The sequence below is a fragment of the Stenotrophomonas sp. GD04054 genome, assembly GCF_029836955.1.
Classification (GTDB): Bacteria; Pseudomonadota; Gammaproteobacteria; order Xanthomonadales; family Xanthomonadaceae; genus Stenotrophomonas; species Stenotrophomonas maltophilia_A.
In genome coordinates this window covers 1-56150 of the sequence record NZ_JAOECR010000006.1, presented here as the reverse complement: position 1 = coordinate 56150, position 56150 = coordinate 1, and the positions used below count along the sequence as shown (strand labels likewise).

Sequence of the window (56150 nt, the reverse complement as noted above, 5' to 3'; positions counted from 1 at the left end):
CTGTTCGTAGCCGACCAGGAACGGACTGGCATCGAGCAGGCGCGAATTCCAGTAGATCAGTGCCTGGCCACCCGGACGCAGGATGCGCTGCCACTCGGCGCGCACCGCCACGGTGTCGAACCAGTGGAAGGCCTGCGCGACACTGACCAGATCGATGCTGGTGTCGTCCAGTGTGGTGGCCTCGGCGCGGCCGTCGACCGCGCGGAACTGCGGGTACTGCGGTGCCAGCCATTGCTCGGCCGCGCCCCGCATGGCGGCATTGGGTTCAACCGCGACTACCGGATGGCCGTTGGCCAGGAACTGGCGGCTGGAAATACCGGTACCGGCGCCGATGTCGGCGACCAGCGCCTCGCGGCTGACGCCCATCGGGCCGTGCAGCCATTCCAGCAGCGCGGGTGGGTAATCGGGCCGGTAGCGGACGTAATCGGCGACGCGGCTGCTGAAGCGTTCAGTGCTGTCGGAGGCGGTCATGGCAGTCAGTTCGACATCGCAGCGAGCCAGGCCAGGCCGCCGAAGAACAGGATGAAGACCAGGATGGCGGCGATCACCGCGCCGACCATCACCCAGCCCAGTACCAGACCGGTGACGGCCAGGCCATCGCCTTCCAGTTCATGCGGGCGGCGGCGGATCTCGGCGCGGGCCATGTGGCCGGTGATGATGGCCACGATGCTGGCCACGAAGGGCAGGACGGTCCAGCTGGCGATGCCCATGACCAGGCTGACCACGGCCAGGGCGCTTGTCTGTCGGGGTGCCACGCTCATCGGGGTCCTCCTTGGCAGTGTGCACATGATAGTGCCTCTGCCCGGGCAATCCCATGCCCGACGGATGCGATGGCAGGCGTCGACCTTGGCAGACGAAGGGCATTCCAGCCAGGCAGGCCTCGACCTTGGTCGACGAACCGCATTCCAGCCGTGGTAGGCGTCGACCTTGGTCGACGAAAGGCATTCCAGCTGTGGTAGACGTCGACCTTGGTCGACGAAAGACATTCCAGCCGTGGTAGGCGTCGACCTTGGTCGACGAAAGGCATGCCAACCAAGGTTGGCAACTACCGGAGTGCCGGTGTCAGCCCATCAACACCTGGCCACCATCCACGTTGAGCACATGGCCGGTGATCCAGCGCGCCAGGGGCGAGCACAGGAACAGGGCGGCATCGGCGATCTCACGCGGGTGGCCGAAGCGACCGAACGGAATCTTCGCCAGCGTACCGTGGTACAGGGCGGGATCTTCGATGCGGCGGCGGTCCCAGAGGCCGTCATCGAACTCGATCGAGCCCGGTGCGATGGCATTGACCCGGATCCGGTCCTTGGCCAGCGCGAGGGCCTGCGAGGTGGTGTAGTGCGACAGCGCGGCCTTGGCGGCGGCGTAGGGCGCACCACCGGGACGCGGCTGCTGCGCGGCGATCGAAGACAGATTGAGGATGCAGGCGTCGCTGGATTTGCGCAGCCAGGGCAGGGCCAGGCGAGAGGTCCGAACCGCCGCCATCAGGTCGATCTGCAGGCTGGCGGCCCAGCCGTCCTCGTCGTCGGCCATGCCGTAGCCGGTGGCGTTGTTGACCAGCACGTCGATGCCGCCGAGCGCATCGGCGGCGGCCTGCAGCCAGGCCTGGATCTGGCTTGGATCGGCCAGATCGGTGGAAAACGTGTGCAGTTCGAAACCCTGTGCCTGTGCTTCGGCGCGAAGTGCATCCAGACCGCCCTGGCCGCGAGCGCAGACCGAGACCTGCGCACCGGCGCCGGCAAACGCCAGCGCCATTTCGCGGCCAATGCCCTTGCTGCCGCCGGCGACCAGCATGCAGCGGCCGGTGAAATCAATCACCGGCTTGCCAGCCTGAAGAGCCGAGCCATGCTCGGCTGTATTTCCTGCGGTGTTCATGGCGCATCCTGCCGAGCATGGCTCGGCACTACAGATAGCGTTACAGGTCGAACTTGATGCCCTGCGCCAGCGGCAGCGAATCCGAGTAGTTGATGGTGTTGGTCTGGCGACGCATGTAGACCTTCCACGCATCCGAGCCGGACTCGCGGCCACCGCCGGTGTCCTTCTCGCCACCGAAGGCACCACCGATCTCAGCACCGGACGTGCCGATGTTGATGTTGGCGATGCCGCAGTCGCTGCCGGCCGCCGACAGGAACTTCTCGGCGGTCTTCAGGTTCTGGGTGAAGATCGAGGACGACAGGCCCTGCGGCACGCCGTTCTGCATGTCGATGGCTTCGTCGATGCTGTCGTACGGCATCACGTACAGGATCGGCGCGAAGGTTTCGTGCTGGACCACGGCGTCGCTGTTCTTCAGGCCGGAGACGATCGCCGGCAGCACGAAGTTGCCGGCGCGGTCGATGCGGGTGCCACCGGTTTCGATGGTGCCGCCGGCGGCCTTGGCCTGGGCGATCGCATCGAGGAACTGCTGCACGGCGCCATCGCTGTTCAGCGGGCCCATCAGGTTGGCGGCATCGGTCGGGTCGCCGATCTTGCCTTCGACCTGCTTGTAGGCCTTGACCAGCGTGGCCAGCACGTCGGCATAGATCGAGCGGTGCACGATCAGGCGGCGGGTGGTGGTGCAGCGCTGGCCGGCGGTACCGACCGCGCCGAACACGATGCCCGGCACGGCCAGCTTCAGGTCGGCGGTTTCGTCCAGGATGATGGCGTTGTTGCCACCCAGCTCCAGCAGGCAGCGGCCGAGGCGGCGCGCAACCTTTTCGTTGACGGTGCGGCCAACCTGGGTCGAGCCGGTGAAGCTGATCAGCGGCACGCGGCGGTCATCGACCATCTTCTCCGACAGCGCGGTGCCGGCATCGTTGATCAGGAAGAAGATGTCCGGGAAGCCGGCTTCACGCAGGGCGTCGTTGCAGATCTTCAGCGAGGCGATGGCGGTCAGCGGCGTCTTGTTGGACGGCTTCCAGATGCACACGTCGCCGCAGATGGCGGCCAGGAACGAGTTCCAGCTCCACACCGCGACCGGGAAGTTGAAGGCCGAGATGATGCCGACCAGGCCCAGCGGGTGGTACTGCTCGTACATGCGGTGGCCGGGGCGCTCGGAATGCATGGTGTAGCCGTACAGCATGCGGCTCTGACCCACGGCGAAATCGGCGATGTCGATCATCTCCTGCACTTCGCCGTCGCCTTCGGGCTTGCTCTTGCCCATTTCCAGCGCAACCAGCGAGCCCAGGGCGTCCTTGTGCTTGCGCAGCGCTTCACCGCACAGGCGCACGGCTTCACCGCGGCGCGGAGCCGGCGTGGTGCGCCAGACCTTGAAAGCTTCCTGGGCGCGGGCGACGACGGTCTCGTACTCGGCCTCGGTGGTCGCGCGGACCTGCGCGATCGGCTCACCGGTGGTCGGGTTGACCGGGGTGATCAGCTCACCGCTGGTCGCGCTCGACCACTCCCCGTTGCCCAGGTACGTGCCAGCGTTGATCGCGTCCAGGCCAAGGGACTTGAGCAGCTCGGAAGACATGCAGACTCCTGTGTTTCGTTACGTTGTTTGGCGCCATCGCGGGCAGGTGGGGGACGCGATGAACAGAACCGCCGATGGTAGCAGAGGGAGGTTGCTGGGCTTTGGTGCGGTGCGGGGTGAAACCGCACCGATAGGCCATCCCTATTCGGGGTGCCTGTTCAGGCAGGCAGGGCTTCGTCCAAGCTGCGCGCGGTGTCAGGAATGGCCGGCTGCGGCGACCACGCGGGAGGATAGCGATGCCACTGCCAGGCACTGGCGATGATTGGCGCCAACTCGGTCCAGCGCGGCTGCCAACCCAGGATCTCGCGAGCGCGGGCAGAAGACGCCACCAGGCTGGCCGGATCGCCCGGGCGGCGTTCCGCCATCTCAAACGGAATTTCGCGTCCGCTGACCGCTGCCGCGGCTGCAATCACCTCATGGACGGAGAAACCCTGCCCATTGCCCAGGTTGAAGGCGTGCGCACCGGGCGTGTGCTCCATGTACTCAAGTGCCAGCGCGTGGGCTTGGGCCAGATCCTGCACGTGCACGTAGTCACGCACGCAGGTGCCATCGGGTGTTGCGTAGTCATTGCCGAACACTTTCATGGCGTTGCCGATGCCCAATGCGGCACGCAGGACATTGGGGATCAGGTGGGTTTCGCAGGCATGGGCCTCGCCGATGCCGTGGTCGGGCAGGGCGCCTGCGGCATTGAAGTAGCGCAGGCAGGTTGAACGCAGGCCGTAGGCTGTGGCTGCATCAGCGAGAATCCGCTCTGCCATCAGCTTGCTGGCGCCGTAAGGGTTGATGGGCGCCTTGGGGTGGTCCTCATCGATCACATCCGACTGTGGATTGCCGAATACCGCAGCGGTGGAGGAGAACACGATGCGATCGATGTTGTGGCGGCGCATGGCGGCCAGCAGGTTCAGTGTGCCAGTGACGTTGTTGTCGTAGTAGGCATAAGGATCCGCAACGGACTCACCGACCAGCGAGCGGGCAGCGAAGTGCATCACGGCATCGAACTGGCGACCATGGAGAGCACGTTCGAGCGCTTCGGGATCCAGCAGGTCGGCTTCCAGCAGTTCGCCCCAACGGACCGCGTCGCGGTGGCCGGTAGACAGGTTGTCGAGCACGGTTACGGCGTGGCCGGCTTCGGCCAGGTACTGGGCCATGTGGCTGCCGATGTAGCCGGCGCCGCCGCAGATGAGGATGTCCGACACGCATCTTCCTTGTTGCGAAAAAATTCTTAGGAGTCTAGCAGTGCTGAAGACTTCGAGGCCCCCAATAGGAGTCGATCAGTGGCAACCATGACCTAAAATGACGCATTTTGACGCATTTTGATACATGTGTAATTTGTAATGATTATAAGCACTTAGGTGATTTTCCGGCGGTGCCGTGGGGTTCTTCCGACTTGAGGTTCCTATCTTTTGCCCTTCGCTTCATTCACAATTCCTCCACATTTAATTGACGTTGTCCGGACAACAGCGTGCTGGCTGGGGAGCCCATGCACGTGACGCCGAATCCTTCGGAGTCGTGTCGAGCGGATACTGGAGAAGTGCTTTGCTACATGGATCAGTAGAAGACCTTCCTGCGGAGCGGGCCCGCGCTGGCCGCCGTCGTGTCGAGGCCCGAGCAGCCCTCGAGCTTGGGTTGCGCCTGGGTGATCTGTTGCTGCTGCCAGGAATGGCGGTGCTTTCTCACATCCTGCTCTATGGCGCAGGCGCGCCGGATTCGTCCCAGCGAATCGTGTTCGGTGCGGTGATCCTCAGTGCCATCGTCTGCTTTTCGGTAGCGCCGGTCTATCGCAACTGGCGTGTTAGGGGCCTCCTGGCGGATCTCTGGCTGCTGCTGCTGGCCTGGTCGTCCACCTTTGCTCTGTTCTCGATCTATGTGGTCATCGTTGGGGTGGCCGACGCTGTCCCATCCAGTTGGCTGGTAGGGTGGTATGCGTTCGGGCTTGCTGCAATGGCCTTGTTGCGTGTGCTGCTGAGGGTGCAGTTGCACCGCTTGCGCTCGCGTGGGATGGATCGAGAGCGCATCCTGCTGGTCGGGCTGCGCGCACCGGCATTGAAGTTGCATCGCCTTCTGCGCGGCAAGCCGGAACTGGGCAAGGAAGTTGTTGGCTACTTTGCTAGCACCGGTGACATTGCGACCCGGCGTGGTGGAGACGCGCCACGTAGGCTTGGTGCGTTAGCCGAGGTTCCGCTGTACATGGATCAGCATAGGGGTGAATTCGATCAGGTATGGGTGTCAATGCCCATGGGGCACGCTGCAGCAATCAAGGATATGCTCAAGCAGATCGAGCGTTTTCCCGTGCCGGTGCGCCTGATTCCTGACACGACCGGCCTGGGGGCGCTCAATCCTGGGGTGCATCAGGTGGGCGATGTGCCGATGATTGGCGTGCGCCAGGGCCTGTCGGACCATCGATTCCGCCTGTTCAAGCGGATCGAGGACATCGTTGTGGCGGGACTGGCGGTGATCTTGTTGGCGCCGTTGTTCGCTTTATTGGCCATCGGCGTGAAGCTGAGCTCACCGGGGCCGGTGTTGTTCCGCCAGAAGCGCCACGGGTTGGGCGGTAAGGAATTCTGGATGCTCAAGTTTCGCTCCATGCGCGTGCATGCGGAGGGCGCAGGGCATATCACTCAAGCGACGCGGGGGGATCCTCGCGTGACCCGATTCGGTGCCTTCCTGCGCCGCAGCAGCCTGGATGAGCTCCCGCAGTTCTTCAATGTTCTGGGTGGGAACATGTCGGTGGTGGGGCCGCGGCCGCACGCGATCCAGCACAATGACCACTATGAACGGGTGATCGAGCGCTACATGCATCGTCACTACGTCAAGCCCGGGATTACCGGCTGGGCGCAGGTCCATGGGTTGCGGGGCGAGACGCCGGAGCTTCGCTCGATGAAGAAGCGTGTCCAGTACGACATCGATTACATCCGGCGCTGGAGCCCGACGCTAGACGTGCGGATCATCGTGCTGACGGCGCTGAAAGTTCTTGGGCAGAAGTCGGCGTACTAGAGGGCGACTTCTGGAACTGCGACGTAATCCCATGAATATGTTGGCGATTTCATCGCCTGTAATGCACTTGTAAGGTATGCTGTGCGGCTGCCGCCGGCCTTGGGTGTTCTGGTCGCGTGCGCCGCAAGGAATGCCACAGGATCCAGGCCAGTGTTCAATAACGTTCTTTTTGTATGTGTCGGCAACATCTGCCGCAGTCCCTCCGCAGAGGTGATGCTGCGCCAGGCGGTCCAGGGCAAGGGCATCCAGGTGTCCTCCGCGGGTCTCGGTGCGCTGGTTGGGCATAGCATTGATGCCACGGCGCAGGAGTTGCTGGTGGAGCAGGGCATGGATGGCCTGGCCCATCGCGCGCGCCAGATCGATGACGCGATCCTAGGAGCTGCTGATCTGGTGCTGACCATGGAGCGCAAACACGTGCGCCGGATCTCCGAGATCGCTCCGCAGGCATCCGGGAAAACCTTTCTGCTGGGCAAGTGGCAGCAGGATCGGGAGATTCCCGATCCGTACCGCCAACAGCGTCCGGCGTTCGAGCATGTTTACAAGTTGATGGCCGAGGGTGTGGAGAGCTGGGCGCGGCACCTCTGAAGTCCCGCTGCGTATTCCAGTCCTGTAGCCCTTTCCCCGCATTGAAGACCCCCAATTCATGACCACTGATGCCCGTACCTCCGCACCGGAAGACAGCGACGAGATCGATCTGCGCCAGCTGCTTGGAACCTTGATCGACTACAAGTGGTGGATCGTCGGCATTACCGGGCTCTTTTTCGTGGTTGCGGTGGCCTATGCGTTGCTGGCCACGCCGATCTATCGTGCGGACGCAATCGTCCAGGTTGAATCGAAGGTGCCTTCGTTGCCAGGCCTGTCGGATATCAGCCAGTCGTTGGGTATGGGCACTGGATCTGCAGAGGCAACCACCGAGATCGCACTGATTACTTCGCGTTCGGTGGTCGGTAGTGCGGTCGATGCGTTGAAGCTGGATATCACCATCGAGCCCAACCGCTTCCCGCTGCTGGGCGGCTACGTTGCGCGCAAGGCCGAGCGCGCAGATTCGGAAGCTCTGGCTGATGTGCGCTTTGGCATGAGCCGTTTCGGATGGGGTGGCGAGAAGCTGGAGATCTTCCAGCTGGACGTGCCGCGCGCGCTGCAGGCGCGACCGATGACGTTGGTCGTCGGCGAGAACAACAGCTATGAACTGTTTGACGAGGATGACAATCTTCTATTGAAAGGGCAGGTCGGCAAGGTCGCGAGCGGGAAGGGGGTGACCGCGCAGGTTGCCGAGATGCGCGCGCATCCGGGTATGCACTTTGAAGTGTCGCGCCAGCGCCATCTGACGGTCATCAACGATCTGCAGAAGGACATTGCCGTGAGCGAGTCCGGCAAGGATTCTGGGATCCTAACCTTGGCCTATGAGAGTGCCGACCCGGTCCTGGCGCAGAACTTCCTGCAGCAGGTGGCGCAGGCTTACGTCCGCCAAAATGTCGAGCGCAATTCGGCCGAAGCCTCTGCGCAGCTGACCTTCGTCAAGGAGCAGCTGCCGAATGTCCGCAACCAGGTGGATGCGGCGCAGAAGGCGCTGAGTGCCTACCAGACGCGTGCGAACTCCGTGGATCTGACCCTGCAGACCAAGGGGCTGCTGGATCAGGAAGTGGCCGTGGAAACCAGCATCCAGCAGCTTCGCCTGCAGCAGGCGGAGATGGATCGCAAGTTCACCCGTGACCATCCAGCCTATCAGGCGCTGATGCGCCAGATTGGCGAGCTGGAAGGTCGTAAGAGCAGCTTCCAGGGCCAAGTCAAGCAGCTTCCGGAAGCCCAGCAGGAGCTGCTGCGCCTGACCCGCGACCTGCAGGTCAGCAATGAGATGTACACCGGTATGTTGAACCAGGCTCAGCAGTTGGACGTGGCCCGTGCCGGCACCGTTGGCAATGTGCGTATCGTCGACGCTGCCGAGGTCGATGCCACTACGCCGGTCAAGCCGCGCAAGGCGGTGGTGGTGCTGATCGGTACCGTTCTGGGCGCGTTCCTGTCGGTGGCGCTGGTACTGCTGAAGCAACTGCTCAATCGCGGCGTGGAAGACCCCTCGCAGATCGAAGAGCTGGGTCTCCCGGTATATGCCTCGATTCCGGTTAGTACGCAGCAGCAGACCGATTCGGTGCGCGGTAAGTTCCGCGCTGACGGCAAGTTGCATCTGCTTGCGGTGAAAGACCCGGCCGACCTGGCCATCGAAGCGGTGCGTAGCCTGCGTACCAGCCTTCACTTCGCGCGTCTGGAAGCCAAGAACAACATCGTGTTGATCTCTGGTGCGAGCCCCAACGCCGGCAAGACATTCGTGTCTTCCAACCTCGCGGCGGTGATCGCGCAGGCCGGGCAACGTGTGCTGATCATCGACGCCGACATGCGCAAAGGGACCCTGCACAGGGCATTGGGAGCTGCGCAGACGCCTGGTCTGTCGGATCTTTTGGTCGGCAAGGTTGACCGTTCGCAGGTGGTGCGAAGTCTGCCAGGCCTGGACAATCTGAGCTTCATCGCGCGTGGTGACGTTCCGCCGAACCCGTCGGAACTGCTGATGCATGCCAACTTCACCACGTTGCTGGAGGAGCTGGCACCGCAGTACGACTTGGTCATTGTCGATACGCCGCCGATCCTGGCAGTTACCGATGCTGCGATCATTGCCCATCATGCCGGTACCTGCCTGATGGTGGCGCGCTTTGGCCTCAACCAAGCGAAGGAGCTGGCGCTCGCCAAGCGCCGCTTTGAGCAGAACAACGTACGCATCAAGGGTGCGATCTTTAACGCCGTTCAGCGGCGTTCCGCTGGTTACTACAGTTATGGATACTACGAGTACAAATCTGTGACGTGAGGTGGGACTTGCTTTAGTCCGCTGCTGGATGAGGCTGCGGCGTGCTTTCTAATCGCGGCGCCCAATCTGCGCGGGGAACGCCCTTTTGGGGCAACTAACGAGATCTGCTAGTGGAAATTTCTAATGGCGAGGAATTGAGATTTTTGCCGTCTCAGGTCGTTGCAGGAAAAGGGGATTTTCTTCAGTGGGCTGTACTGTTCCATTTGTGGACGACTGCCTGTGCGGGATTGCTGAAGTATCTCGGTTTCCTTGTTGGTTTGCCATACTTTCATCTTGCTTCAAAAATCCTTCTTCTTTCTGTTGCGCTGGTCCCGCTTGCCCTGTTTAGGTTGCGGACGGGGCAGCTTGCTATAGTCTCGGTTATTTTCTTGTGCCTTGCTAGTTCACTTCTGCTGAATGGAATTGCGCAGGTGATGATGGGGTTCTGGGTCCTTCTTCCATTCTTTTTTGGGATGATTTTTTATCAGTCTGTTCTCAGTCACTGGATGTTGCGGAAGATCAGGATTCTGTTGGGTGCGGCAATTACATTTCAGCTGATAAATTATTTTATTGTCTTTCCGTGGGAAGGGCTTACGATCGAAATTGGCGGAATTTCATCGCTGGTCGGACGGGAGTGGTCTGATGGCGGTGTTCGGCGTTTGGCTGGCTTATCCAGCTCGTCTATCGAGTCTTCTTTGCTCATCGCAGTCTTGGGTTTGCTCGTGGCCAGCACGGAGCGTCGATCTTTGATGCGCGTCCTTATCGTGCTGTTCGTCTTTATTTCCATTTATCTCAGCACAATGAAGACAGCTGCACTCGCATTTGCAATTTCCTCGATTCCGATCCTTTTGAATCGCAGGGTGGTTAGGCGCGCTCTTGGGTCATTCATTGTTGCTGGGTTGATCGTCGGCCTATTACTGCCGTTCTATATGTATTCAAAGGGCGCGGCAATCCCTGGGGGCGGGGGATATGCAAGCTTGCACGATAGGTTCACCGTGGTCTGGCCGGCAGTTATTCAGTATGGCATTGCCAATTCTGGCATGTTATTTGGCCTCGGGGTTGGGGGGTTGGGGGCATCAATGCAGCTCGGTGGCGGCGGATTTGCGTATGCCTTCGTCGATAACCTCTACCTTTATATGATCTTTGTGGGTGGAATCTATGGGGTTGCTTTGATTGCAATGATCTTTACAGCAGTTTTGAAGTTGACGCTTGCGAGTCGAGAGTTGTTCCTCGCTTGTGGGGGCACTGTTCTCTTTTTTATGGTCATCTACGGTATTACGCAAGTCCCGGCAGAGAGCTCGGTAGCTGCAATTTTCTTGGGTGCAGCAATCATGCGGCCGTTGGCGGGTAATAGAGCGCATGCCATCCGCGTGCGGATTTGATTATTGCCTGCATATTAGAAAGTTATTAGGAGACGTTTGATGAAAAAGCCTAAATCGTATGCCGTCTTTAGGCATGAGCTCTTCAAACAATCCGAACCATTCATTAGGGAGCAAGCCGACTCCGTCCCTGGCTGGACGCCGTTTTATACTGGCCGCACGCGTTCTGCACATCCGGATGTCAATTCGTTTGCACTCTGGGATGATACGAGAATGGGGGCCTTTTCTAAAGGATGCCAGTCGATTCTCAGGTCCAGTAAGGGATACATTGAGCCACTGCGTGATGCCAGTGTAGAGTTGATTCATGCACACTTCGGCGTGGAGGGGGTCTATGCCGAAGGCTTGGCTAAAGAAATGGACGTTCCCTTAGTGACGACCTTTCATGGCTATGATGTAACGCTCAAACCTTCCGAGCTATTGCGTTCGATGAAGCCGGCATGGATTAACTACGTTCTATTTAAATCTGGTCTAAAACGCAGGGGGAACCTGTTTGTCTGTGTTTCTCGCCATATTGAAAGAATGGTTCTTGAAAGTGGCTTTCCTGAGGGGCGCGTTGTAACGCACTACATGGGGGTGGACGTCGATGCCTTCGCATATAAGCCCGTAGCGGAACGATCGGGAAATTACATTCTCCATGTAGGAAGGCTGGTGGAGAAGAAAGGGTGCATAGACCTCATCAATGCATTTCGCCTGATCCATCGTGGGCATCCTGATATTCGCCTTGTAATTGTTGGTGCGGGACCGATGGAGAGGCGTATAAGGGATCTCGTGGATTCGTCGGGCCTTTCGTCTCATGTGGATTTCCTGGGAGGGGTCCCTAGAGAGCAAGCCCGAAAGCTGATGGAGAATGCATTAATGCTGTGTCAGCCAAGTAGAACGGCGGCAAATGGTGATACTGAAGGTCTTCCGATCGTTCTCATGGAGGCGGCAGCTACAGGCACCCCTATAGTTTCAACTTTTCATGCGGGAATTCCAGAGCTTATAAAGCAGGAAGTGAATGGTCTCTTGGTTGAGGAGGGGAATGTTGGAGCTATAGCTGAGGCTATGCGTCACTACATTATCAGCCCGGCTTTCGCTTCAAGGGTATCTGCTCAAGCTCGCGAGATAGTCGAGGATTCGTTCAATGTGAAAGTGCAGTCGGCTGTATTGGGTCGACTCTATGAGGGGCTTCTGTGAGGCTTCTCATCGTTACTCGTGTTCTGCCTCATCATTCCATTGGTGGAATGCAGGCAGTTGCCTGGGATTTGGCAAGAGAGTTTGCTCGCCTAGGTCACGAGGTGGCTATTATCACTGCGGAGATTAGCGATCGGCCAGATACATTCTGGGACAGTGGTGTAGAAATTCGCGGCATGAAAGGTGTTGCATGGCGGCGATACGGTGCGCGATGGAGGCGAGGACTTCTGGATGCCTGCCCCAGGGAATATCTGCTGTCCTTTGATGCGATTCTCGGCGTCAGTTCAGCCGCCAGTCCCTTCCTCGATTTGGGGCATGATGTTCGGAAACGCATCCATATGCAGGCGCATGGGACATCACTTGGCGAGCTGGTTTCAAAATGGAGATCTCGTCGCGCGATTGAATTGATTAAGTCTCTGAAAAATCTAGTCAATCTAATCAAAGATTTGCGTGATTATCCACGATATGCTTCTGTTGTTGCAATCGGTCAAGCCGTTGTAACTGAATTTGGACGTTTCCCCATTGCACTCGTATTGAGTGGAGAAAGAGGGGCTTGTCTGATTAGCAATGGGGTTTCAGAAGAAACATTTCGGTATGATTCTGAGCGAGCTCTCCGTCTTCGAGAGTCAATGGGCTGGTGTAACTCGAAGGTAGTAGTTACAGCGGCGCGCTTAGACGGGCAGAAGGGGATCTACCAAGCGCTGGATGGCATTGCCGTTGCTTTGAGGGATGATTGTTCTGTTCGGTACCTCATTGTTGGTGATGGACCAGAACGGGTCCGTCTTCAGAGCAAGGTGCGTGAGCTGGGTTTGGAGGACTTTGTGCATTTTGCGGGGGCGGTTTCGCGAGATGAGATGGTGGATTACCTTTCGGCCGCTGACGTAATGCTGTTTACGACAGTTCGGGTCGAGGGTTTGCCAATGAATATTCTCGAGGCATTGGCGTGTGGTCTTCCTTGTATTGTTTCGCGTCATGTCGTCCAGCAAGAGCGGCCGTCGGAAGCTATAGAGGAGGTGGATCCCCACGATCCTGCGAGCGTTGCACGAGCTGTTAAAGTGATTCAACCAAGAATGGATCGTACTAGCTTGCTGCCGGAGCGCTATTCATTGCAGTATGCTGCACTGAGTTATTTGAGTTTGTTTTCTGGTGCCAGTAGATCGAAGGGCGAAGTGCAATGATACGCGCGGCCTTGAAGCTTGCAACAGGCTCTGTCATTGGGAAACTGTCGGGAGTACTTAGGGAGATTTTACTTGCTACAGCTTTTGGAACCGGTGCGGTAGCATCGGCGGCGCGTGCATCCCAAACGGCTACGCTAGTTCCTGTAGAGTTCTTCGCCGCTAACGCGCTGTCAGCGGGATTTCTGCCTTTATACTCTTCCATTGAAAAAGAGGGCAGAGAGAGAGTTATAGGTTTATTCTGGGCAGTTCTTTCTATCATGGTTCCGATCTCCTTTGGCATTCTGTTGATGCTGCTGGTTTTGGCGGAATCCTGGGTTTCTGTAGTGGCTCCGGGGTTCGGTCCGGAGGCCAGGGGCCTAACGATAGAGCTTCTTAAGGTGTCTGCGTTGGGCGTTCCATTTTATGTGGCTGGGAATTTGCTTTCATATCTGGCGATGGCCAATGGTGAGTTCTCGTTGGCTTCGATGCGCGCCACAATACAGAATGTCGGCATGATTCTTGGAATTGCGCTTGCATGGTGCTTCTCGGATTTTTCCTTGATTGCGTGGGCGTTCCTGTGTTCCTATGCACTGTATTCTGCATTGGGTGTTCGGGCTGCTTGTGTTGGGAGCTGGGCCCCTGTCTCAATGCTAAGGCGCGAATACTACTTTGATTCGATGTTTAGATTTCTTCGCGCAATACGACCCTTGCTCCTTCTGCCGGTCGTGCTTCAAGCAGGGGTAGTGGCGGAGCGCGCGATTGCTTCATTGATCTCTGACTCAACCGTGGCTGCGCTTGGGTATGCAAAGTTGATTACTGAGACTGGAGTGCTTCTTCTTGCGATGCCCTTGGGCCTCGCCGGTTTGGCCACAATGGGGTCAATGACGGCAGTTGAGTTCAGGTCAGTGCTTGTGAAGGTTGTTTCAGCACTTCTGATTGTCACGGTTCCGATCTCGTTCATTCTGCTGCTGCACGGAGAGACGCTTGTGCGACTCCTATTTCAGCACGGGGAATTTGGTGAGAATTCAACCGCTTCGACCGTTTCTATTCTTTCATCTATGTCTGTAGGGCTCTGGGCGCAGGTTGTAAGCTACTTTCTGGTTAAGGCCATGAGTGCTCGGATGCGCAACGGTATGGTCGTGGCTTTTACGATGATATCGGTTGCTGTACAAATTCTAATTAGCTTTCTTCTCTACAAGAAGATTGGTGGAGTGGCATTGGGTTGCGCGGCCGCGGCAGCCTCGGTGCTCTTGACTTTTATGTGTTGCTGGAATTTGGGTGTTCTTGGTGATTTCTCGAAATGGCTATTCCCCATGCTCATTATTGGGGGGGGGCACGTGGCAGCAGTTATGACGCTCCCTCATCCAGGTGTTGGGGAGCTTGGTGTTGCTGGAGTATTCTGTGGGTATTGGGTCCTGGCGCTTCTTCTTTGGAGACGGTCGCGCACAGTTGCTTTTGGTTTGATTCGCCGATCGCTGGGGAAGATTTATGACAAATAGGGATGTTATTTTGCTTTCCACGGCGGATTGGGATAATCCATTCTGGACCAATAAGCAGCATGTTGCATGTGAACTGAGTAGGCTTGGATATCGAGTCTTGTATGTTGATTCGGTGGGTCTCCGAAGGCCTTCTGCTTCTGCAAGTGATATGAAACGGATAATTGGAAGGATCCGAAAGGCCTTCGCCTTGCCTAGAAGGGTTAGGGATGGAGTATGGGTTGTTTCGCCCATGCTGCTACCGTTTCATGGAAATAGCGTGGTTGGGAGGGTAAACAGATCCTTGCTCGGATTCTCTTTCGCGGTCTGGAGTCGTATTGTTGGCCTTAAGCCATCCGTCCTCTGGACTTATAATCCAATTACAACGCAGTTGGTGGATTTAGATCGTTTCGCGACGGTGGTATATCACTGCGTGGATGATGTAAAGGCGCAGCCGGGCATGCCGTTTGAGGCAATTGATTCACGTGAAAAAGAGCTGGTACGAGAGTCGGATGTGATATTCGTTACTGCGGAGCCTCTTCTTGAGGGGCGTCGCGATATTAATCCAAATACTATTTACTACCCAAATGTGGCTGACTACGTGCACTTTTCGTCAGCGGGTTCGTCGGGTGTCCAGGTTCCTTCGGACATTGCGACGCTCAAAGGGCCGGTGATTGGATTTGTTGGAGCGATTAGTTCTTATAAAATAGATTTTGAACTAATTGTTGGAATCGCCCGGCGCCGCCCTGACTGGAATATTGTGCTTGTCGGGAAGGTGGGGGAGGGTGATCCTTGGACCTGTGCTGAATTGCTCAGTACCGCTCCCAATGTGCACCTCTTAGGGCCGCGGCCTTATGCTGATTTGCCTGCTTATCTCAAGGGTATGAATGTTGCCATTATGCCCAATATTCTCAATGACTACACTCTTGGCATGTTTCCAATGAAGTTCTTTGAGTATCTTGCTGCTGGCTTGCCCGTTGTAAGTGTGCGCCTTGATTCTCTGAGGGAGTTTGCACATGTGTGTAGATTTGCTTCGGGTGCGGATGAGTTTGTCAGCGAGATTGAGGCAAGCCTTATGGATGTTTCAGTGGCCAAGGAGCGTGGTCAGATTGAGGCAAGGCGTCACACTTATGAGTCACGAACAGTCGCAATGTTGAATGACATTGGGCGCCTATCCAAGCAACGAAAATCAGGGATGTTCGATTTGCAAGCCTGAGGCCGTTTCTCAGATGGTCCCTCTCCTTGGCTGGTGTAGGGGCCTCTAAATAATTATTCTCGGTCTTGAATTTTGGGGCTTACGAGAGGGGCTGAGGCGTCAGATTCATTTTGTACCCTTTGCAGTGCGAGGTCCGCCCGCGATCTCAACTGAAAGGCCCTTTGCTCGAGTGCAGTATTATGCAGCTGCGTTTAATCAATGGCATGATTTTTCTGTCGTTGATGGTTCTGGTGTGCAAGCTGAACTTCTTTCGCCAGCCTATTGCGGAACTCATCAGGACTGAATTTGTTGGCGTGCTTGGAAATCTGGGTGTGATTCCAAGGTGCGCAGCGCAGCTCGAATGATCTGATGGCGTTTTGGATTGACAACGAAGATTGCTCGGAAAAGAAAGATCCTGTTTCTCCTTCTTTGACGCTGTCGAGGATGCCTCCTTTCCCGTAGGCGATCACCGGCGTTCCAAACGCTTGCGCTTCCACCGGCGCAATACCAAAGTCCTCTTCAGCCGCAAATACGAAGGCGCGTGCCTCGGCAAGATGCTTCTCGAGCACTTCCTGGGGCTGGTACCCGAGAACGCTCACGTTGTGCTTGGCGAGCCGCTTCATCTGTTCCAGCATCGGTCCGCTGCCAATAACAACTAGCTTGCGATCAGGCATTTGATTGAACGCTTCGATGATCAGGTCGATGCGCTTGTAGGGCACCAGCCGTGAAGCTGTGACGTAGTAGTCTTGGCGGATAGGGCTGGGGAGAGTCTCCGGGATATCAACTGGTGGGGGGATCACAACAGAATCGCGCCCGTAGACCTTGCGAATACGCCGAGCAATGAACGTCGAGTTGGCGATGAAATGGTCCACACCATTGGCGGTCCGAACGTCCCACATGCGGATATAGGAGAGAATGATCCGTGCGATGGCACTCTTCAGGCCCCGTTCCAGCCCGGATTCGCGCAGATACTGCGGCTGAAGGTCCCAAGCATAGCGAATCGGGGAGTGGCAGTAGCACACATGGACTTGATCTGGGCCAGTGAGCACGCCTTTGGCTACGGCGTAGCTGCTTGATAGAACAAGGTCGAAGCCGCTGAGATCAAACTGCTCGATGGCAAGCGGCATGAGCGGAAGATAACTCCGATAGCTTTTGCGTGCACGTGGCAGTTTCTGGATGAAACTGGTGTGAACCTTGTGGCTGCCAAGGAAAGAGCGATCTTCCTCAGGGAGGAAGTCCACCAGAGTGAATATCTCTGCCTGGGGGTACAGCAGTAGCATCTGCTTCAGTACCTTCTCGGCACCGGCATTGACTGTAAGCCAGTCGTGGATGATTGCTACACGCATGTTGTTCTTCCTTGCAGACTTCGATGTTGCCTGTTCAATTGGGTGGAATCGAGATGGCTCGATTTCCATGGGCTTACTTTGCGATGTTTTCGAGATTGTCGAAGAAGAAGTCCGGGTCCCGCTCCGACGTCAATTGGTAAAGCGAGTAGCTACGACTCAATCGCGCGCCACCGTCTCGATATAGTGGATTCCAGGCGAACGTCGCACGGGCGCGAGTCGAACGAGGCAGGAGGAAGTCGAAGGGGATCGAAATGAAGATGCCCTTGTCGAAACTGCCTTCGCCAAAGTCCTTGGACGAAACGTCGGTCTTGGTGGCGTATGCGCCCATGTTGACGCCATTGTCGAAGGCGCGCGCAACCGAGATTGTGGCGCCCCAGTCCTTCGCCAGGTAGCGGCCGGCGCTGATCATGCTGGTGATCTTGTGCTCATCGCCCCACTGATAATAGAAGCTGGCGTGGCCGGTGGTGGTGCTGTAGTCGCGGAAGCTGAAGCGCTGGTCGAAATCGCGCTGCTTCACCCAGTTCAGTTCGGCACCTAAGGCCCAGCGCTCGTTGAGGGGGCGGTAGAGGATCTCTCCGCCCACACCGCCGTACATGGCCTCGAACAGGCCGGCGTATGCCGAGCCATACAGGTCCTTGCCCAGCTGATGATTGCTGGTGAACTGGAGGTTGGTCAGGGTCAGGTCTTCCGTAGTCAGGTACCTACGGATGTTCGTGCGGACCCGGGGCAGGTTGCTTGGCGCGTCGTAGCGGAAGCGGTTGTAGTTGTTGTACGCGTTGTAGCTGACCGTTCCACTCAGCCAGGTGTTCCGTGTGAAGTGAAGATTGGCCGAGTAGGTGCCTGCGACCTGGAACAGGAAGAAGCCATCCGGTCCACCCAGCTGCTGCTGGTATCCAATATTGAACGCGCCGTCAAAGCGCTGAAGCGGCGCTGTGTACAGGCTCTCGCGGCGCTGCTGCGCAGGCGCTGCCTGCTCGATGTGGCCCGCCAGCTCGCTTAGTGGGATGCGATTGTCGAGGTAGCGGTTGAAGGCGCTGCGCTCAATGCTGCTCTCCACGACAGGGATGCCGAGGCGAGTGTTCTGGATTGTGAACCACGTGGGATCGGAGGGTAGTTCTGCATCAAGGATGCGTGCGGCCCGGCCAATACCCTGAGCCGGGTAGTAGAACCGGCGCTGTTCGCCACTGACGATCACTTCCGAGCCGCGCCGGCTGATGTCCGTGACACGGAGGCCAGCGTTCTCTTCCAGCGTCCGGCTCAGTGCATGCCAATCAATGTCATCCATTGACTGAGTCGGGGGTTCTGCTGAAGCGCGTGCGACTGGCGGCGGGTCGAGCAATTTTGGCGTTGACTTCGCTCGTGCCACATTGCCGCGCAGGGTAATGCCGAGCATGGCTGTGTCGCCCCGTTCCCAGCCAAGATGCAGTTGCACGTTGGGATTCACGGCATAGCTTGCGCCAAGGTTGATCGGGCTCTTCTGAGTCTGATTGTTGTTCTGTGGTTCGCGCTTGTAGTCGTTGCCGTCGTACTCAAGCTTCAGCTGCAGGGGTTCCCAGGGTGTCTGGTAGGCGATGCCACCGAAGATGCCGACGGGACCGCGGAACATGCCCTTGCTGTTGAAGTTGCCGGTGCCCTGCGCGCGTGGGCGCTCTTCAAAGCGGTCGCTGATTACCCGAAGCGGGTTCGAGAAGTCTCCTCGATTGCCGATGTAGCCGGTGGCAAGACCAAGGCTTGCATCGATCGGTCCGAACCGCTTGCTTGCAACCAGGTACTCGCTGGAGAACAGGCCGGTACCACCGATATCGCGGAAGCCTGCGGACACCTCGGGGGCCCATCGGCTTTCCTGCCACAGCCGGACCTTCAGGTCGATGGATTTGTCCTTGTAGTTCTGCTTGCCGCTCAGCCACTCCGGGCCATAGCGTCGATTCGCTACCGAGACATAGCGGAATGCGCCTTCAACCCATGGCAGGGGCTGCATCACCACGTTGTAGCGACTGTAGGGCGAGGTATGGCTTGCGGTGAAGCTCACTTCGCCGTCGTCGGCCATGCGTGCGGTGGGGGTCTGCAGCAGGCCGACGCCGCCCCAATCGCTGGCGGTGGGGGCAGGGGCTGTCTGTGCGTGCAATGCAGCGCTGACGCCCAGGCTGAGAAGGGCAACACTGGCGCGTGCCAGTGGGATGGGGCGATGGCGCATCAGTATGAAACTCCGGGTGCATCCAGCACCTGGGTGGCAAGGAAGCGCACGGCATCCTCGTTGACATCGGGGGCAATGTTGCGGATCTTGGCGGCGCTCAATGGTACGTAGATCACGGCGCCTGGCGCCAAGCGCACTGGAGCGCTCCGGTTCCACAGCGCCACGCCGAGCTGCTGCACCTTGCCGTCGGGTTGGATGACGTAGAGGTCATCAGGGCTCGCCACCGGCAGCAAGGCACACGCGTTGCGGTAGCTTCGTGCGTCGAGTGTGGCTTGATGCTGCAGCTTGCACGGCTGTACGACCGCGCCAACAACCTGCACGGTTTCGGGTCGGCCGGGATAGACGACGCGGTCGCCGGCCAGCGCGGGTCGATTTTCCGCGGCACTCGCTTCCAGGCGGCGCGGATCAAGGAGCTGCGGTTCGCGCCCGGTCACTGGTAGGTCACCGAGCTCGCGCGCCAGCTGTGCGGCCGCGTCGGCAAGCTCCGGAGCATCCTGCTGGGAGGCGAGTGTTCCAAGATCGAAGAGCAGGCCCGCTTTGAGGCGGGTCTGCGGCGTCAGTGCACGTTGCCGAAGAAGGGCGGCGCCCAGCATATAGGCTTCTTCTTCCGGCGCTGCAGCGAGTGCGACTGCGCTGAGGCGGGCATCGGCGGGAAGCGTGTGCATGCCGGGATTGCGAACATGACCGGCCGCTTCGACATTGATCGGCGATGAGGCGTGCGCATGGCAGGCCAGCGCCAGTGCCAGCCCAAGGATGATCGGTCGCAGTGTCATCGGTTCTACAGGTCCTGCGAGTAGGGCTTGAGCTGGACAACTTCAAGGCTGGTGTCGGGTGCGATGGCCTGGATGCTCTTCCAGATGAACCCGTTGGCAGGATCGACCCAGTAGTGGTTGTCGCGCTTCCAGCCGTCGCCCTGAAGCCGCTCCCGCACGTGCAACAGCTCGCGCTCGCTCTCCAGGATCTGGACCTTCTCTTTGCCCAAGGTGACCAGGGTGCCGGTGACGTTCATTCCATACCTGTAATCAGGCATGACGTCATAGCGGCGCTGTATGGTCGTGCCGTCCGCTATCCGGTGCAGGGCATGGAAGGGAGAATCCCCCTCGATGGTCATTCCCTGCAGTTCTGGGGTGCTGCCATGGGTCCCGACGACGATGCCATTCCTGAGGAAGACGATGCTTCGCTCGGAGCTGTACCACGCCTGGCGCCCGGAATCGATGTTGCCAAGTACCAGAATCGCGCCACCCGCGGGTCCAGTGACCTTGATCTGCGGGAATCGATTGGCAGCAACTTCGGCAGCCGTTGGCTCCACATCGGGCTTGCCCTGCAGTGCGATCTGCACCGACTTGACGCTGGTCTTGCCCACAACGCCGCAACTGGTTGCGGTGATGAGTACAAGCAAGGCCAGCGCCACGGGGCGCTGGCGGTTTGCACGTCGGGTGGCAGCCTGAGCGATCCTGCTCACGGTAGAGACCACGTTACTTGTCCAGATCGTTGCGCGCGCTGGCAGCGTTGCTGATGATGGCGGTGAAGGGTAGCAGCTGGTTCACGAACCGGCTCCAGCGGGTCACGCCGGCGGCACCGACAAACACGACATCACCAGGTTGCAGGTCGAACTGGCTGGCCACGGCAAATGCAGCGGGTGACTTCGCTTCCAGGTGGAACACCTGCGACGGAGTGCTCTGCAGGTCATTCGAGCCGCGGATCACGTAGACAGCGTTGCCGTTGGAGGTGGTCTGCAACAGGCCGCGCGCTCGGCCAAGTGCCTGGCTCAGGGAAATCTCGCCGGTCTTGAAGTTCAGTGCACCGGGTTGATTGACTTCACCTACCACGAACACTTCCTTGTGATCCAGGTAAGGCACGTAAATATGATCGCCGGCAGCCAGGAACACATTGGTGTCGCCTCCGCCGTTGCGGCCAAGTCGATCCAGGTCGATGGTGTAGGTGGTGCCGTTGCGGGTGAGGCGTACGCCGGAGAGGTCCGCTTGCGTCGGGTCCAGGCCCGCTTGGCTGATGGCATCGCCCAACGTCAAGGGCACGACCGTGAGCGCAACGGTGGCGGGCTGGCGCGAGGCGCCGGTAACCCACACGCGTTGGCTTGCGTACGTCAGTAGTGATACATCCACCTGTGGCGCCTCGATGTAGCGGGCGAGCTTGGATGTCAGCTCTTCACGCAGCTCTGCAGGTGTCTTGCCCGACGCGCTGATCTTGCCGATGTAGGGATAGAACAGTGTTCCATCCGATTGGACGGGGCGGCCGGCAGCATTCAATTGCTGTTGGGGGCCAGCGGGTACCGTCAGTTCGGGATGATCCCATACGGTGATGTAGAGAATGTCGCCCGCACCGATGCGGTAGGGGCCCGGCTGATACTGGGTCAGGGCGGCGGGCAGTGCCGCGACATCGCGAGTGGCGCGCTCCATGGCGATCAGCTTGGGCGTGATCGGAATCAGTTCGATCTGGTCGTTGCCAATGGGCTGATCATCGCGAGCGAAGGTGCTCGAGCGAAGATGCTGGCCTGGCGCCCACATGCAGCCGGTCAGGGTGAGTGCCACCGTCATTGTGGCTACGAAACGCTTGCAGTCCATCGAAATCTGTTCCTGGCCCGATCGGGCATGAAAAAACCCTCGCCGAACTGACGCCCGGCGAGGGCGGGGTGCTACGTCGGCGTGTCGATCAGCGGGTGGTGCCGGTCGTGCCGGTGGTGCCCGTGGTGCCGGTCGGCGGGTTGGTGGTGCCGCCACCATTGTTGTTGCCCGCGTCATCCTTGCTGCTGTCCGCAGCAACGCTGTACAGCACGCCAGCAGCGGCAACGCCCAGGCCCACGGTGGCGACGGTGGTCAGGGTGCCGGTGGCGGCAGCGCCAGCAGCTTCAGCGCCAGCAACTTCAGCGCTGGTTTCGGCGGCGACAGGAGCTTCCTGAGCGAACACCGGCGAGGACAGGCCCAGCAGGGCCAGGGCGGCAATCATCTTCTTCATCTACGGGGTCTCCTACTCCGTGAGGGAAATTTTTCCACCGCTATGTTGGCTTCTATTCATTTGCCCTGTCAAGGAACGTGAAGGAAATGTGGAGTCGCCTTGGCGATTCTCAGAAGTTTTGGAAGATCTCAGCCCTGCCGGAGATGAACTTCGCCAGTGCGATCACGAGCTGATGGGTATGAAGGTCGGGCAGGGTGAAGGGTAGAATCATCCCCGCGAGTACGGCAGCGACAACAGCCACCGCGGGTGGACGTCCGATGGGTGAGGCCGTGCGCAGCGTCAATGTGCTGCAGCTCAGTCCAAGTGCCAGCCCGGCAATTACTTCCGAGAGGCTGTGCGCATGCAGCGGGATTCGTGACCAGGCAATAGCGGTGGCCAACAGCACGCCGATTACCAGGCCGATCGCCCGTGCGCGCTTGCCGGGGCCGGCAAGCAGTACACCAACGACTGGATAGACGACACTGGACATCGCGGCATGCCCGGAGAAACCGGTGAAGTGCACGCTCTTGATGCCAATCCCCCAGCCCATGAAGGCCAGCTTTGAGGCAAGCGTAACGCCGGCGGTGACGGCGATGGCCAGCAGCCATCGCCATTTCAGGCGTGCGTCTGCGCGGGGCAGGGTGATCAGTAGCACCAGGGCCATCGGCAGCAGCCAGCGGCTGTCGCCGAGGGCGGAGAGAGTTCGCCAGACGTCGGACATCCTGTTCACAACGGGTCGCGGTGGGCCAGCATATCTACTCCGAGGGCTCTGCAGAACGCCCCGCGCTTGGTCCATTCAGCCAGACGAGGTATCCTTCCCCGCTGCCAATGGCCCCGTAGCTCAGCTGGATAGAGCGTCCCCCTCCTAAGGGGAAGGTCGCCCGTTCGAATCGGGCCGGGGTCACCATCTTCCGCAGGCGCATGGCAGCCGTACTCCGGGGCTCTACAACAATCCCAGTCCACCCAGCACCGCCGCGACCTCCTCGCGATCCCCGCCACGCAGCCCCTGCAACGGCAACGGCAGGCAGTTCTCGCTGCACAGTCCCAGCAGGGCCGCCGCGCAGGCCATCACGCGAATCCCGCCGAACCGGTCGTACAGGGACCACAGCGGCGCCAGCCGCGCAGACAGGGCAATAGCACCCTCTTCATCGCCACTCCCCACGGCCCGCATGATCTGCAGCGCTACCTCGGGGAAAAGCCCGGCGGTCACCGAATACCAGCCGTCACACCCCGCCAGCAGCCCTCGCACCGCCGAGGCGTCACCACTGACGCCCAGCGTCACATGTGCGGGAACGCATGCACGGAGTGCAGCAACGCGGGCGGCCGCATCGGCCGGATCATCAGCGAGGCGCGGAATCTTGATCGAAGCGATGTTGGGCAGCGCGGCGATCCGGCCATGCAGTGCATCGGTGAAGCGGAAGTGCGTGGTGCCTGGATTGTCGTAGACGCAGATCGGTGTACGCACCGCCCTACAAATGGTCTCAAACAGTGCTTGCACCTCATGGTCCTTCAGGGACTGGTAAGACACGGGGGCGAGCAGCAGGCCTGCAGCACCTGCATCCTCGGCGTCCAGGGCCAGTTCCAGCACATCGCGAGTACGCAATGCACCGATGCCGGCGATCACCGGAACACCCCCGGCGTGCGCGAGTGCTTCGCGCAGCACGCGCTTGCGCTCGTGCTTCTCCAGATAGGCGTAGCTGCCAGTGGAGCCAAGCACGCCCATCGAATCAACATCGGAATCCGCCAGGCGCTCGACCAGTCCGGCAAACGCACGAAAGTCGATGCCGGCTTCAGAGAGCGGGGTCAGTGGAAACGCGCTGAGGCCTTTGAACATGGGATCTCCCGAAGGGGGAATGGGCTGGACACCTGGAATTGTTTATTGTCCTATGACAAAACTCAAGTGTCGCCATGCAGCGTGTCTAACCGCCACGAATGACGCACCATGCGGGTCATGAAACCAAGCCTCAGCGCCGTCCAGCCTTCCCACTACGCCACCATTGCCGATTGGCTTGATTCCGCCGAGGCCACCCAGCGCTGGGCGGGCCCCGGCGTGCCGTTTCCCTTGCCGCAGGAACGGTTCGCGCAGGTGCTCGAACTCGGGCTGCGGCCGGGCTGGGCGCTGCTTGACGAGCAGGGCCAGTGCCTGGGCTTTGGCCAGTACTGGATGACCGACGCCGGTACCGCGCACCTGGGCCGCATCATTGTTTCCCCGCTGGCACGCGGGCGCGGCCTTGGCCGGCTGCTCATGCAGGCCTTGAGTGCACAGGCCATGCGCGAAGCCGGTGTGCAGCGCCTCACGTTGCGCGTCTATCGTGACAACGCAGCTGCCGTGGCCCTGTATCGCGACCTCGGCTTCCAGCAGGTTGATGCGTCCTCGACGCCGGAACTTCTGTTCATGCAGCGCACGTCGGCCTGAACTTCGCTCATGCTGGCAAGGTGGCCTGCAGGGCAAACCATTGCTCGCGGGTGATGCGGCTGATGTGCTCGGTGCGGTAGTCGCCGAGGAAGCTGTTGAACTTGTTCACCTCGGTATGGTGATGCTGGAAACCGCATTTGCTCTGTGCGCTGAGCGATTGCAGGTTGTCAGCGAAGTAGCCGCACCACAGTGCGTCCAGTTCCAGCTGCATGAAGGCGTGCCGCATCACTTCGCGCACCGCTTCGGGCACCAGTCCGCGGCCCCAGTACGGAACGCCGATCCAGTAGGCGATCTCACCCTCTCGATCGCTGATCTCGAAGTTGCTGTCGGTGCCGATCAGGATGCCGACACAGCCGATCGCGTGGCCGTCCTCGCGGCTCTGCAGCGCGTAGACCTCTGGCCGGTTGAAGACGGTGCGGATGATTTCGGTACTTTCCTCAACGCTGGTGTGCACCGGCCAGCCGGCGATGGGGCCCACGCGCGGGTCGCGGGCGTACTCGTACAGATCGGCAGCGTCGGTGTCGCGCCAGGGGCGAAGGATCAAGCGTTCGGTGTGCAGCTGCATGTCAATTCCACGGGAACAAAGAGAGTGCACAGGCTAGGTCGCCAGGCGCGATCGGCCCAGGGCGGGACCTTGATGGTTTCGGTACTTTTCACAACGGGTGGTCGAGCCCGGGTATGCTGGGGCCCGGAATACAGCCGGATCGGCCGATGGATCGCGTACCCCAGCTCCTGGACCAGGACGAATCCATGCGCCTGGAGGTCAGTACGCTGGCCGAAGGGCAGGGCGTCCCGCTGTCGTTCGGCCACGCTTATCTGGCGGTGCTGGTATGCGTATCGGGGCGCGCGCGCTTTGCACTGAACTTCCGCGAGGTAGCGGTGCAGCGGCACGATGTGCTGGTGCTGGCAGAGGACACGCTGGCGCTGCTGCGGCAGCGCTCACGCGGCTTTCTGGCGGTGGTCTGCCTGATGCCCAAGGCGCTGGCATCGGAGGTGGCCTATGTGCTTCCCAATGCACTGTTCAAGTTCCTGCACGATCAGCCCCACTGCGTGCCGTCGCCGCTGGACGTGCCGCTGCTGCAGGGCTGGCTGCAGCAGTTGATGGATGCGCAGCACAATGGCGGCCGCTATCGTCACGTGATGCTGCGCAACCTGCTGCAGACGTTCTTCCTCAAATTCGCAACGCTGTTGCCGGCGCGCAGTGTGGCCGTGGCGCAGGTCAGCCGACGCGAGCGCTTGGCCTGGAATTTCTGGGAACTGGTCGGTGAGCGCAGCACGCGCCAGCGCGACGTGCAGTCCTATGCCGACGCGCTGTGCATCACCCCGTTCTATCTTTCGCAGCTGACCCGCGAGTGCTTCGACGAAACGCCAAAGGCGTTGATTGATCGCCAGGTGGTGCTGGAAATCAAGGCGCTGCTGACCTACAGCGAATTGCCGATCGGTCGTATCGCCGAGCGACTGGGCTTCGAGGATGCGTCCTACCTGTGCCGCTACTTCCGGCGGCACACGGGGCAGTCGCTGACCGGCTATCGCCGGGCAGGGCAGGGCGGTACTAGTGCGACACGAACAAGGGCGCCGGTACTTCGGCCAGCAGATCCTCGGTGACCCCGCCGAGCACACGCTCGACCACCCGGCTGCGGCTGTAGGGCCCAGCACCAGCAGGTCGGCGTCGGCATCGAGCACGTGCTGGCGGATGGTCGCGGCAACGCCGCCCTGGCTTGAACTGATCGCCTGGATCTCTACTTCGACGCCGTGCCGCGCCAGGTGCTGGGCCATCTCGGCGCCAGGTGTGGCCTCGGCCTTGGGCGTGTCGACCATCAGCAGGTGCACCGCTTTCGCACGTGCCAGCAGCGGCAACGCATCGGCTACCGCACGACGTGCCTGCTTGCTGGCATTCCAGGCCACCACGATGCGATGGCCGACCTGGTCGCCATGCCAATGCGGTGGCACCAGCAGCATCGGCACGCCGGTCTGGCGCAGCGTTCCCAGCGGGTGCCAGCCAGAAGGGGCGCCGGGAGTACGCGGATAGCCGGCGATGATCAGGTCGCAGTACAGCGACTGCAGGGCCAGGTCGGCGCCGCCCAGGTAGTCCGAGACGATGCGCAGTTCGGTGCTGATCTGCAGCGGCTCGGACACGGCACGCAGGTTCTGCATCAGCTGCGCGGTGCAGGCGGCATCCGCGCGCGCCTCGTGGTCGAGTGCGGCGGCGATGCCGGCACCGCGTGCGAAACCGTTGGCGATGTCGGTGGGATGCTGGGCAGTGGAGACCGCGACCAGATGGGCCTGCTGTGCCTGCGCCAGATGGGCGGCGATGTTGAGAACGCGGTCCCCGGTGTCGCTGGCGTCGAACAGCACAGCGATATCGCGTAGTGGATGCAGCATGGCGTTGTCTCCTTCGATGCCTGTGACGCGCTCCCTGCCGTGCACCGACCCGGGTGCACCGGACGCATCTCTGTTTTAGCGCATCGGTGATCCGAATGAATCATCTTTGATTCAGTTTATTAATTGGTGATTCATGCTAGCGTGAGGGCGAACCCACACCTCAGCGCTTTCATGCGACCTGCTGCAGCAAGCACCCGCCGCGACCTGCCCCACGCGCTGGCGGCCACCCTGGTCAGCCATCCACGCTGCACCCTCAGCGAACTCGCGCGCGGGGCCGGTATCAGCCGCGCGACCCTGTACCGGTTTGCGCCCACCCGGGAGGCGATCGACGAGGCACTGTTCGCGGCCGGCTTCGAGCGCGTGGAAGCGGCGGCGGTCTGGTTCGATGAGGGCGGTGATGCGCGCCACGTGCTGGAGCAGGTCACCGCCACGCTGCTGGCGGACTGGGAGCTGGTAACGCTGCTGTTCGCGCGGATGATGGAAGAGCAGCAGCGCCAGGGTGACCTGCATCTGCTGCCGGAGCGCTGGGCGCCGATCGGCGAGCGCTTCGAGGCCTTCTTCCTGCGTGGTCAGGCGGCCGGAGAGTTCAATGTTGGTTTCACCGCAGTGTGGCTCGCGGACTTCTACTGGACCTGCTTCTACGGCATCACCTGGTCACTGGCGCGCGGTCGGCTGGCGCCGGCAGCGGCAGCCTCTACGCTGCTGGCTTCGTTCCAGCGGGGGGCGATGACGGGTTGACCGCAGGGCCCTGCTGCCGGGGCACCGTGCCTTACGCCTGCTTCAACAACTGCACCAGCTGGCGCAGGCGGTACGGCTTGGGCAGGAACTCGACCTGCTCGGGCAGTGGAGGCAGCTGCGAGCGGGCGTAGCCGGACGACAGGATCATCCGTGCCTGCGGCTGCTCGCGTGCCACGTGCTCGCTCAGTTCGATGCCGGACATGCCGTTGGGCATGCTGACGTCACTGAACACCACGTCGAAACGCGCTTCGCCCTTCAGCAGGGCGGCGGCCTCATGCGCATCGGCGGTCGTGGCCACGTCGATGCCGAGGTCGCGCAGGGCCAGGCCGATCATTTCACGCAGATCGGTCTGGTCTTCCACCATCAATACGCGGATCGGGTCATCGGTCATCGGCAGGGTCCTCCATTGCGGGGAGCAGCAGGCTGACCGTGGTGCCGACACCGGGCGTGGTGGACACGTCGACGAAGCCGCCGCTCTGGGTAGTGAATCCGAACACCTGGCTCAGGCCCAGGCCGCTGCCTTTGCCGATGTCCTTGGTGGTGAAGAACGGCTCGGTCGCCCGTTCGGCGATGTCGGCCGCCATCCCGTGGCCCTCATCGCAGACGCTGAGGGTGACATAGCCACGTTGCAGCGTGGAGTCCGCATCCGGATCGAGGCGATGTTCCAGCGCAGTGCCGATCAGGATGCGGCCGCCTTCAAGGGTAGCATCCGCGGCATTGGCGACCAGATTGGCCAGCGCCGTCTGCAGCTGCAGCGCATCGGTGTTGATCGAAGGCAGGCCGGGCGCCAGCTGGGCATCCAGCACCACCGTGGGCGGGCAGGCGCGTTGCAGGTCCGGCAGCCACTGCCGTATCAGCGCATTGATATCCAGTGGTTCGCGGATCAGGGTCTGGCCGGTGCTGAAGGCCAGCAGCTGGCGGGTCAGCAGCGCACCACGATCGGTCGCAGTCTGCGCCGCATCAAGCAGCTCGGCGGCGCGTGCATCGTCACCGTTCACGCGCAGGGACAGCAGGTCCAGGGCGTTGCCGATGGTGGTCAACAGATTGTTGAACTCGTGCGACAGCCCGCGGCTGAGGCGGCCGACGGTCTCGAACTGTTGGGTATTGCGCAGCGCACGCTGGGCATCACGCAGCAGCCGCTGTGCCTGCCACTGCTCGGTGATGTCGCGGGTGATCTTGACGAAGCCGAGCAGCTCGCCTGCTTCGACGACCGGCTCGATGACCACGCTGGCACGGAAAGACGAGCCATCGCGGCGCACCCGCCAGCCTTCACTGGCGACGTGACCGTGCTGCGCTGCGAGGCGGAGCAGGCGCTGCGGTTCCCCGGCTTCGCGATCGGCAGCCAGATAGAAACGGCCAAAGTGCGTGCCGACCACTTCACCGGCTGAATAGCCCTTGATGCGCTCCGCGCCCGGGTTCCAGCTGCAGACGATGCCATCAGGATCAAGCAGGTACAGCGCATGGTCGCGCACGCTGTCGATCAGCAGTCGCAGTTGGCGGGAAGGGTCCGTCAGCACGGACGTCGTAGAAGCAGCTGCGTCCACGTGGAAATGAGCATTACCCCTGGGAGGGACGTGAAGCTAGGCAGTGCAGTGTGAAGAGTGCGTGCAGGCGCGGCACGTGCCAATGGTCCTGTGCGGCTGAATACGACACGGAGTACCATCACCCACCCTTTGTGCTCTGGAACCGACCTGCATGCGTCCTGGTGCGACTACGCGTGACCGCTGGATCTGGATGACCTCCGCCGTACTGCTGGCAGCGACCATTGCGTTGGAACTGGTGGTTCCGCTGGGCTACGCCGTCTGGCTGGCGTACTTCCTCGCTGTCGGCGTCACGCTGTTCCAGCGCAGTGCACGCGCGCCGTTCATCGTGGCCGTCGTCGCCTGCATCCTGTTGATCATCGGCTACAACGTTGCCCCGGCCAGCTCCAACTCGGCGTTCTCGTTCGTCAACCGCAGCATTGGCGGGTGTGCGTTCCTGATGATCGCGCTGATCGTCTCCCGCGCCATCCAGGCGCGGCGCGACGCGATGCGTGCGCTCTGGCTGCAGGAGGCCGAGAACGCGGTGGCGATGAGCCTGCGCGGTGACCTGGGTCCGGAGCAGATCGCCGAGGCGGCGGCAACCAGCCTGGGGGCCAAGCTGCAGGCCGACGTCGCCGCCGTCTACCGCCTGGAAGGCGGGCGACTGCAGCTGACCGGTGGGCTGGCGTTGCCGTCCGGCATGCCGGCGTCGCTGGCATTGCAGGAGGGCGTGGCCGGGCAGGTGGCGCGCGACGAACGCATCCGCCACCTGCATGGGGGTGACGATGCGGTGCTTGAGCTGCAGACCAGCCTGGGGCGGTTGCCGGTGCGCGAGCGCATCCTGGCGCCGATCAGCAGCGATGGCGCGGTGGTGGGCATCATTGAACTGGGACGCACCCGCGCCGGCGAACAGGATCGACTCGATGTCGAGCTGCTGGAGCGCTGTGCCGAGACCATCGGAATGGCGCTGCGTGCATCGCTGCTGCGCGCACAACTGGTGGTACTGCTGGAGGAATCGCAGCGCCAGGGTGAGGAGCTGCAGGCCCAGCAGGAAGAGCTGCGCGTGGCCAATGAGGAGCTGGAAGAGCAGAGCCGCAGCCTGCAGCACTCGCAGACCCATCTGGAAGAGCAGCAGGCCGAGCTGGAACAGAGCAACGTCCAGCTGGAGGAGCGCACCCACGAGCTGGAGGCGCAGAAGCAGGCGCTGCTGGTCGCGCAGAGCCAGCTGGTGCGCAACAGCAACGAACTGGCCGCCACCTCGCGCTACAAGTCCGAGTTCCTGGCCAACATGTCGCATGAACTGCGCACGCCGCTGAACAGCTCGCTGATCCTGGCCAAGCTGCTGGCCGACAACAAGGACGGCACGCTCACCGAAGAACAGGTGAAGTATGCGCGCGCGATCCTGTCGTCCAACAACGATCTGCTGGCGCTGATCAACGACATCCTGGACCTTTCGCGCATCGAGGCCGGCCACGTCGAGCTGGCCGATGAAGTGGTGGTGACGGGCAGCGTACTGCAGCGCCTGCGCGAGACCTTCGAGCCGATGGCGCGGCAGAAGGGCCTGGCCCTGCAGATCGAGGCCGATGCGCTGGCCCCCAGCCAGCTGGTGGTCGACAGCCAGCGCCTGCAGCAGATCCTGAAGAACCTGCTGGCCAATGCGGTGAAGTTCACCGAGCATGGCAAGGTCAGCCTGCACGTGCGTGCGGGCGGTCATGGACGCATCCGTTTCGAGGTCTGCGACAGCGGTATCGGCATTGCCCGCGAGCAGCTGCAGGTCATCTTCGAAGCCTTCCGCCAGGCCGATGGCAGCACCCGCCGCCGCTACGGTGGCACCGGCCTGGGCCTGTCGATCTCGCGCGATCTGGCCGAGCGCATGGGTGGCAGCATCCAGGTCGACAGTGAACCGGGTCGCGGCAGCTGCTTCATCCTGGAACTGCCGTTGCAGGGCGCGCCGGTTTCGGAACCGGGCGAAGTGCCTGCCGCCGCCTCAATAGCGCCTGCGCCGCAGCCTGCGCCGCCGATCGCTGCGCGCACCGCTGTCGCACCGACCGTTGCATCCGTGGCGCCCGTCACCGCCAGCGTGGCCGATGACCGCGGCCGTCGCCAACGCGCCGGCCGCTTGATCCTGGCCGTCGAGGACGACGCCACGTTCGCCGAAGCGCTTGTGGCCCTGGCCCATGAACTGGACTTCGACTGTGTGGTGGCTGGGACCGCCGAAGAGGCGCTGACCCTGGCCAGCGAACTGCGCCCCAACGGCATCCTGCTCGATATCGGCCTGCCGGACGTGTCCGGCCTGAGCGTGCTGGAGCGCCTGAAGCGCAACCCCGATACCCGGCATATCCCGGTGCACGTGGTTTCGGCGATGGACCGCAGCCAGGTGGCGCGCGAGCTGGGTGCGATTGGTTTCGCGATCAAGCCGACCACGCGCGAGCGGCTGGTGACGGCCATCGAACAGCTGGAACAGACCAGCCAGCGCGACGTGCGGCGCCTGCTGATCGTCGAGGACGACAGCGAGCTGCGCCACAACCTGGAACTGTTGCTGGGCCGTGATCAGCTGCAGATCGTTGCAGTGGGAACGCTGGCCGGCGCGCTGGAGCAACTCAGCACGGTCACCTTCGACTGCATGGTGATGGACCTGTCGCTGCCCGACGGCAGCGGCTACGACCTGCTCGAGCACATGGCCGGCAACGATGATGTCGGCTTCCCGCCGGTGATCGTCTATACCGGTCGCGCGCTCGGCCGCGAGGAAGAGCAGCGCCTGCGCCGCTATTCGAAGAGCATCATCATCAAGGGCGCGCGTTCGCCCGAACGGCTGCTGGATGAGGTGACCCTGTTCCTGCACAGCGTGGAAGCCAGCCTGCCCACCGACCAGCAGCGCCTGCTGCGCGAGGCCCGCCGTCGCGACACCGTGCTCGATGGCCGTACTGTTTTGCTGGCCGAGGATGACGTACGCAACATCTTCGCGCTATCCAGCGTGCTTGAGCCGCTGGGCGTGACGCTGGAGATCGCGCGCAACGGCCAGGAAGCGGTGGATCGCCTGGCTGAGCGCGAGGTCGACCTGGTGCTGATGGACATCATGATGCCGGAGAAGGACGGCCTGGCCGCGATGCGCGAGATCCGCGCGCAACGTCACCTGCAGGACCTGCCGATCATCGCGCTGACCGCCAAGGCCATGCCCGATGACCGCGAGCGTTGCCTGCAGGCCGGTGCCAACGACTACATCGCCAAGCCCATCGACGTCGACAAGCTGGTCTCGCTGTGCCGGGTCTGGTGCTCGCGGCAATGAACGAACAGGCGTTGTTCGACCTGGAACTGAAGGTCCTGCTGGAGGCGCTGTACCAGCGCTACCACTACGATTTCCGCAGCTATGCGGTGTCGTCGCTGCGCCGGCGCATGCGCCAGGCGATGCAGCGCTATGAGTGCGAACGGCTGGTCGACCTGCAGTACCGGCTGCTGCACGAGCCGGAGCTGTTCGCCCAGGCCATGCAGTTCTTCACCGTGCAGGTCTCGGAGATGTTCCGTGATCCAGCGTATTTCCGTGAACTGCGCGAGCAGGTGGTGCCGGTGCTGCGCACCTATCCCTCGGTGAAGCTGTGGGTGGCCGGTTGCAGCACCGGTGAGGAGGTGTGGTCGCTGGCGATCCTCCTGCATGAGGAAGGCCTGCTTGATCGCAGCATCGTCTATGCCACCGACATCAATCCGGCCGCGTTGGCCACCGCCGAGGCGGGCGCGTATGGCATCGACCGGATGGCCCAGTTCAGCCGCAACTACCTGGCTGCCGGTGGCACGGCGTCGTTGTCCGACTACTACGCCACGGCCTACGATGGCGCGGTGTTCGACCGCCAGCTGCGCCGCAACGTGGTCTTCGCCGACCACAGCCTCGCCACCGATACCGTGTTCTCCGAAGTGCACCTGGTGTCGTGCCGCAACGTGCTGATCTATTTCAACCGCGACCTGCAGGACCGCGCTGTTGGCCTGTTCCGCGAAGCGCTGGTGCACCGGGGCTTCCTCGGTCTTGGCAGCAAGGAATCGCTGCAGTTCGGGTGCCACCATGACGCCTTCGAGGTCTGTTCGCGCGAGCACCGCCTGTACCGGAAGGTGGCCTGATGGCGCTGCCGGCGCGTCCTGCCGTGCTGGTGATCGGCGCGTCTGCCGGTGGCGTAGCGGCCCTGCAGGCGGTACTCGGTGCGCTCCCGGCGACGCTGCAGGTGCCGGTACTGGCCGTGCTGCACCTGCCGCGTGATCGCACCAGCCGCATCGCCGAGGTGCTGGCGCCGTACTGCGCGCTGCCGGTGCGCGAAGCCGAAGACAAGCAGCCGTTGCAGCTGGGCACGGTGACGTTCGCGCCGCCGGATTACCACCTGCTGGTGGAGGACGAGGGGGCAGTGGCGTTGTCGGTGGATGCGCCGGTGCTGTTCTCCCGTCCGGCCATCGATCCGCTGTTCGACTCCGCTGCTGCGGTGTTCGGCAGGCGGGTATTGGCCCTGCTGCTGACCGGTGCCAGCAGTGATGGAAGCGAGGGCGTTGCCGCCGTGCGCCGTGCCGGTGGCCGTGCCTGGCTGCAATGTCCCGAGGAAGCCGAGGCGTCGATGATGCCGGCCTCCGCCCTGCAGTACGCCGGCGCCGATGCCGTGCTGCCCCTTGAACTGATGTGTCGTCGCCTGAAGGAGTTGTTTGCATGAACCTGCTGCCACCGGACCCTGCGCAGTCGCAGTCCCCGGTCAACCTGCTGATCGTCGATGACGTACCGCAGAACCTGGTGGCCATGCAGGCGCTGCTGCAGCGCGAGGGCGTGAATCTGCTGCTGGCCGGCTCCGGCGCGCAGGCGTTGGAGCTGCTGCTCGAGCACGAGGTGGCACTGGCCCTGCTGGACGTGCACATGCCGGAGATCGATGGCTTCACCCTGGCCGAACTGATGCGCGGTTCGCATCGCAGCCGCGACGTGCCGATCATCTTCCTGACCGCCTCCCCGGATGATCCCCTGCGCGTGTTCAAGGGCTACGAGAGCGGTGCGGTCGATTTCCTGCACAAGCCGGTGGCGCCGCAGGTGATCCTGAGCAAGGTCAACGTCTTCATTGAGCTGTACCAGCAGCGGCAGCTGCTGAAGGCGCGCAACGAGGCGCTGGAACGCGCGCTCAAGCTCAACGAAACAATGGCGGCGGTGCTGACCCACGATCTGCGCACGCCGCTGTCGGCGATCCTGCTGTGCAGTGACAAGCTGGCGCTGGAGATCCCGCAGGACAATGCGGGCGCGCAGCAGACCCTGCAGTACCTGGAGGCAAGCACTCTGCGCATGGCACGCATGGTCGAACAGCTGCTGGACTTCTCGCGGATCCGCAGCGGTGGCCTGCGTCTGCAGGCCAGTGCCTGCGATCTGGCCGACGTGACCCGCGCGGTGGTGGCCGAAGCGGGCAGCGCGCATGGCGCGGACCGGATCCATCTGGACATGCACGGCGATACGCGGCTGCAGGGCGATCTGGACCGTCTCGGCCAGGTTGCCGCCAATCTGGTCGGCAACGCGCTCACCCATGGCAGCGAGGCGAGGGTGGAGGTGGACGGGCGCGATCCGCGCAACGTGCTGCTGCGGGTCAGCAATGCCGGCCGGATCGACGACGCGCTGCTGCCGCGGCTGTTCGAACCGTTCAAGGCCAGCTTCCACCAGAGCAAGGGCCTGGGGCTGGGCCTGTATATCGTCGATCAGTTCGTGCGCGCGCACGGAGGGCGCATCGCAGCGCGCAACGAGGCCGGGCAGGTGGTGTTCGAAGCCCTGCTGCCGAGACGCGCAGAAGGGTTGCCTGCAGCGGCAAACTGAATTCTTCAGGAAACATCCACGTGCACTGAGACGGACTCGTCCGCAACTGCTACCGTGGGTGTACATCTTGTCAAGGAAGCACCATGCCACTGCGTGCCATCGCCTACGTCAGCCAGGCGTTGCCGGATCTTTCCGCTGAACGGTTGCAGGCGCTGGTCGACGATGCCGCCCGCTTCAACAAGATGGCGGGCGTGACCGGTGTGCTGCTGCATGACGGCGGGCGATTCCTGCAGTACATCGAGGGGCCGCCGGACGGTATCGATTCGGTGTACGAGCGCATCCTGCAGGCCGGCAGCCATGTCGACATCATCGAGCTGGCGCGCGGCCGCCTGGGCCAGCGTCAGTTTCCGTACTGGTCGATGCGCGCGTTGCCGGTGGATGCAGCACTGCTGCGCCAGCTGTCGGCCAGCGACTGGTCGGGTTTCAGCCGGGCGCTGGAAGGTGATCGTTCGGCGCCGACCCCGGTGGATCTGCTCGACAACGTCGTGCAGCCCGCCCTCCACGCCGGCTGAGCGTCAACGCGAAGTGCCGCCGCAGTAGGCGGCATGCAGCGCCTGCAGCACGCCCAGTGCGGGCCCTTCAATTACGCGGTAGTGGATGGCCTGCGCTTCGCGACGCGTCGCGACGATATCCAGTTCGCGCAACACCGCCAGATGCTGTGACAGCGCTGATGCGCTGAGTCCGGTCAGTGCCTGCAGTTCCGGCACTGGTGCCTCACCTTCGACCAGGCGGCACAGCACGCGCAGGCGCGCAGGATGGGCCAGGCTTTTGAGGAGGGCTGCAGCCTCGGCGGCGTGTTCGGCCATGGCGGCGCTGTCGAGCGGGGTGCGGGCCATGGTTGACCTTTTTGTTTAGAAGTGTCTAATTTAGATAAATCTAAATAAAAGGGCAATCCCATGAGCGGCGTGAAAGAGGGCAGGGCATGAACCTGCCATGGACTGCGGTGGCTGGCGGAGCGCTGATCGGCGCCGCCGCGGTGTTGCTGCTCGCCACTGTAGGGCGCGTGGCGGGTATCAGCGGGATCGCTGCAGGCAGCCTGCGCGCAGCGGAAGGCGAGCGCGGCTGGCGCTGGGCATTCCTGTTGGGGCTGCTCGCAGCAGCGGGGCTGGTGCTGTGGTGGCAGTCGCTGCCCGAGGCCTCGCCACGTGTGCTGCTGCGCGATGCCTTGCCCGCCTGGCAGTTGATCGGCGCCGGCCTGCTGGTGGGCTTCGGCACGCGCCTGGGGAGTGGTTGTACCAGTGGTCATGGCGTCTGTGGCATGGCCCGCGGCTCGAAGCGCTCGCTGCTGGCAGTGCTGGTGTTCATGGCCTGCGCGATGCTGACCACGTTCCTGGTCCGTCACCGCGGAGGCCTGGCATGAGTCGCGCGGTCGTGGCCGCCGCGGTGGCAGGTGCGCTGTTTGGCGCGGGGCTTGCGCTCTCGGGGATGACCGACGCGCGTCGGGTACTCGGCTTCCTCGATGTCGCCGGTGATTTTGATCCGACGTTGATGTGGGTGCTGGCCTCGGCGCTGCTGGTCAGTGCGGTCGGGCAGCGCTGGGTGCTGCGACGCGCGCGTCCCGGGTATGCGGCCCGCTTCCAGCTGCCCACCGCACGTGATGTCGATGCGCGCCTGCTGCTGGGCGCCGCGCTGTTCGGTATCGGCTGGGGATGGGCTGGTTACTGCCCCGGACCGGCCATCGCCGGGCTGGCTGTCGCATCGCGTGAAGCGCTGTGGTTCGTGCCTGCCATGGTGGTGGGCTTCTGGCTGCACGATCGCTTCGTGCGCTGAGGCTTCACCCCTGTGTCACCATGGATCGGGTCAGATCGACGGACCACGGGGAAAGGAGCGTAACGACATGGCACGGATGAAGTGGAAGGGAAAGGCAATGCTGGCCATGGCGCTGGCATCTGCGATCACGCCGGCACTGGCCTGCACGCGTGCAGTGTATCGGGGCGACAACGGCGATGTGATCACTGCGCGCTCGATGGACTGGAAGGTCGATGTGGCGACCAACCTCTACGTGTTGCCGCGTGGCATCGCACGCACCGGCCTGGCCGGTCCGAAATCGCTGGCCTGGACTGCGCGCTACGGCAGCGTGGTGGCCACCGGCTACGACGTGTCGACCACCGATGGCATGAACGAGAAGGGGCTGGTGGCCAACCTGCTGTGGCTGGTGGAATCGGAGTATCCGCAGCAGCGTGGCAACAAGCCGGGACTGGCGATCTCGCTGTGGGCGCAGTATGTGCTGGACAATTTCGCCACCGTGGACGAGGCGGTCGCGGCGCTCAAACGTGAGCCGTACTCGATCGTCACCGACAAGGTGCCGGGCGAAGACCGCCAGGCGACGCTGCACCTGTCGCTGTCCGATGCCACCGGCGACAGCGCCATCGTCGAGTACATCGGCGGTCGCCAGGTGATTCACCATGACCGGCGCTATCAGGTGATGACCAACTCGCCGATCTTCGAGCAGCAGCTGGCCCTCAACAGTTACTGGCAGCAGATCGGTGGCACGGTGATGCTGCCGGGCACCAACCGCTCCGCCGATCGTTTCGCGCGCGCCTCGTTCTACATCAACGCCATTCCCAAGGCCGAAGACCCGGTGGAGGCGCTGGCCAGTGTGTTCAGCGTGATCCGCAATGCGTCGGTGCCGTATGGCATCACCACGCCGGGTGAGCCGAACATCTCATCCACGCGCTGGCGCACGGTGGCTGATCACAAGCGGCGGCTGTACTTCTTCGAGTCGGCGTTGACCCCGAACACCTTCTGGGTCGATCTGAACAAGGTCGATTTCGGCGGCCAGGTGCTCAAGCTCGATCTTGGCAAGGACCAGCGCAACACCTTTGCCGGCGATGCACTGGGCCAGTTCGTGCCCAGCGCACCGTTCACCTTCCTTGGCGTCGACGGTTAGTTCGACGCCTGGCTGGAGGCCGGGTAGACCGCCTGGATCGTGCAGCTGCCGCGGGTGTACTGCGGCAGTGGGGCGATGCTTTCACCGCGCAGATCGTCTGTCTCGAACTCGGCAGTCATGATCCGATCGCCGGGATTGCCACAGATCAGGCCGTTCTGCAGGCCCGAGTGGAAGCTCAGCTGCGGCGCTCGGTCGAGCTGGCGGCAGTGGCTGCCGAGTTCGACCCGGTAGTAGCGGTGGCCGCCATTGCGGCGCGGATTGGTCTCCACCAGCATGCCCTGCGGGTCGGATGACCAGGCACGCACGTTGCGGGTGGCAAAGCAGTACGACGGTGAGCCGCCGAAGCTGCGGCGGATTTCCCTGCGCTCGCGGATGGTCACGGCGGGCAGGGTAGCCGTGCGCAGGCGGTCGCTGTCGCGGGCGACGCTGGCGTAGTCGCGATCCTGCAGCGGGGTGACAGCATTGACGGCGCAGCGGCGGCCGTCGACCACGACGCGTTCGTTGGGGCGACCACAGGCCCAGCCGGCAGGTGCTTCCAGCTTCAGCGAGGTAGCACCGCGGACGCCGGGACAATCTTCGTTGAAGTCGATCCGATATGCCTGACCGGAGGCGGCGCGCAGTGCGATCGAGCGCGGTGATGCCTGCTCCACTTCCTGCACGCCGACCGCGTCCATGCAGTGCGGGGCCGGGGGCGTACGCTCCTGTGCGGAGACCGAAGCTGCGAGCGCCAGGCCGAGGCTGCTGGCAAGCACCAGTGACACCTGCCGATGGGTCATGTCCTGCACTCCCTGCGTTGGATGACGGATCGACTATAGCAGCGGTTTGCACGGCCGTTGCTACACGCGCACACTGCGCGGATGGGCGCCATCTTCCATCTGCGGCACTACGGCCAGGCCACCGGCCTGGATCGCCATGACTACGCGCAATGGGTGCTGCCGCTGCAGGGCGAACTGCACTTCGAGATGGAAGGCCGCGGTGGCCGCCTGGACCTGCTGCAGGGTGTTTTCGTTGCGGCCGGCGAAGCGCATGACCAGATGGCCGATGGTCCGAACGGTTTCGTGATCGTGGATTGTCCTCCCGGCGTGCTTGATGACGGCACGCAGGAGCATCTGTGCCGGCAGCGCTGGCTGCACCTGCCGCATGCGCTGCGACAACGCCTGGCGGGCGTGCAGGACGGGCAGCCGATGCCGGCCCTGCTGCCGCAGCTGCTGCAGGTATTTGCACCGGCCGGCAGTGGCGCGCGCATGCAGGGACTGTGTGCGGCAGTGCAGGCCGATCCGGGCCAGGCGTGGCCAGTGGCGCGCATGGCCGCGTCTGTCGGGGTCAGCGAGAGCCGCTTGCACGCGCTGTTCCAGCGTGAGTTCGGGCTCAGCCCCCAGGCATGGCTCAGTGCATGCCGGTTGCGTTGGGCCAAGCACCAGCTGCGCTCCAGCACGGCGCCGATCAGTGATATTGCGCTGGCCGCAGGCTATTCCGAGCAGAGTGCACTGACCCGCGCGCTGCGCCGTGAGTGTGGGCAGACCCCGGCCGCGTGGCGCAGGAACGCCGGACTGTAGCGTCGAGCCATGCTCGACGGCTTCTGCACCGGCCACCTCGCGAACGGCAGTCGAGCATGGCTCGACGCTACAAAGGCGGGAGGGCAGTAGCCTCGGTCAAGAGCGCCCAGCGGCCAGCGCTTACACTGCGCGGCCTGTTCTCTCCCCCCGAAGAACCCGAATGCGCAACAACCCGATGGCCCTGGGCATCGCCAATGGCGTTGCCGCTGGCGCGCTGTGGGGCGTGGTCTTCCTCGCGCCCGCCGTGCTGCAGTCGTTCAATGCCCTGCAACTGTCGGCCGGCCGCTATCTGGTCTACGGTCTGATCGCCGTAGCCCTGCTGCTGCCGCGCTGGAAGCGGCTGGCACCACGGCTGGGCCGCGCCGAGTGGATCGGCCTGTTGTGGCTGAGCCTGGCCGGGAACCTGGTGTATTTCCTGCTGCTGGCGACGGCGGTGCAGTGGGCTGGCGGTGCGGCGGCGTCCTTGATTGTCGGCCTGATTCCGGTGGTAGTGACCCTGGTCGGTGTGCGCGAGCAGGGCGCGGTGCCGCTGAAGCAGCTGCTGCCGGCACTGGGCCTGTGCGTGCTGGGCGTGGCACTGGTTGGCTGGGAAGCACTGATGTCTGAGCACCTCGCGACACCGTGGCGGCAGCGCCTGATCGGCCTGCTGTGCGCGTTCGGCGCGCTGTTTTCGTGGGCGTTGTACTCGATCGGCAACAGCCGCTGGCTGGCGCGCCGACCGGATCTGTCCAGCCACGACTGGTCGCTGCTGACTGGCGTCACCACCGGCGGCCTGGCTCTACTGCTGGTGCCGATGGCCTTCATCGGCCACACCGGCGGGCACACGGCGGCGCAGTGGAGTGGTTTCTGGGCGATCAGCGCGGGTGTGGCGGTGGTCGCCTCGATCCTTGGCAATGCGTTCTGGAACCGTGCCAGCCGCCTGCTGCCGCTGACCCTGACCGGCCAGATGATCGTGTTCGAGACCCTGTTCGCGTTGCTCTACGCATTCGCCTGGCAGCAGCGCTGGCCCTCGCTGCTCGAAGCGCTGGCGATCGTGTTCCTGGTGGCCGGCGTGATGCTGTGCGCGCATGCGCATCGCACGCCCCGCGCGATCGCCGAACATGCTGGCTGAATGCGGCCGTCAAGCATACTGATGGCCGCTTTGTCTCAGATGCAACCAAATGCCGGCACGTTGGCCGATGATCGCGGCAACGACTTTTTGCACCGCAGCACTTGACAGCGGCCCGGCGCACGGTGTTTTCTGTGCGTCATGGTTCTTGATGCCGCCCACGCCAGCCTGATCGCCCCCGCTACTGCGGGCCGTTCGACTGCGCCGGTCGCCACCACCACCATTACCACCACCACCGTCACCACTGCCCTGGTGCGGCCCGTCGTCTTCGTGTAACTCCCGAAAACCACGGCCCCGCACCATACAGGTGGCGGGGAAACTCGACACCTGCATGCGACGGGGCCTCCTACCGAGGTCTGCATGTCTTCCCACGCCCCCGCTCATCCCGTTGCCCCGGCCGATCTGGCTGCACCGTCCATCGTCGTGCACAAGTTCGGCGGCACCTCGGTGGCCGATGCCGAACGCTACCGCCATGTTGCCGGCCTGCTGCTGGCCCGCCCCGAATCGCTGCAGGTCACTGTCGTCTCGGCGATGAAGGGCGTCACCGACGCACTGATCGATCTGGCCCAGCTGGCAGCCAAGGGAGACGAAGGCTGGCGCGAGGCCTGGCATGCGCTGCGCGCGCGCCACCGTGGTGCCGCCGTGGCCCTGCTGGGCGAGCAGGTGGGCGAGACCGTTGAATGGATCGACGCCCGCTTCGATCAACTGGCCGACGTGCTGGCGGCGTTGGCGGTGATCGGCGAGCTGCCACGCGAAGTACTCGACCGCGTGCAGGGCCTGGGCGAAGTGTTTTCCGCGCAGCTGCTCGGCACGCACCTGCAGGCGCTGGGCGCAGACTGTGCAGTGCTGGATGCGCGCGACGTACTGGTGGTGGGGCATGGCGAACTGGGCGTGGATGTCGACTGGGAAGCCAGTGCCGACCGCCTCGCCAAGTGGCGCCTGCAGCATCCGCAGCCACGCCTGGTCGCCACCGGCTTCGTCGCCCGTGACCGTCATGACCGCATCACCACGCTCGGCCGCAACGGCAGCGATTACTCCGGCGCGATCTTCGCCGCGCTGTTCAACGCCGATGAACTGCACATCTGGACCGATGTCGACGGCGTGCTGTCGGCCGACCCGCGGCTGGTGCCCGAGGCGGTGCAGTTGGAGTCGCTGAGCTACGACGAGGCCTGCGAGCTGGCTTACTTCGGCGCCAAGGTGGTGCACCCGCAGACGATGTCGCCGGCGATCCGCCTCGGCCTGCCGATCTTCATCCGCAATACCTTCCAGCCGGCGCATCCGGGGACGCGCATCAGTGCCGAGCGCTCGCCGCGTGGGCCGGTGAAGGGCCTGACCCTGAGCCCCGGCTTGGCCCTGCTGAACCTGGAAGGCACCGGTCTGATCGGCGTGCCGGGCACTGCAGAGCGCGTATTCGCCGCCCTGCGCCAGGCGCAGGTGTCGGTGGTGATGATCTCGCAGGGGTCGTCGGAACATTCGATCTGCTGTGTGGTGCGTGCTGCTGAAGCCGGCCGTGGCCGCGAGGCACTGCTGCACGCGTTCGCGCATGAGCTGTCGGTGGGCCAGGTGCAACGCGTGCAGGTCAGTGAGGGCGTCAGCGTGCTGGCTGCGGTCGGTGACGGCATGGCCGGCCAGCCCGGTGTGGCCGCACGTCTGTTCGAGGCGCTGGGCCGTGCGCAGGTGAACATCCTGGCGATCGCGCAGGGCTCGTCCGAGCGCAACATTTCGGTGGCGGTGGACAGTGCCGATGCCACCCGCGCCTTGCGCGCTGCACATGCCGGCTTCTGGCTGTCGCCGCAGACCTTTGCGGTCGGTGTGATCGGGCCGGGCAACGTCGGTGCCGCACTGCTGGACCAGCTGCTGGCCGCACGCCCGCAGCTGCTGGCCAAGGCCAATGTGGATCTGCGCCTGCGCGCGCTGGCTTCGCGTTCGCGCATGCGCCTGGAAGTGGATGGCCTGCACGCCGACTGGCGGGAGGCCTTGCAGGAAGCAGGTGAGTCCAGCGATCTGGATCGTTTCACCGAGCACCTGCTGGCCGCCCACCTGCCGCATGCGGTTGTGATCGACTGCAGTGGCAGTGCTGAGGTGGCCGAGCGTTATGAGGGCTGGCTGGCGGCCGGCATCCACGTGGTCACCCCCAACAAACAGGCCGGCGCCGGGCCGCTGCCACGTTACCAGCGCATCCGTGCTGCAGCGGCGGCCAGTGGGGCGCGTTTCCGCTACGAGGCCACGGTCGGCGCAGGCCTGCCGGTGATCACCACGCTGCGTGATCTGGTCGATACCGGTGACGAGGTGCTGGCGATTGAAGGCATCTTCTCCGGCACGCTGGCCTGGCTGTTCAACCGCTTCGATGGCATCCAGCCGTTCTCGCAGCTGGTCGCGCAGGCGCGGTCGATGGGCTACACCGAGCCGGACCCGCGCGATGATCTTTCGGGTGTGGATGTGGCGCGCAAGCTGGTGATCCTCGCCCGTGAAGCCGGCCACGCGCTCAGCCTGGAACAGGTACAGGTGGAAAGCCTTGTGCCGGCGCTGCTGCGCGAGGGCAGCGTGGATGACTTCATGGCGCGGCTGGGCGAGTCCGACGCCAGCCTGCTGCAGCGCCTGCAGGATGCGCGGGCGCGGGGGGCGGTGCTGCGCTATGTGGCACGGCTGGGTGCCGACGGCGCCTCGGTCGGCCTGCAGGAACTGCCGGCCGATCATGCCTTCGCCAACCTGCGGCTGACCGACAACGTGGTCCAGTTCCGTACCCGCCGTTACTGCGACAACCCGCTGGTGGTGCAGGGGCCGGGCGCCGGCCCGGAAGTCACCGCGGCGGGTGTGTTTGCCGACCTGCTGCGGGTCGCGGCCGGTGAAGGAGCGCGCCTGTGATCGCACGTGCGTTCGCGCCTGCCTCGGTGGCCAACGTGGCGGTGGGCTTCGATATTCTCGGCCATGCCATTGCCGGCATTGGCGATACCGTGAGCGTGCGCCGCATCGATGAGCCGCTGGTGCGCATCGAGGCGATCCGCGGCAGTGCCATTGAGTTGCCGCTGGATGCGGCTGGAAACACTGCGGGTGCAGCGTTGATGTCGCTGCGCGCAGGGCTGGGCCTGGACTTCGGTTTCGCGGTGGAGATCGACAAGGGCATTCCGTTCGGTTCCGGCATGGGCGGTTCGGCAGCGTCGAGTGTTGCGGCGCTGGTCGCCGCCAACGCGCTGCTGGATGTGCCGCTGTCGCGCGAGGCGTTGTATCCGTTTGCGCTGGATGGCGAGGCGGTGGCCAGTGGTGGCCGCCACGGTGACAACGTGGGGCCGCTGCTGCTGGGTGGTCTTGCGCTGTGCACGGCCGATCGGCTGCTGCCGATTCCAGTGCCGGCTACCTGGCACAGCCTGTTGGTGCATCCGCACGCGGTGCTGGAAACGCGCCGCGCACGCCAGGCGCTGCAGGGCAGCTATGCGCTGGGCGAGTTCGTGGCGCAGAGCGCGAACCTCGCGCTGGTGCTCAGTGGCTGCCATCGCAGCGATGCCGCACTGGTGCGCGCGGGACTGCGCGACGTGCTGGTGGAGCCGCGCCGGGCCGGATTGATTGCCGGCTTCGAAGCTGCCCGTGATGCGGCGCTGTCGGCCAATGCAATGGGTGCAGGCATCTCCGGTGCCGGACCCAGCGTGTTCGCCTGGTTCGAGGATGCCGACCAGGCGCGTGCCGCCGCCACACCGGTGCAGGCGGCATTCGCCGCCGCAGGTTTTGACAGCGATGCCTGGGTGTCGCCGCTGGATGCACCGGGAGCCCGCTTGTGCTGAATCCTTCCCCTCTACTGGATACCGAACCCATGCAATTTGTTTCGACCCGCGGCCAGTCTCCGGCCGTTGGCCTCAGCGCGGCGATCGCCGCCGGATTGGCGCCTGATGGTGGGCTGTACGTTCCGCAGATGCTGCCGGCGCCACGCGAGCTGCAGGCCGGGGCGACGCTGGCCGATACCGCCGCCGATCTGCTGATGCCGTTCTTTGCTGGCGACGCGCTGGAGTCTGCACTGCCATCGATCTGCCGCGAGGCGTTCGACTTTCCGGTACCGCTGCGCCCGCTGGGCGACGGTGACCATGTGCTGGAGCTGTTCCATGGGCCGACGGCGGCGTTCAAGGACATCGGCGCGCGCTTCCTGGCCGGTACGCTGTCGCGGCTGCAGGCCGGCAAGGACCGCGATCTGACGATCGTCGTCGCCACCTCCGGCGATACAGGTGCTGCCGTTGCGGCGGCGTTCCATCGCCGGCCCGGCGTGCGCGTGGTGGTGCTGTATCCGGATGGCCGCGTATCTCCGCGCCAGGCGCATCAGCTCGGTTGTTTCGGCGACAACATCCAGGCCCTGCGTGTGGCGGGTGCGTTCGACGATTGCCAGGCGATGGTCAAGCAGGCGCTGGCTGATCGCGAACTGCAGGCGCAGGTGCCGTTGAGCTCGGCCAACAGCATCAGCCTGGGCCGACTGCTACCGCAGATGAGCTATTACGCGCATGCGGCGTTGAGCCACTACGCGGCGCATCGTCGCCGGCTCAACCTGGTGGTGCCGACCGGCAACCTGGGCAATGCGATGGCGGCCGTGCTGGCGCGCGCGCTGGGTGTGCCGATCGGCCAGATCGTGCTGGCCACCAATGCCAATGCCGTTCTGCCGGCGTACTTCAATGGTGGCGACTACCAGCCGCAGGCCAGTGTGGCGACGGTGGCCAATGCAATGGACGTGGGTGCGCCGAGCAACTTCGAGCGACTGCGCTGGCTCTACCACGGCGACGACGCGGAACTGCGTGCTGCGTTCCGTGCGTTCGCGGTGGATGACGTGACCATCCGCGCGACGATTGCGGCAGCGCATGCCAGCCGCGGCGAGCTGTTCTGCCCGCACACGGCGACCGCGGTGAAGGTGCTGCAGGACCTGCGTGCGCGTGGTGCGAAGGGCGACTGGGCGGTGGTGGCCACGGCGCATCCGGCCAAGTTCGAGGCCGTGGTCGAGCCGCTGATCGGCGAAGCGGTGGCGGTGCCGCCTGCGCTGGATGCGTTGCTGCAGCGACCGGCGCACGCCGAACCGTTGGCGGCCGATTACGCGGCATTGCGTGAGGTACTGCTGCGCTGAGCGGAGAGGGACGCGGTTGCCGGCCAGCGGCCGGCACTACCCGTGCTGCGTTATCTGGTAGTGCCGGCCGCTGGCCGGCAACCCCATGAACCGCGATGCGGTCAGATCAACCCTTCACCGGCCAGCGTACGCAGCCCATCCTCGTCGAGGATCTCCACCACGTTCAGGTGGGGCAGGGCGATCAACCCCTGCTGGCGCAGCTTGGTGAAGGTACGGCTGACCGTTTCCATGGTCAGGCCCAGATGGTCGGCGATATCGCCGCGGCCCATCGGCAGCGATACGCGCAGGCCGTCGCCGCCCAGCTTGGCCTCGCGCGCGGCCAGGCGCAGCAGGAAATCGGCCAGCTTCTCGGCCGGCTGCAGGCGCGCCAGTGCCAGCGCGGCATCCTGTGCGGCATCCAGCTCCTGGCAGGCACGTTGCAGCAGCTTGCGCTCCAGGTGCGGGAAACGGCTGCGCAGGGCCTTCATCTGTGGCAGCGCGACGCGGCAGACGCGGCTGTCGGCGATGGCCTCGATGTCGTAGCGATGGTGGTCGCTGCCGCTCAGGCCCAGATAGTCGCCGGGCAGCACGAAGCCGTTGATCTGACGGCGGCCGTCGGCCAGGGTGCGCACCAGGCGAAGTGCGCCGCCGGTCAATGTATAGACATGGTCGCGCTCTTCGCCGGTGCGGGCCAGCGTGCTGCCCATGCTGACCTGCTGCGAGACGGTGACCTGCTCCAACGCCTGCACTTCATCGGGCGACAGCGCCGAGCACACCGCAAGGTGGCGAACCGAGCAGTGCAGGCAGTCCAGCGTGGTGCAGGACGGCGAGGCGGGATCGTTGGTGGCGGGCGGAGCGCCGGAAGGCCGTGACATGTTGCGGGGGGCGTATCGCGGGCGGGGAGGGCCTTATGATACTTCAAGCGGCCGTTCGACCCTGCCCGTGGCGGGGGCGCTAGAATGTCGCCCCCTCCCACGTCCCGTTCCAGCAGGAGTTCCGCCCGTGATCAAGCCCCGTACCCCGCCCGGCACCCTTGAACTGCTGCCGCGCGAGCAGATTGCGTTCCAGCGCATGCTGGACGTCATCCGCCGCAACTACGAGCGCTTCGGGTTCCTGCCGGTGGAGACGCCGGTGTTCGAGCTGTCCGACGTGCTGCTGACCAAGTCCGGTGGCGAGACCGAGCGCCAGGTGTACTTCGTGCAGTCCACCGGGGCGCTGGCGAACGCGGCCGAGTCGGGCGATCGCTCGCTGCCGGAAATGGCGCTGCGCTTCGACCTGACCGTACCGCTGGCGCGCTACGTGGCCGAGCACGAACACGAACTGACCTTCCCGTTCCGCCGCTACCAGATGCAGCGCGTCTACCGCGGCGAGCGCGCCCAGCGCGGCCGTTTCCGCGAGTTCTACCAGTGCGACATCGACGTGATCGGCAAGGACAGCCTGAGCGTGCGTTACGACGCTGAAGTGCTGGCGGTCATCCATGCGGTGTTCTCGGAACTGCGCATCGGTGACTTCAGCATCCAGCTGAACAACCGCAAGCTGATGCGCGGCTTCTTTGAAAGCCTGGGTGTGGCCGAGGGTGAGCGCCAGCTGGCGGTGCTGCGCGAAGTGGACAAGCTGGACAAGCGCGGCGCCGACTACGTGCGCGAGACGTTGGTGGGCGAGGGCTTCAACATCCCGGCAGAACAGGTCGAGAAGATCCTGGCGTTCGTCGCCGTGCGTTCGCAGGGCCATGCCGATGCGCTGGCGCAGCTGGCCACGCTGGAAGCCGACGCCGGTTCTTCGGAGATCCTGCGTACCGGCGTCGCCGAACTGCGCGAAGTGCTGCAGCTGGTGCAGGCGCTGGGCGTGCCGGAAACCGCGTATTGCCTGAACTTCTCCATTGCGCGCGGCCTGGATTACTACACCGGTACCGTCTACGAGACCACGCTGACCGACCACCCGCAGATCGGCTCGATCTGCTCGGGCGGCCGTTACGAAGACCTGGCCAGCCACTACAGCAAGTCCAAGCTGCCGGGTGTGGGTATCTCCATCGGCCTGTCGCGCTTGTTCTGGCAACTGCGCGAGGCCGGCCTGATCGACGGCATCGAAGCCAGCAGCGTGCAGGCGCTGGTGGCGCTGATGGACGAGCAGGGCATGCCGCAGTCGCTGGACATTGCCCGCCGCCTGCGTGCCGGTGGCATCAACACCGAAGTGCAGATGGAGCCGAAGAAGATCGGCAAGCAGTTCCAGTACGCGGCCAAGGCCGGCATCCGCTTCGTGGTGCTGGCGGGTGAGGATGAACTGGCGCGCGGTGTGGTTGCGGTGAAGGACCTGCTGCGCGAGCAGCAGTTCGAAGTGTCGCGCGACGAACTGGCCAGCACCCTGCTGGTGGAGCTGGAGCAGTCCAAGGCGATGGTGTGAAGCCTGCCGCCGCAGGAGTGCTGAGCGTGCTCCTGCTGGCGGGCTGCCAGAGTGACCCGGTGCTGCGCAGCACGCGGATCGGGCTGGCGCAGTACCGGCTGGCGGTTGATCGCTGCCATGCGATCGACCGCGCACAGCTGGAGGACGATCTGCAGGCCCTGGCCTCGCGGACGTGCCGGGCGGGAGCGGGGGCGTTGGAAAACGTTCAGTTCCGGCCGAGCCGGCAGGGCAGCCTGTTTGGCGAATGCCTGCGGCGCGGCGCGCTGCAGGCGGAGGTGCGCTGCCTGCCCTGAGTCGGGCCAGGTTGTTGATTTGAAAGCAGAACGCCCACCCTTTGGTGGGCGTTCTGCGTTTCTGGACGAAGCGCAGTCGAGCATGGCTCGACTCCACAAAAGCCGTTCTCGATCACTTTCCCAGCGAGATCCAGCAGATCGCGGCCAACTGTCGAAGGCGGGGAGGGTCCGGTGGCAGGGGTGTGAGCGGCATGGATGCCGCGACCAAGCCCCCATGGATGGGTTAACGGCGTCCCCTGCCACCGGACCCTCCCCGCCAACGCTCAGCAAATCAGCATTTGCTTTTGCTCTGGCTCTTGGCGGGTGCAGGGCAGCAGCCCTGCCGCCCCCTCAATCCTCGATTTGACGCACTGTGCAAGAATGCGCTAATGTACTAATGCGCTATTACATTGATGCATGGAAACGACCCCGTGAAAGCCCGCCCCGAAATTGCCGCCAAAGACCCGAAGGCCGACCTGGAAGCCCTGGCCCAAGCCTTTGCCGCCCTGCGCGAGCCGGAACAGGTCGAAGCCTTCCTGCGTGATCTGTGCACCCCGGCCGAGCTGGAAGCCATGGCCGACCGCTGGAAAGTGGTGCCGCTGCTGCAGCAGGGCGTGCCGTACCGCGAGATCCACGAGCGCACCGGCGTCAGCGTGACCACCACCGGACGGGTGGCACGCACGCTCGAGCATGGCCATCGAGGCTATGCCGCCGCCATCGACCGCCTTGCTTCGCGCTGATCCGCGCCCCGTTCCGAACTTCGAGACCTCCCCCATGAGTGCAACCCAGGCAGCGCCGGCACGAGACCGGTTGCGTATCGCCATCCAGAAGAGTGGCCGGCTGGCCGAACCCGCGCGCAACCTGCTCAGCGCCTGCGGCCTGAGCTGGCGCGAGAGCCGCGACAAGCTGTTCTGCTACGGCGAATCGCTGCCGGTGGACCTGCTGCTGGTGCGCGACGACGACATCCCCGGCCTGATCGCCGACGGCGTCTGCGATCTCGGCATCGTCGGCCGCAATGAGCTGGACGAACAGGCCGCCGCGCGGCGCCAGATCGGTCTGCCGGATGCCTACCAGGCGTTGCGCGGGCTGGGCTTCGGCCAGTGCCGGCTGATGCTGGCGGTGCCCGAGGAATGGCAGTGGCAGGGTCCGGCGCAGCTGGCCGGCACCCGCATCGCCACCAGCTACCCGGCCATCCTCAAGCAGTGGCTGGCCGATCAGGGCGTGGACGCACAGGTGGTCGAGCTGTCCGGTTCGGTGGAAATCGCCCCGCGCCTGGGCACCGCCGACCTGATCTGCGATCTGGTCTCCAGCGGCGCCACCCTGCGCGCCAACCAGCTGACCCCGGTGCACAACCTGCTCGACAGCGAGGCGGTGCTGGCCGGCGCGGTGCGCGTGCCGGATGACGCACGTGCATCGCTGCGCGCGATGCTGCTGCGCCGCCTCGACGGCGTGGTGCAGCGGCAGGACCGCAAGCTCCTGATGTTCCGCGCCAGCGAGGATCGCGTCGACGCGCTGGCACAGCTGCTGGCCGATGCCGAGCCGCTGGTGCGGTTGCCGGCCGATGGCGGCGCGCTGCGCCTGCTGACCATGTGCCCCGGCCCGTTGAGCTGGCAGCGCATGGAGGAACTCGAGCGTGCGGGTGCGCAGGGCCTGATGGTACTGAGCGTGGAGCGGTCGCTGGCATGAACCGTCTGATCTGGTCCCGACTTGATGAGGCCGCGCGCAGCGCGGCATTGACCCGCCCGGTGCAGACCGTGGCGCAGCAGACCCGTGACGCGGTGGCGGCCCTGATTGCACAGGTGCGCGCGCAGGGCGACGACGCATTGCGTGCGATTACTGCACGTTTCGACCGTGTCGAGCTGGCCTCGTTTGAAGTTTCCGAAGCCGAATTCGCCGCTGCCGAAGCCGCTGTGCCCGCCGAACTGCGACAGGCGATGGTCGAAGCCGCCGAACGCATCGCGCGCTTCCACGCCGCTGGCATGGGCAAAGGCTATGCAGTTGAAACCGCGCCGGGCGTGGTCTGCGAACGCATGTTGCGTCCGATCGGCCGGGTGGGCCTGTATGTGCCGGCGGGCAGCGCGCCGTTGCCGTCCACCGCGTTGATGCTGGGCGTTCCGGCGCAGCTGGCCGGCTGCCCGCAGGTGGTGCTGTGCACGCCGCCGCGCGCCGATGGCAGCGCCGATCCGGCGGTGCTGGTAGCCGCGCGCCTGACCGGCGTGCAGCGCGTGTTCAAGCTGGGTGGTGCGCAGGCGATCGCCGCGATGGCCTATGGCACGGCCAGCATTCCGGCTTGTGACAAGCTGTTTGGGCCCGGCAACAGCTTCGTCACCGAAGCCAAGCAGCAGGTCGCACAGGATGGCGCCGCCGCCATCGACATGCCGGCTGGTCCCTCCGAAGTACTGGTGATCGCCGATGCCGGCGCCAATCCGGCGTTCGTTGCCGCCGACCTGCTGTCGCAGGCCGAGCACGGCCCGGATTCGCAGGTGCTGCTGCTGACCGACGATGCCGCGATGCTGGCGGCGGTCGAGGCAGAGGTGGAGCGCCAGGTGGCCCTGCTGCCGCGCCAGCAGATCGCGCGACAGGCGTTGTCGGCGTCGCGGCTGATCCAGGTCGATTCGCTGGACGAGGCCTTCGCGATCAGCAACCGCTATGCGCCCGAGCACCTGATCCTGGCCCTGCGCGATCCGCGCGCGTGGCTGGACAAGGTGCAGGCGGCCGGCTCGGTGTTTCTGGGCGATTACACCCCCGAAGCGCTGGGCGACTACTGCAGCGGCACCAATCACGTGCTGCCCACTGCGGGTGCCGCGCGCGCCTACAGCGGTGTCAGCGTGGCCAGCTTCCAGAACCTGATCAGCGTGCAGAGCGCCAGCGCTGCAGGGTTGGCGGCAATCGGCAGCTGCGCACGCATCATCGCCAGCGCCGAAGGGCTGGATGCGCATGAGCGTGCGGTTGCGCTTCGCATGGAGGCGGCGGCATGAACGCGGATATCGATGATGTGCTGGCGCTGGTGCGCCCCGATCTGCAGGCCTTTGCCGGCTACAGTTCGGCGCGCAGCGCGGCGGTGCAGGGCGAGGTCTGGTTGAACGCCAACGAGTCGGCCTGGGCCAATCCGGCTGATGCGGCGGGCAACAGCCGGCGCTATCCGGAACCGCAGCCGCTGGCGTTGCGCGAGGGCCTGGCGGCGCTGTACGGCGTGACGCCGCCGCAGCTGCTGATCGGCCGTGGCAGCGACGAAGCCATTGATCTGCTGGTGCGTGCCCTGTGCGTGCCGGGCCGCGATGGCGTGCTGGTCACGCCGCCGGTGTTTGGCATGTACGCGGTCTGCGCGCGCCTGCAGGGCGCCGCACTGATTGAAGTGCCGCTGGTGGATGCCGAAGACGGCCTGCGCGCTGATCTGGATGCTGTGATCGATACGGCCAAGTCGCGCAACGCCAAGCTGGTGTTCCTGTGCGCACCGTCAAACCCGGCTGGCAGTGACATCGCCCTGGACGAGATCGAGCGCGTGGCCACTGCTCTGCGTGGGCAGGCGCTGGTGGTGGTGGACGAGGCTTATGTCGAGTACGCGCAGCGCCCGTCGGCGACCACGTTGCTGGCCACGCACGCCAATCTGGCAGTGCTGCGCACGTTGTCGAAGGCGCACGCACTTGCGGCCGCGCGCATCGGCACCCTGATCGCCGCGCCGGAACTGATTGCCGTACTGCGGCGCTGCCAGGCGCCGTACCCGGTGCCGACCCCGTGCGCCGAGCTGGCCGTGCAGGCGCTGCAGCCGGCCGCACTGGCACGTACCGCCGAGCGCGTGACCACGGTCATCGCCGAGCGCGAACGCCTGTTCGCTGCGCTGCCGGGCCTGCCTGGCGTTCGTCGCGTGTACCGCTCGTCCGGCAACTACCTGCTGGTCCGCTTCGCTGATGCGCAGGCAGCGTTCGACACCTTGCTGGATGCCGGTGTGGTGGTGCGCGACCAGCGCGCCGCGCCGCAGCTGGGTGATGCACTGCGCATCAGTATCGGCAGCCCCGAAGAGAATGACCGCGTGCTTGCGGCTCTGTCGGCGCGGAGGGCCGCAGCATGACACCGATCCTGTTCATCGACCGCGACGGCACCCTCATTGAAGAACCGGCCGACTTCCAGATCGATGCTTACGAGAAACTGCGCTTCGTGCCACAGGTGATCCCGGCGCTGCTGAAACTGCGCGATGCCGGCTACCAGTTCGTGATCGTCACCAACCAGGACGGACTGGGCAGCGAGAGCTACCCGCGCGCCAGTTTCGACGGCCCCAACGACCTGATGCTGCAGATCTTCGAAAGCCAGGGCATCACCTTCCGTGACGTGCTGATCGACTGCAGCTGGCCGCAGGACAACGCGCCGACCCGCAAGCCGGGCATCGGCTTGATGACAGGCTACCTGCAGGACCGTAGCATCGACTGGGTGCGCTCGGGCATGGTTGGTGACCGCATCACCGACCTGCAGTTCGCCGACAACCTCAACATTCGTGGTTTCCAGCTGCGTACTGAACAGTTCGGTGGCGAGTGGGACTGGCCGAGCATCGCCCACGCACTGGCCGACGCGCCACGCACCGCGGTGGTCCAGCGCAACACCAAGGAGACGAAGATCCGCGTTGAACTGGATCTGGACCGTGCCGGTGATGCGCGCATCGCCACCGGACTGCCGTTCTTCGACCACATGCTGGAACAGATCGGCAAGCACGGCGGGTTCGCGCTGGACATCCAGGCCGAGGGCGACCTGCACATCGACGAGCACCACACCATCGAGGACACCGGGCTGGCGCTGGGTCAGGCCCTGCGCGAGGCGCTGGGCGACAAGCGCGGCATCGGCCGTTACGGCTTCACCCTGCCGATGGACGAGACCCTGGCCAGCGCCGCGTTGGATTTCAGCGGTCGCCCGTACTTCGTGTTCGAGGGCGAGTTCAAGCGTGAGCGGGTGGGCGACATGCCGACCGAGCTGGTGCCGCACTTCTTCCGTTCGCTGTGCGACGCCAGCGGCCTGAACCTCAACCTGCAGGTGCGCGGCGACAACGACCACCACAAGGTCGAGGCCTGCTTCAAGGCACTGGCGCGCGCGCTGCGCCCGGCATTGGCCCGCCAGGGCACGGCACTGCCGAGCACCAAGGGGGCGCTGTGAGCGACGTTGCGCTGATCGACGCCGGCGGTGCCAACCTGGGCTCGGTGCGCTACGCATTGGAGCGCCTGGGCGCGACGGTGCGGCTGGTGCGCGATGCGGACGGTCTGGTCGGTGCGCAGCGGGTGATCCTGCCCGGCGTCGGCGCCGCTGGTCCCGGCATGCAGCGCCTGCATGCGCAGGGCCTGGTGGAACCGCTGCAGCGACTGGAGGTGCCGCTGATGGGCATCTGCCTGGGCATGCAGCTGCTGTTCGAGCGGTCCGAGGAGGCCGGCGTCGAAACACTGGGATTGATTCCGGGCGTGGTGCGCAAGCTGGTACCGGCCTGTGGCATCCGTGTGCCGCACATGGGCTGGAACCGCCTGCTCCCGCTGCGCGAATCGCTGCTTCTGCGGGGTGTGCCGGAGCGCGCCAGCGCCTACTTCGTACACAGCTATGCGGCGCCGCTCAATACCCACACCGTCGCCGCCTGTGACCACGGCGGCCTGTTCACCGCCGTGGTCGAGCAGGGGCGTTACTACGGCGCGCAGTTCCATCCCGAGCGCTCCGGCGAGACCGGCTCGCTGATGCTGCGCAACTTCCTCGAGGGCACTGCTGCATGAGTTTCATCGTCTACCCCGCGCTGGATATCCGCGATGGCCGCGTGGTGCGGCTGCGCCAGGGCGATTATGCGCAGGAAACCTCATATGGCGACGATCCGCTGCCGCGCGCACACGCCTTCGCCGCACAGGGCGCGCAATGGATGCATCTGGTCGACCTGGACGCCGCACGTGCCGGTGGCTACACGCTGGCACCGCTGCTGGCGTCGATCCGCGCGCAGACCACGCTGCAGGTGCAGACCGGTGGTGGCGTGCGTGGCCGTGACGATGTGGCGCGCATCCTCGATGCCGGCGCCGGCCGCGTGGTGGTGGGTTCGCTGGCAGTCCGTCGCCCCGACGAAGTGGTCGGCTGGCTGGAGGAGTTCGGCGCCGGGCGCATCACCATTGCGCTGGATGCCCGCCAGGATGCCCAGGGCCAATGGCAGCTGCCGGTGCACGGCTGGACCGAGAATGCCGGCGTGACCCTGGATGACCTGGCCCAGCGTTATGCGCGTGCCGGCATGCGCCACCTGTTGTGCACCGACATCGCCCGCGACGGCATGCTGGCCGGGCCCAACATCAGCCTCTACCAGCACCTGTCGGCGCTGCTGCCGGGCGTGGCGGTGCAGGCCTCCGGTGGCATCCGTGACGTGGCCGATGTGGCCGAGGCGCGTGCTGCCGGCTGCGGCGGTGCCATCCTCGGCAAGGCCCTGCTGGAGCAGCACATGGACCTGGGCGAGGCGCTGGCATGTTGAGCCGCCGCATCATTCCGTGCCTGGACGTGCGCGATGGCCGCGTGGTCAAGGGCGTACGCTTCCGCGATCACGTCGACATGGGCGACATCGCCGAGTTGGCACAGCGCTACCGCGACCAGGGGGCGGACGAGCTGGTGTTCTATGACATCGGCGCCAGCCCCGAGGCGCGTTCAGTCGACGTCGCCTGGATCGAGCGCATCGCACGCCTGATCGATATTCCGTTCTGCGTGGCCGGTGGCATCGACAGCGTGGAAACCGCGCGCCGCGTGCTGTTCGCCGGTGCCGACAAGGTGTCGATCAACTCGCCGGCGCTGGGTCGCCCGGAGCTGATCACCGAGCTGGCAGACGAGTTCGGCGTGCAGTGCGTGGTGGTCGGTGTCGATTCGGTGCGCGAGGCGGATGGCCAGTGGCGGGTACGCCGCTTCAGTGGCGACCCGGACAAGACCCAGGCGGTGCCGCTGCGCACGCTGGACTGGATTGTCGAAGCACAACGGCGTGGCGCTGGCGAGATCGTGCTGAACTGCATGGACAGCGATGGTGTACGCCGTGGCTACGATGTCGTGCAGCTGCAGCAGGCGCGGGCCCTGTGCCAGGTGCCGCTGATCGCCTCGGGCGGTGCCGGCGCGATGGAGCACTTCGCCGAGGCCTTCGACCAGGCCGACGTCGACGGCGCGTTGGCGGCCAGTGTGTTCCACAGCGGCGCCATCGCCATTCCGGAATTGAAGCGCTACCTGCGCGGGCAGCAGATCGAGGTGCGGGATGTCTATTGAAGTGAGGCCGTCGCTGGATGCGCTGCAGGCGCTGGACTGGGGCAAGGGCGACGGCCTGCTGCCGGCGGTGGTGCAGGATGCCGACACCCTGCAGGTGCTGATGCTGGGCTATGTCAGCGCCGAATCGCTGGCTGCCACGCTGGCCATCGGCCACATGACCTTCTTCAGCCGCAGCAAGCAGCGGTTGTGGACCAAGGGCGAGCAGTCCGGCAACGTGCTGGTGGTGCAGTCGATCAGCGTCGACTGCGATGCCGATACGCTGCTGGTGATGGCGCGCCCGGCCGGGCCGACCTGCCACACCGGTGCCGAGAGCTGTTTCGACCAGGCGCCGAAGGATTTCCTGGGCGGGCTGGGCCAGCTGGTGGCGATGCGTGAGGCACAGCGCCCGCCGGGCAGCTACACCACCAGCCTGTTCGAGGGCGGCATCCGCCGCATCGCGCAGAAGGTGGGCGAGGAGGGCGTGGAGACCGCATTGGCCGCCGTGGCGCAGGATGACGAGGCGTTGCTGGGCGAGGCCTCGGACCTGCTGTACCACCTGCTGGTGCTGCTGCGCGCGCGCGGGTTGTCGCTGGATGATGCGCGGGCGGTGCTGGAAAAGCGCCA

At 63.9% G+C, this 56150-nt stretch carries 56 protein-coding genes and 1 tRNA gene (1 of these 57 running past the window's edge); 37 read left to right on the top strand and 20 right to left on the bottom strand.

Going from position 1 to position 56150, the window contains the following annotated elements:
* The 5 genes from N7573_RS05480 to galE form a co-directional block, all read right to left on the bottom strand.
* Positions 1–471, bottom strand: the 5' portion of a protein-coding gene (locus tag N7573_RS05480; protein WP_071228918.1) for a class I SAM-dependent methyltransferase. It extends 300 nt beyond the left edge of the window; only the first 471 of its 771 coding nucleotides appear in the window; the start codon lies at positions 469–471; its stop codon lies off the left edge, out of view.
* Between the two features lie 5 nt (positions 472–476).
* Positions 477–761, bottom strand: coding sequence for a DUF4190 domain-containing protein (locus tag N7573_RS05475; protein WP_010484694.1), 285 nt, complete (start codon positions 759–761; stop codon positions 477–479).
* A 301-nt stretch (positions 762–1062) separates the two neighbouring features.
* Positions 1063–1872: an SDR family NAD(P)-dependent oxidoreductase gene (locus N7573_RS05470; RefSeq protein WP_279912073.1), complete on the bottom strand. Its 810-nt coding sequence runs from the start codon at positions 1870–1872 to the stop codon at positions 1063–1065.
* 40 nt (positions 1873–1912) lie between these two features.
* Complete coding sequence (locus N7573_RS05465; protein ID WP_049398541.1) at positions 1913–3445, bottom strand: aldehyde dehydrogenase family protein; 1533 nt, start codon at positions 3443–3445, stop codon at positions 1913–1915.
* Positions 3446–3603: 158 nt separating this feature from the next.
* Positions 3604–4641 (bottom strand): UDP-glucose 4-epimerase GalE, encoded by a 1038-nt coding sequence (gene galE, locus N7573_RS05460; RefSeq protein WP_279912074.1) that lies wholly within the window; start codon positions 4639–4641, stop codon positions 3604–3606.
* Between the two features lie 340 nt (positions 4642–4981).
* On the opposite strand from galE, the gene N7573_RS05455 reads away from it, so the two are divergent.
* The 8 genes from N7573_RS05455 (at position 4982) to N7573_RS05420 (ending at position 15672) form a co-directional block, all read left to right on the top strand.
* Positions 4982–6439 (top strand): undecaprenyl-phosphate glucose phosphotransferase, encoded by a 1458-nt coding sequence (locus N7573_RS05455; protein ID WP_279912097.1) that lies wholly within the window; start codon positions 4982–4984, stop codon positions 6437–6439.
* A gap of 150 nt (positions 6440–6589) precedes the next feature.
* On the top strand, positions 6590–7024 hold the full coding sequence (locus tag N7573_RS05450; protein ID WP_277779055.1) for a low molecular weight protein-tyrosine-phosphatase: 435 nt from the start codon (positions 6590–6592) through the stop codon (positions 7022–7024).
* A 58-nt stretch (positions 7025–7082) separates the two neighbouring features.
* On the top strand, positions 7083–9293 hold the full coding sequence (locus tag N7573_RS05445) for a polysaccharide biosynthesis tyrosine autokinase (protein ID WP_279912075.1): 2211 nt from the start codon (positions 7083–7085) through the stop codon (positions 9291–9293).
* A 110-nt stretch (positions 9294–9403) separates the two neighbouring features.
* Positions 9404–10654 carry a hypothetical protein gene (locus N7573_RS05440; protein WP_279912076.1) on the top strand — a complete coding sequence of 417 codons (1251 nt, stop codon included), beginning with the start codon at positions 9404–9406 and terminating at the stop codon, positions 10652–10654.
* 39 nt (positions 10655–10693) lie between these two features.
* Positions 10694–11827: a glycosyltransferase gene (locus N7573_RS05435; protein ID WP_279912077.1), complete on the top strand. Its 1134-nt coding sequence runs from the start codon at positions 10694–10696 to the stop codon at positions 11825–11827.
* A complete protein-coding gene (locus N7573_RS05430) occupies positions 11824–13002 on the top strand; it encodes a glycosyltransferase family 4 protein (protein WP_279912078.1) in 1179 nt (392 codons plus the stop codon). The genes N7573_RS05435 and N7573_RS05430 overlap by 4 nt, the downstream gene beginning before the upstream one ends.
* Positions 13003–13013: 11 nt before the next feature.
* The gene (locus tag N7573_RS05425) at positions 13014–14480 is read left to right on the top strand and encodes a lipid II flippase MurJ (protein ID WP_277779050.1); all 1467 of its coding nucleotides are present in this window, start codon (positions 13014–13016) and stop codon (positions 14478–14480) included.
* Positions 14481–14889: 409 nt separating this feature from the next.
* Positions 14890–15672, top strand: a complete 783-nt coding sequence (locus tag N7573_RS05420) for a glycosyltransferase (RefSeq protein ID WP_279912079.1) — start codon at positions 14890–14892, stop codon at positions 15670–15672.
* Between the two features lie 191 nt (positions 15673–15863).
* Here the strand turns inward: N7573_RS05420 and N7573_RS05415 are convergent, their stop codons facing one another.
* The 7 genes from N7573_RS05415 to N7573_RS05385 form a co-directional block, all read right to left on the bottom strand.
* The gene (locus N7573_RS05415) at positions 15864–16997 is read right to left on the bottom strand and encodes a glycosyltransferase family 4 protein (protein WP_279912080.1); all 1134 of its coding nucleotides are present in this window, start codon (positions 16995–16997) and stop codon (positions 15864–15866) included.
* A gap of 73 nt (positions 16998–17070) precedes the next feature.
* Positions 17071–19191 (bottom strand): YjbH domain-containing protein, encoded by a 2121-nt coding sequence (locus N7573_RS05410; RefSeq protein ID WP_279912081.1) that lies wholly within the window; start codon positions 19189–19191, stop codon positions 17071–17073.
* On the bottom strand, positions 19191–19964 hold the full coding sequence (locus N7573_RS05405) for a capsule biosynthesis GfcC family protein (protein ID WP_279943091.1): 774 nt from the start codon (positions 19962–19964) through the stop codon (positions 19191–19193). Before N7573_RS05405 ends, N7573_RS05410 begins: the two co-directional genes overlap by 1 nt.
* 5 nt (positions 19965–19969) lie before the next feature.
* Complete coding sequence (locus N7573_RS05400; RefSeq protein ID WP_279912083.1) at positions 19970–20653, bottom strand: YjbF family lipoprotein; 684 nt, start codon at positions 20651–20653, stop codon at positions 19970–19972.
* Between the two features lie 13 nt (positions 20654–20666).
* Complete coding sequence (locus N7573_RS05395; RefSeq protein WP_132809992.1) at positions 20667–21773, bottom strand: polysaccharide biosynthesis/export family protein; 1107 nt, start codon at positions 21771–21773, stop codon at positions 20667–20669.
* 88 nt (positions 21774–21861) lie between these two features.
* Entirely contained in the window at positions 21862–22164 is a 303-nt protein-coding gene (locus N7573_RS05390; RefSeq protein WP_132809993.1) for a hypothetical protein, read from the bottom strand.
* 109 nt (positions 22165–22273) lie between these two features.
* Positions 22274–22864 carry a phosphatase PAP2 family protein gene (locus N7573_RS05385; protein WP_279912084.1) on the bottom strand — a complete coding sequence of 197 codons (591 nt, stop codon included), beginning with the start codon at positions 22862–22864 and terminating at the stop codon, positions 22274–22276.
* A gap of 109 nt (positions 22865–22973) precedes the next feature.
* On the opposite strand from N7573_RS05385, the gene N7573_RS05380 reads away from it, so the two are divergent.
* Positions 22974–23050, top strand: a tRNA-Arg gene (locus N7573_RS05380).
* Between the two features lie 36 nt (positions 23051–23086).
* Here N7573_RS05380 and N7573_RS05375 read toward each other — a convergent pair.
* Positions 23087–23977 carry a dihydrodipicolinate synthase family protein gene (locus tag N7573_RS05375; protein ID WP_279912085.1) on the bottom strand — a complete coding sequence of 297 codons (891 nt, stop codon included), beginning with the start codon at positions 23975–23977 and terminating at the stop codon, positions 23087–23089.
* A gap of 117 nt (positions 23978–24094) precedes the next feature.
* Here N7573_RS05375 and N7573_RS05370 point away from each other — a divergent pair, with 117 nt between their 5' ends.
* The gene (locus N7573_RS05370) at positions 24095–24559 is read left to right on the top strand and encodes a GNAT family N-acetyltransferase (protein ID WP_279912086.1); all 465 of its coding nucleotides are present in this window, start codon (positions 24095–24097) and stop codon (positions 24557–24559) included.
* A gap of 7 nt (positions 24560–24566) precedes the next feature.
* On the opposite strand, the gene N7573_RS05365 is transcribed toward N7573_RS05370, so the two are convergent.
* A complete protein-coding gene (locus N7573_RS05365; protein ID WP_132809997.1) occupies positions 24567–25124 on the bottom strand; it encodes a GNAT family N-acetyltransferase in 558 nt (185 codons plus the stop codon).
* A 146-nt stretch (positions 25125–25270) separates the two neighbouring features.
* Here N7573_RS05365 and N7573_RS05360 point away from each other — a divergent pair, with 146 nt between their 5' ends.
* The 3 genes from N7573_RS05360 (at position 25271) to N7573_RS05350 (ending at position 27679) form a co-directional block, all read left to right on the top strand.
* Positions 25271–26164, top strand: a complete 894-nt coding sequence (locus tag N7573_RS05360; RefSeq protein ID WP_279912087.1) for a helix-turn-helix domain-containing protein — start codon at positions 25271–25273, stop codon at positions 26162–26164.
* A 147-nt stretch (positions 26165–26311) separates the two neighbouring features.
* Entirely contained in the window at positions 26312–26929 is a 618-nt protein-coding gene (locus N7573_RS05355; protein ID WP_279912088.1) for a hypothetical protein, read from the top strand.
* Between the two features lie 183 nt (positions 26930–27112).
* Positions 27113–27679 carry a TetR/AcrR family transcriptional regulator gene (locus N7573_RS05350; protein ID WP_197655599.1) on the top strand — a complete coding sequence of 189 codons (567 nt, stop codon included), beginning with the start codon at positions 27113–27115 and terminating at the stop codon, positions 27677–27679.
* Positions 27680–27710: 31 nt separating this feature from the next.
* On the opposite strand, the gene N7573_RS05345 is transcribed toward N7573_RS05350, so the two are convergent.
* Together N7573_RS05345 and N7573_RS05340 are read right to left on the bottom strand one after the other, a co-directional pair.
* Positions 27711–28070: a response regulator gene (locus N7573_RS05345; protein WP_010482617.1), complete on the bottom strand. Its 360-nt coding sequence runs from the start codon at positions 28068–28070 to the stop codon at positions 27711–27713.
* A complete protein-coding gene (locus tag N7573_RS05340; RefSeq protein ID WP_279912089.1) occupies positions 28060–29196 on the bottom strand; it encodes a PAS domain S-box protein in 1137 nt (378 codons plus the stop codon). Before N7573_RS05340 ends, N7573_RS05345 begins: the two co-directional genes overlap by 11 nt.
* A 178-nt stretch (positions 29197–29374) precedes the next feature.
* Between N7573_RS05340 and N7573_RS05335 the strand changes: the two genes are divergently transcribed.
* The 5 genes from N7573_RS05335 to N7573_RS05315 all read left to right on the top strand — a co-directional run bounded on the left by N7573_RS05335 (position 29375) and on the right by N7573_RS05315 (position 35523).
* Complete coding sequence (locus tag N7573_RS05335; protein WP_279912090.1) at positions 29375–32485, top strand: response regulator; 3111 nt, start codon at positions 29375–29377, stop codon at positions 32483–32485.
* Entirely contained in the window at positions 32482–33306 is an 825-nt protein-coding gene (locus N7573_RS05330; RefSeq protein ID WP_032127427.1) for a CheR family methyltransferase, read from the top strand. Before N7573_RS05335 ends, N7573_RS05330 begins: the two co-directional genes overlap by 4 nt.
* Positions 33306–33881 carry a chemotaxis protein CheB gene (locus tag N7573_RS05325; RefSeq protein ID WP_032127501.1) on the top strand — a complete coding sequence of 192 codons (576 nt, stop codon included), beginning with the start codon at positions 33306–33308 and terminating at the stop codon, positions 33879–33881. The genes N7573_RS05330 and N7573_RS05325 overlap by 1 nt, the downstream gene beginning before the upstream one ends.
* Complete coding sequence (locus tag N7573_RS05320; RefSeq protein WP_279912091.1) at positions 33878–35011, top strand: hybrid sensor histidine kinase/response regulator; 1134 nt, start codon at positions 33878–33880, stop codon at positions 35009–35011. The genes N7573_RS05325 and N7573_RS05320 overlap by 4 nt, the downstream gene beginning before the upstream one ends.
* A gap of 83 nt (positions 35012–35094) precedes the next feature.
* A complete protein-coding gene (locus N7573_RS05315; RefSeq protein WP_032127425.1) occupies positions 35095–35523 on the top strand; it encodes a BLUF domain-containing protein in 429 nt (142 codons plus the stop codon).
* A gap of 3 nt (positions 35524–35526) precedes the next feature.
* Here N7573_RS05315 and N7573_RS05310 read toward each other — a convergent pair whose 3' ends face one another.
* Positions 35527–35847, bottom strand: a complete 321-nt coding sequence (locus N7573_RS05310; RefSeq protein ID WP_049398524.1) for a metalloregulator ArsR/SmtB family transcription factor — start codon at positions 35845–35847, stop codon at positions 35527–35529.
* 86 nt (positions 35848–35933) lie between these two features.
* Between N7573_RS05310 and N7573_RS05305 the strand changes: the two genes are divergently transcribed.
* From N7573_RS05305 to N7573_RS05295, 3 genes are all read left to right on the top strand, one after another.
* Complete coding sequence (locus N7573_RS05305; protein WP_279912092.1) at positions 35934–36371, top strand: YeeE/YedE thiosulfate transporter family protein; 438 nt, start codon at positions 35934–35936, stop codon at positions 36369–36371.
* Positions 36368–36781 (top strand): DUF6691 family protein, encoded by a 414-nt coding sequence (locus N7573_RS05300; RefSeq protein WP_277779037.1) that lies wholly within the window; start codon positions 36368–36370, stop codon positions 36779–36781. Before N7573_RS05305 ends, N7573_RS05300 begins: the two co-directional genes overlap by 4 nt.
* 67 nt (positions 36782–36848) lie before the next feature.
* Positions 36849–37901 (top strand): linear amide C-N hydrolase, encoded by a 1053-nt coding sequence (locus tag N7573_RS05295; protein ID WP_032127421.1) that lies wholly within the window; start codon positions 36849–36851, stop codon positions 37899–37901.
* On the opposite strand, the gene N7573_RS05290 is transcribed toward N7573_RS05295, so the two are convergent.
* Positions 37898–38677, bottom strand: a complete 780-nt coding sequence (locus N7573_RS05290) for a DUF6491 family protein (RefSeq protein ID WP_279912093.1) — start codon at positions 38675–38677, stop codon at positions 37898–37900. The two genes, N7573_RS05295 and N7573_RS05290, sit on opposite strands and share 4 nt — an antisense overlap.
* Positions 38678–38758: 81 nt before the next feature.
* Here N7573_RS05290 and N7573_RS05285 point away from each other — a divergent pair, with 81 nt between their 5' ends.
* Together N7573_RS05285 and N7573_RS05280 are read left to right on the top strand one after the other, a co-directional pair.
* On the top strand, positions 38759–39457 hold the full coding sequence (locus N7573_RS05285) for an AraC family transcriptional regulator (RefSeq protein ID WP_180836979.1): 699 nt from the start codon (positions 38759–38761) through the stop codon (positions 39455–39457).
* Between the two features lie 160 nt (positions 39458–39617).
* Positions 39618–40568 carry a DMT family transporter gene (locus N7573_RS05280; protein WP_049462024.1) on the top strand — a complete coding sequence of 317 codons (951 nt, stop codon included), beginning with the start codon at positions 39618–39620 and terminating at the stop codon, positions 40566–40568.
* Between the two features lie 9 nt (positions 40569–40577).
* Here the strand turns inward: N7573_RS05280 and N7573_RS05275 are convergent, their stop codons facing one another.
* Positions 40578–40898 carry a hypothetical protein gene (locus tag N7573_RS05275; protein ID WP_162489745.1) on the bottom strand — a complete coding sequence of 107 codons (321 nt, stop codon included), beginning with the start codon at positions 40896–40898 and terminating at the stop codon, positions 40578–40580.
* Between the two features lie 27 nt (positions 40899–40925).
* Here N7573_RS05275 and thrA point away from each other — a divergent pair, with 27 nt between their 5' ends.
* The 3 genes from thrA to thrC are packed head-to-tail and all read left to right on the top strand — an operon-like array spanning position 40926 to position 45657.
* On the top strand, positions 40926–43430 hold the full coding sequence (gene thrA, locus N7573_RS05270; RefSeq protein WP_279912095.1) for a bifunctional aspartate kinase/homoserine dehydrogenase I: 2505 nt from the start codon (positions 40926–40928) through the stop codon (positions 43428–43430).
* Complete coding sequence (locus tag N7573_RS05265; RefSeq protein ID WP_049462022.1) at positions 43427–44341, top strand: homoserine kinase; 915 nt, start codon at positions 43427–43429, stop codon at positions 44339–44341. Before thrA ends, N7573_RS05265 begins: the two co-directional genes overlap by 4 nt.
* A gap of 29 nt (positions 44342–44370) precedes the next feature.
* Complete coding sequence (gene thrC / locus N7573_RS05260; RefSeq protein WP_279943090.1) at positions 44371–45657, top strand: threonine synthase; 1287 nt, start codon at positions 44371–44373, stop codon at positions 45655–45657.
* 101 nt (positions 45658–45758) lie between these two features.
* Here the strand turns inward: thrC and N7573_RS05255 are convergent, their stop codons facing one another.
* Complete coding sequence (locus N7573_RS05255) at positions 45759–46511, bottom strand: helix-turn-helix domain-containing protein (protein ID WP_032127414.1); 753 nt, start codon at positions 46509–46511, stop codon at positions 45759–45761.
* A 127-nt stretch (positions 46512–46638) separates the two neighbouring features.
* On the opposite strand from N7573_RS05255, the gene hisS reads away from it, so the two are divergent.
* From hisS to hisIE, 11 genes are all read left to right on the top strand, one after another.
* On the top strand, positions 46639–48036 hold the full coding sequence (hisS, locus tag N7573_RS05250; RefSeq protein WP_014037003.1) for a histidine--tRNA ligase: 1398 nt from the start codon (positions 46639–46641) through the stop codon (positions 48034–48036).
* Between the two features lie 26 nt (positions 48037–48062).
* The gene (locus N7573_RS05245) at positions 48063–48329 is read left to right on the top strand and encodes a hypothetical protein (protein ID WP_279912707.1); all 267 of its coding nucleotides are present in this window, start codon (positions 48063–48065) and stop codon (positions 48327–48329) included.
* A gap of 410 nt (positions 48330–48739) precedes the next feature.
* Positions 48740–49048 (top strand): YerC/YecD family TrpR-related protein, encoded by a 309-nt coding sequence (locus N7573_RS05240; RefSeq protein WP_088025802.1) that lies wholly within the window; start codon positions 48740–48742, stop codon positions 49046–49048.
* A 34-nt stretch (positions 49049–49082) separates the two neighbouring features.
* Positions 49083–49994, top strand: coding sequence for an ATP phosphoribosyltransferase (gene hisG / locus N7573_RS05235; protein WP_279912706.1), 912 nt, complete (start codon positions 49083–49085; stop codon positions 49992–49994).
* Entirely contained in the window at positions 49991–51286 is a 1296-nt protein-coding gene (gene hisD, locus N7573_RS05230; protein WP_279912705.1) for a histidinol dehydrogenase, read from the top strand. The genes hisG and hisD overlap by 4 nt, the downstream gene beginning before the upstream one ends.
* Positions 51283–52377 (top strand): histidinol-phosphate transaminase, encoded by a 1095-nt coding sequence (gene hisC, locus N7573_RS05225; protein ID WP_279912704.1) that lies wholly within the window; start codon positions 51283–51285, stop codon positions 52375–52377. The genes hisD and hisC overlap by 4 nt, the downstream gene beginning before the upstream one ends.
* Positions 52374–53447 (top strand): bifunctional histidinol-phosphatase/imidazoleglycerol-phosphate dehydratase HisB, encoded by a 1074-nt coding sequence (hisB, locus tag N7573_RS05220; protein ID WP_279912703.1) that lies wholly within the window; start codon positions 52374–52376, stop codon positions 53445–53447. Before hisC ends, hisB begins: the two co-directional genes overlap by 4 nt.
* Entirely contained in the window at positions 53444–54046 is a 603-nt protein-coding gene (hisH, locus tag N7573_RS05215) for an imidazole glycerol phosphate synthase subunit HisH (RefSeq protein WP_024956882.1), read from the top strand. The genes hisB and hisH overlap by 4 nt, the downstream gene beginning before the upstream one ends.
* Positions 54043–54777: a 1-(5-phosphoribosyl)-5-[(5-phosphoribosylamino)methylideneamino]imidazole-4-carboxamide isomerase gene (hisA, locus tag N7573_RS05210; protein WP_279912702.1), complete on the top strand. Its 735-nt coding sequence runs from the start codon at positions 54043–54045 to the stop codon at positions 54775–54777. The genes hisH and hisA overlap by 4 nt, the downstream gene beginning before the upstream one ends.
* Positions 54771–55547: an imidazole glycerol phosphate synthase subunit HisF gene (gene hisF / locus N7573_RS05205; RefSeq protein ID WP_005409431.1), complete on the top strand. Its 777-nt coding sequence runs from the start codon at positions 54771–54773 to the stop codon at positions 55545–55547. Before hisA ends, hisF begins: the two co-directional genes overlap by 7 nt.
* On the top strand, positions 55537–56150 hold a 614-nt coding region (gene hisIE, locus N7573_RS05200; protein ID WP_279943089.1), incomplete at its 3' end, for a bifunctional phosphoribosyl-AMP cyclohydrolase/phosphoribosyl-ATP diphosphatase HisIE. The genes hisF and hisIE, both read left to right, overlap by 11 nt.

Excerpts from the sequence above, each read along its gene's own strand:
- N7573_RS05345 (WP_010482617.1), bottom strand. The coding sequence starts at position 28,070 with ATGACCGATGACCCGATCCGCGTATTGATGGTGGAAGACCAGACCGAT.
- N7573_RS05475 (WP_010484694.1), bottom strand. The coding sequence starts at position 761 with ATGAGCGTGGCACCCCGACAGACAAGCGCCCTGGCCGTGGTCAGCCTG.
- thrA (WP_279912095.1), top strand. The coding sequence starts at position 40,926 with ATGTCTTCCCACGCCCCCGCTCATCCCGTTGCCCCGGCCGATCTGGCT.
- N7573_RS05295 (WP_032127421.1), top strand. The coding sequence starts at position 36,849 with ATGGCACGGATGAAGTGGAAGGGAAAGGCAATGCTGGCCATGGCGCTG.
- hisC (WP_279912704.1), top strand. The coding sequence starts at position 51,283 with ATGAACGCGGATATCGATGATGTGCTGGCGCTGGTGCGCCCCGATCTG.
- N7573_RS05285 (WP_180836979.1), top strand. The coding sequence starts at position 38,759 with ATGGGCGCCATCTTCCATCTGCGGCACTACGGCCAGGCCACCGGCCTG.
- N7573_RS05395 (WP_132809992.1), bottom strand. The coding sequence starts at position 21,773 with ATGGACTGCAAGCGTTTCGTAGCCACAATGACGGTGGCACTCACCCTG.
- hisF (WP_005409431.1), top strand. The coding sequence starts at position 54,771 with ATGTTGAGCCGCCGCATCATTCCGTGCCTGGACGTGCGCGATGGCCGC.
- N7573_RS05390 (WP_132809993.1), bottom strand. The coding sequence starts at position 22,164 with ATGAAGAAGATGATTGCCGCCCTGGCCCTGCTGGGCCTGTCCTCGCCG.
- N7573_RS05465 (WP_049398541.1), bottom strand. The coding sequence starts at position 3,445 with ATGTCTTCCGAGCTGCTCAAGTCCCTTGGCCTGGACGCGATCAACGCT.
- N7573_RS05330 (WP_032127427.1), top strand. The coding sequence starts at position 32,482 with ATGAACGAACAGGCGTTGTTCGACCTGGAACTGAAGGTCCTGCTGGAG.
- N7573_RS05300 (WP_277779037.1), top strand. The coding sequence starts at position 36,368 with ATGAGTCGCGCGGTCGTGGCCGCCGCGGTGGCAGGTGCGCTGTTTGGC.
- N7573_RS05405 (WP_279943091.1), bottom strand. The coding sequence starts at position 19,964 with ATGACACTGCGACCGATCATCCTTGGGCTGGCACTGGCGCTGGCCTGC.
- N7573_RS05305 (WP_279912092.1), top strand. The coding sequence starts at position 35,934 with ATGAACCTGCCATGGACTGCGGTGGCTGGCGGAGCGCTGATCGGCGCC.
- hisA (WP_279912702.1), top strand. The coding sequence starts at position 54,043 with ATGAGTTTCATCGTCTACCCCGCGCTGGATATCCGCGATGGCCGCGTG.
- N7573_RS05365 (WP_132809997.1), bottom strand. The coding sequence starts at position 25,124 with ATGCAGCTGCACACCGAACGCTTGATCCTTCGCCCCTGGCGCGACACC.
- hisD (WP_279912705.1), top strand. The coding sequence starts at position 49,991 with ATGAACCGTCTGATCTGGTCCCGACTTGATGAGGCCGCGCGCAGCGCG.
- N7573_RS05385 (WP_279912084.1), bottom strand. The coding sequence starts at position 22,864 with ATGTCCGACGTCTGGCGAACTCTCTCCGCCCTCGGCGACAGCCGCTGG.
- N7573_RS05335 (WP_279912090.1), top strand. The coding sequence starts at position 29,375 with ATGCGTCCTGGTGCGACTACGCGTGACCGCTGGATCTGGATGACCTCC.
- N7573_RS05325 (WP_032127501.1), top strand. The coding sequence starts at position 33,306 with ATGGCGCTGCCGGCGCGTCCTGCCGTGCTGGTGATCGGCGCGTCTGCC.
- N7573_RS05320 (WP_279912091.1), top strand. The coding sequence starts at position 33,878 with ATGAACCTGCTGCCACCGGACCCTGCGCAGTCGCAGTCCCCGGTCAAC.
- N7573_RS05275 (WP_162489745.1), bottom strand. The coding sequence starts at position 40,898 with ATGCAGGTGTCGAGTTTCCCCGCCACCTGTATGGTGCGGGGCCGTGGT.
- hisG (WP_279912706.1), top strand. The coding sequence starts at position 49,083 with ATGAGTGCAACCCAGGCAGCGCCGGCACGAGACCGGTTGCGTATCGCC.
- N7573_RS05470 (WP_279912073.1), bottom strand. The coding sequence starts at position 1,872 with ATGAACACCGCAGGAAATACAGCCGAGCATGGCTCGGCTCTTCAGGCT.
- N7573_RS05280 (WP_049462024.1), top strand. The coding sequence starts at position 39,618 with ATGCGCAACAACCCGATGGCCCTGGGCATCGCCAATGGCGTTGCCGCT.
- N7573_RS05445 (WP_279912075.1), top strand. The coding sequence starts at position 7,083 with ATGACCACTGATGCCCGTACCTCCGCACCGGAAGACAGCGACGAGATC.
- N7573_RS05360 (WP_279912087.1), top strand. The coding sequence starts at position 25,271 with ATGGATCGCGTACCCCAGCTCCTGGACCAGGACGAATCCATGCGCCTG.
- N7573_RS05310 (WP_049398524.1), bottom strand. The coding sequence starts at position 35,847 with ATGGCCCGCACCCCGCTCGACAGCGCCGCCATGGCCGAACACGCCGCC.
- thrC (WP_279943090.1), top strand. The coding sequence starts at position 44,371 with ATGCAATTTGTTTCGACCCGCGGCCAGTCTCCGGCCGTTGGCCTCAGC.
- N7573_RS05370 (WP_279912086.1), top strand. The coding sequence starts at position 24,095 with ATGAAACCAAGCCTCAGCGCCGTCCAGCCTTCCCACTACGCCACCATT.
- N7573_RS05255 (WP_032127414.1), bottom strand. The coding sequence starts at position 46,511 with ATGTCACGGCCTTCCGGCGCTCCGCCCGCCACCAACGATCCCGCCTCG.
- N7573_RS05315 (WP_032127425.1), top strand. The coding sequence starts at position 35,095 with ATGCCACTGCGTGCCATCGCCTACGTCAGCCAGGCGTTGCCGGATCTT.
- hisB (WP_279912703.1), top strand. The coding sequence starts at position 52,374 with ATGACACCGATCCTGTTCATCGACCGCGACGGCACCCTCATTGAAGAA.
- N7573_RS05415 (WP_279912080.1), bottom strand. The coding sequence starts at position 16,997 with ATGCGTGTAGCAATCATCCACGACTGGCTTACAGTCAATGCCGGTGCC.
- N7573_RS05290 (WP_279912093.1), bottom strand. The coding sequence starts at position 38,677 with ATGACCCATCGGCAGGTGTCACTGGTGCTTGCCAGCAGCCTCGGCCTG.
- N7573_RS05435 (WP_279912077.1), top strand. The coding sequence starts at position 10,694 with ATGAAAAAGCCTAAATCGTATGCCGTCTTTAGGCATGAGCTCTTCAAA.
- N7573_RS05410 (WP_279912081.1), bottom strand. The coding sequence starts at position 19,191 with ATGCGCCATCGCCCCATCCCACTGGCACGCGCCAGTGTTGCCCTTCTC.
- N7573_RS05375 (WP_279912085.1), bottom strand. The coding sequence starts at position 23,977 with ATGTTCAAAGGCCTCAGCGCGTTTCCACTGACCCCGCTCTCTGAAGCC.
- N7573_RS05350 (WP_197655599.1), top strand. The coding sequence starts at position 27,113 with ATGCGACCTGCTGCAGCAAGCACCCGCCGCGACCTGCCCCACGCGCTG.